The following is a 57671-nucleotide window of genomic DNA, read 5'->3' as shown; positions in this document are numbered from 1 at the left end:
TTTCTTTTGCCAGTTAATTAAATGACGTTCCTACGATTAAGTACACAGCCTCCAAGTCCTGCTCTGTACGACCGTAAGACAACATTATAGGCCCAATTGGTGAATCAACACCAAAGAATACTGAGCCCGCATTATACAGCGGCGCCTCATTTAAAGAGAGGTCATTATCCGACCAGACACCGCCATACTCGACTGAAGCCCCTATATATACCGGAGCTTCAAACAATCCGAAATCATTATCGAACCATTTATAACGATAAACGAGACTGCTAAAGAACAGATCCTGGCCAATCAGACTGTTTCTCGGAATGCCTGAAAGGTTTAAAAAGCCGCCGAGTTCTCGTGGATCGAGGGGTATGGTTGAATTTTTACTTTCAACAAAACTGTACTCGGCATGTCCGACTAAAGTATGACGCTGATGGCTCACTGCACCTTTAAATCGGGCCGAAATTTCATACACCGTATCTTCGACTGTTGATTCGGATTCCAGGAAGTTATCACCTTCCGGACTTTTATCATGAGAAGCCAAGTACTCCAAATCAACCAATAAACCACGAGTAGGGAAGGCAAAGTCATCAAGAGTATCTAAGCGGTAGCTCGCAAATACGCCCAGCCGGTCAAAATCGAGATTGCCCGCCGACGCCAACGTGGACAGTTCAATACTCCCTGTTGAATATCGGGCGCCCAACCTTAGCTCTTGCCATAACGTCGGCTGATAGCCAATCGAGAGCTCCGATGTAAAGTGACTGTACGAGACAGGCAGAAAATCATCCACTGCGCTAATATCAGGGTTTTGAAAATCATTCAGGGGTAAGTTTCGGCTTTCATTGCTATAGGCCAGTCGTCCGGAGACGAACAGTTCTTGGCTGGACATCACGGGCGAATACAGTTCCGTTTCAATCAGCTTATCCGTGCCCATTTCAACATTAAATGCCAGTTCTGCACCGTGTGAGTTTAGGTTGGTAAAATTAGTCGATAGCCCGATGCCATACTGGCTGTCAGTATCAAAATCATCTTCGAGGAAAAATCGAAAGTTGAGGTAATTAGGACCCCATGATTTTTCGTTGACCGTGAAAACTAATCGTGTCGAGCCTAACTCTTCCTCGAAGTGGTAGGTTATCAGCTCAAAGCGATCAAGCGCATAAAGGTTTTCAACCGCTTTTTCGATCTCTTGCGTTGAGATTGTCCGTCCAGTTTCTAAATGCAGACGGTTGGTTAACAATACATCACTGTAGTGCGTGTTATTGACGATCTCAACATCATCAACAATGCGTTCATCGCCATACACTAAGGTTTTTCGAACATCTTGTTTATGTTCAACGTATCTCTGGTAATCAGCACTCGACAAGCGTAAATCTTTCAGCTTTGATTCCAGCATGTTGGTGATCTCATAACCAGACTGAAATGCTGATGGCATCTTATCGAATTCGACGGTTTCCATTTTGCCAACATTGGGGCGAATATAAATATCTTGTTCTTGAAGTGCTTCGACTTGCTCTTGGGTACTACGACGTACAAGGTAATTAGAAAGCTGATCGGCGACGGTAAACAGACCGGTAAAGTCTTCTTCCGTTTTATAATCGGTACTGATATCCACAGCAATAACCACATCCGCGCCCATCGCACGAGCCACATCAACTGGCATGTTATTCACCACGCCGCCGTCCACCAGCATATGACCATTTAACTGATAAGGTGGGAGCGCCCCCGGAACCGACATGCTGGCCATCATCGCATCCACTAGGTAACCATTACCAATGACGACTTCTTCAAGCTCTAAGATATCAGTCGCAACAGAGCGATACGGTATAGCCAGCTCATCAAAGGAATCAAAACGCCCCAGGTTACCCGTACTTTCACGCAGGATACGCAGCATGTTTTGTCCCTGCACCACACCAGTTGGTGCTCTGACTTCGGTCAAGCGTAGCCCAAGATCGGTGTATATCTGGTAACGATCTTCGTACTCTTTATCGCGAACCCGGCGCTGGCTTCGATCAACGCGATCTCGATAGCCGCCATTCCAATCCACAGTGTAGATAAAGCTCTCAATCTCATCCGCGGTCATCCCCGTCGCATACAAGCCACCTACATATGCTCCCATGCTCGTGCCAGTAATGATATCGACCGGAATTTGCATCTCTTCCAGTGCTTTAAGTACACCAATATGTGCGGCACCTTTAGCACCACCACCTGCGAGAACCACCGCAATTTTAGGCCGCGATGCAGAAGTCTCTTCCTGGGCCCGGGAAGCCGAAGGCATAGCGATCAAAAAGAAGCTCAGCCAAAGCGCGAAGTAGCGAGTTAACGGGCTAAATGACAACTTTTTGAACATTCACGTTTCCTTTATCGAATCTCTGGCTTAGGAAAGGGTTGGCAATGTTGTTCAACCCCACTTCCCAGCTTTTAGGCCCTAATATGTACTAAGAATTGACCAGTGAAACAAGCTTATACTTGCAGTTTAGCGACACTACCAATTAAATAAATCATTAATCCAGTTAGATTTTTTCTCACACTGCTGCCTTACCTGGCCTGTTTTATCCCATACCGGCAGTTTATATTCGCTACGGCAATTCATTTCCAACCCACCGTCGGTCGTTTGTTTGAATCCCAATGTCGTCACTTCTCGAGGCCAGGGTAGTGCTAAACGTTCAGGAATACGCTGAGACAAATATTCGGCGTAAACACGTAAAGCCCCGCTGGCTCCCGTTAAATGGGTTGGTTTGTTATCGTCACGCCCAAGCCAGATAGTGGTGACTTCTCTACCATCCACTCCGACAAACCAGCTATCACGCGTGTCATTACTGGTACCGGTTTTGCCAGCCAACGCAGCCCAAGCAAACTGGTTCTGCAAAAAGCGCCCCGTTCCCTGAGCTACGCCTTGTTTCATTGCGTAAGTGGTTAGCCAAGCGGCTTGTTCATCCACCTCACGAGACGAACGAGGCAATGACTGATACAGAACATTACCTTCCATATCAATCACCGAGCGAAGTGCGGTTAGCCTAGCTCGCTTGCCTGAGTTTGTCAGAGTCTGATACATCTGAGCGACCTCAATGGGCGTGAGTGAAAACGCGCCAAGGAACATAGCAGGCACCGGGCGGATTTCGTCTTTGCTTACGCCCAAGCGCTCTAAAGTAGCCGTCACCTCAGGTATACCTAGTTCCATACCCAGACGTACGGTTGGTACATTAAGTGACTTGGCTAACGCAATGAAGAGTGGAACATCGCCACGGTATTTACGGTCGTAGTTGCGCGGTGTCCAAACCGTGCCTTCACTGCCTTTCAGGCTTAACGGCGTGTCATGCAGCGTTGTACCCAGGTTGTACTTTTCCGGTTGCTCCAGCGCAGTCAGGTAAATAGCAGGTTTCACCAAAGAGCCAATAGGACGGCTCGCATTAAGCGCCCGGTTAAATCCATCATAACCCGCTCGTTTCCCGCCTACCATTGCACGGATTTCACCACTGTGACGGTCTACTGCAACAGCGGCTGCTTCGAGCTCTTTACCACCTCTCTTAGACAAATCGGGGATCTTTTTCGCGATGGCCTGTTCCATTTTACTCTGTGATACCGGATCCAGTGAGGTGAAAACTCTTAACCCCGTTTCCGCCTTAAAACGTTCACCGACTTTTTCTTTAAGCTCGATGCTCAACTGTTGGAAGTAAGCGGGCTGACGGCTGGCGATACGCGGGTTGCTTTGTGTGTCGAGCGGGCGACTCGCTGCTTGATCATACTCTTGAGCTGTCAGTAGATTTTGTTGCATCAACAGACGTAACACCAAATCGCGGCGATCTTTGGTACGCTCAGGATAGCGAATAGGGTTGTAATAAGACGGCCCTTTGACCATACCGACTAACATCGCAAGTTGATCGACACGGAGTTCACTGATCGGCTGACCAAAGTAGTAGCGAGAAGCCAAACCAAAGCCATGGATCGCTTCACCACCACTTTGTCCTAAATACACTTCGTTTAAGTACGCTTCCAGAATACGATCTTTGCTGTAGCGATAATCCAGAATCAACGCAATGTAGGCTTCACGTAGCTTACGCCACAATGTTTTGTCACGGGTCAAAAACAGGTTTTTCGCCAACTGCTGGGTCAGGGTGCTCCCCCCCTGAACCGTCCGACCCGCCTTAATATTAGCAACGAGCGCGCGCCCGATTGCCAACGGAGAAACCCCGTCATGTTGATAAAAGTTTCGGTCTTCGGTCGCCAGTAACGCATCCACCAAAATTTCCGGGAACTGATCTCGACGTAGAAACAGTCGTTGCTCGTCCTGATCTTTCTCTAGCATACCCAGCATTTTAGGCTCCAGACGCAAATAGCCAAGATCCCCTCTGGACTCTAAAGACTGAATGCGCTGTAAACCGCCGTCAGAGAAATGCAGCATCACGTGACGATCTGGCTCAGGGCCATCGGCGAATTCAAATGGACGACGGATTAATTCGATACGAGTAGAAGACGAAGAGTATTCGCCCGGATAACGTGGCGTGCTTACCTTTCGATAGTTGAGCACATCCAGTTCATTGCGCAGCTCTTTGATGGTGATATTTTCACCCGGACTCAGATTCAGAATGCGCGCGTAAACAACGGTTGGCAGCTCAAATAACTGACCATCAAAACGCTCTTTGACCACGCTATCTAAATAAATACCGACGAACAACAATACCGCAGCCAGTGCAACACCCGCTTTCCAGCTAAACGACCACAACGTTTTTAGCCACGAGCGCTTCCCATTGCTCGGCTTCTTGCCCGAGGTACGTTTGGTACGTTTGGTACGTTTTGCCGTACTTTTCGCTGCTGTTTTTTTCTTCGCAGGCGCTTTTTTTGTGCTTGGCTTTTTACTGTTAGTCATTATTCAACTGTCTTTTTGTTTTCGTTGTCGCTACATGATTTGCCGGGTCGTCTGGCCATACGTGTTTTGGGTAGCGCCCTTTCATCTCTTTTTGCACGTCTTTATAACTGCCTTTCCAGAAGGCCGCGAGGTCTGTTGTCACTTGCAGTGGACGCTGCGCTGGAGAAAGTAACTCAAGCAGCAACGGTTTACGACCAAGAGCGACCGTTGGCGACGCACTTTCTCCAAATACTTCCTGCATTCTTACTGATAACACCGGCTCATGACCGTATTGATATCGAATGCGTTTTTTGGTTCCGGTCGGTAGCTGGTAGTGCTCTGGTAGCCACTCATCAAGGTTCTGATTCAACGGCCAGCCTAAACGCGCATTCAACGCTTCAGTCAAATTGACCTTATTCAGCTCTTTGACCGACGAGACGGACGCCATATACGGCTCTAGCCACTCTTCCAAAAATTCGAGTAAACTCGCTTCATCAAAACTTGGCCAAGGCTGCTCTGGCATCCAGTCTATTGCACAGCGAATACGCTCAAGCAAGCTTTCTGCTGCCGGTGTCCAGTTTAGACTGCTCAATCCCTGGCGGCGGACATACGTGAGTAAAGCTTGTGTCATTTTTTCTTTGCCCGGGCTTGGCAACGACTCACGCTCTATCACCAACTGACCGAGCTTTTGCTGCCGCTGCGCGATTAAACGCCCTCTTTTTTCATCCCAATCCACCAGTTCTTCAGATGAAAATAGCGACTTAAACGTTGTTTGCAGTAAGTTGACGTCCAATTCACATGCCAAATGAATTTGACTCGAATTAGAATGTGAACGCATCAAGTCAATCGCTACCAAATATTCACACCCACCTAAGCTATCCTCAGGACGACATTCCGCACCATGGCCGTTCGATAGCATGAATCGACCGTATTGATTACTGCGTTGCTGAGCAATACGATCCGGAAACGCCAGACTCAACACCAGTGGCAGCGCACTCTCATCAACATCGCCAAGAGAAAAGGCACTATCCTGTTTGTGAGCTAAGGATTGCGCACGTTTAAGCAGCAGTGATTTTTTCGGATGCGTCCCCGTCATCCAGCGGTGCAGGCTGTGTGCAATGTTGGTGACGTTTCTTTCTGGTTCTTCAATAAGGGCGACCGCTGCAAGCGCAGTATTTAACATCTTCTCACTGTGCAGCGAAGATTTAATCAACATAGCGGCTGCGCGAGGCTCCACACCAAGCTCATGAGCCTGTCTGCCATCCGCCGTCAATTGACCTTGATCGTTTAGCAGTCCAAGAGACACTAGCAGTTGCTTAGCCTGATTCAACGCCGCCTGAGAAGGAATATTGAGCCATTTTAGGTCCTGAATATCGCTTGCGCCCCAGAACGCTAACTCCATAACCAAACTCGCCAAATCAGAGTGCAGAATTTCTGGCTGCGGAACCGCGGGTTGCTGTTTGAACTGACTGTCAGAATAGAGACGGACGCAGATCCCCTCTTCGATTCGGCCTGCTCGTCCCATACGCTGAATTGCAGAAGACTGGGCAATTCGCACTTGCTCAAGACGGGTGAGTCCATTTTTTAGATCAAAACGAGCAATACGTTCTAAACCGGAATCCACGACAAGGCGAATGCCTTCAATCGTCAGGGAAGTTTCCGCGATATTGGTTGCTAACACCACTTTACGTTTCCCCTTTACCGCGGGAGCAATCGCCTTTTGCTGCTGAGCAAAACTAAGCTGACCGTAAAGAGGACAAACTTCGACCTCATCAGGCAGATGAGATAACCGTTCTTCAACCTGCTTAATCGCCGCAACACCAGGAAGAAAAGCCAATAATGAGCCCGACTCTTTATTGATCAAACTCTCAATCGTCTTGGCCATAATACTTGGCAGATGGTCATTAATGGCTAAGGGGGTGTAACGCGTTTCAACAGCAAAACTGCGCCCTTCTGACTGAATAAAACTCGCTTCGTGCAACAGAGTTTGCAACGCATCTTGATCCAGCGTTGCCGACATCACCACCAGCTTAAGATCATCACGCAGCGCTTCCTGAACTTCCAAACTGAATGCCAATGCGGTGTCCGCATGGATACTACGCTCATGAAATTCATCGAAAATCAGCAGATCGACGCCATCCAGTTCAGGGTCGTTTTGGATCATGCGCGTCATGATCCCTTCCGTCACAATCTCCAACTGCGTGGCGGAACTGACCTTTGTCTCACCACGAACACGATATCCAACTCGCTGCCCGACTTTTTCCCCCAATTGCTCCGATAAATACCGAGCGATATTCCGCGCAGCCAATCGTCTTGGCTCCAACATGATAATTTTGCCCTTGACCAGTTGGTGCTGGAGCAGTTGGAGAGGAAAGTAAGTCGATTTACCCGCACCTGGCGCGGCTTTTAGGATGACCTGATGTTGATTTTCGACCGCGGCAAGTAGCTGAGGCATCACGGATTCAATCGGCAGTTGTGACAAAGGAAATACCTTGTGATGTAATGATGGCAACATTGTACATAAAAACGCGCCCGTCTAAATAAGCAAATGCATTTCGAACCCGCTTTAGAGTCAGCGACTCTGCTCAAACGCTACAAACGCTTCCTCGCCGATATTGAACTTGATAACGGTGAAATTCGCACCATCCATTGTGCCAACACCGGCGCGATGACAGGCTGCGCCACGCCAGGCAATAAAATTTGGTACTCGACGTCCGATAACCCTAAGCGCAAATACCCCAATAGCTGGGAGCTCAGCGAAACCAAGCTCGGCCATCGTATCTGTATCAATACCGCTCGCGCTAACCAATTAGCGATAGAGGCGATTGAAAACAATGTCATTTCAGAGCTTTGCGGTTACGATAAACTTCAAACGGAAGTGAAATATGGTCATGAAAATAGCCGAATTGATATCTTGCTCAGCGCAAGTGATAAACCAAAGTGCTATATAGAAGTAAAAAGCGTCACTCTTCTTGATGAGACTAGCTTGGACGGGCAAGGATACTTCCCCGACGCCGTCACTACCCGCGGACAAAAACACCTGCGAGAGCTCACAGAAATGGCACAAAATGGAAGTAGAGCCATACTTTTATTTACTGTTTTACATTCGGGTATTGAAAAAGTATCTGCGGCACACCATATAGACGCAAAATATTCACAATTACTCAAACAAGCACAAGACGCTGGAGTAGAAGTTCTCTGCTACAAAGCTGAACTGAGCAGTACTGACATATCGCTAATTTCTGCTGTTGATTTCATCAATTTATAGAAAAAATGATGTTATCTTCACATTGACGATAAGTTTGCAAAACAGTATTTGCTTGCACCGCCTCTTTTTGCTATAGATACCCGCCTTAAAGAGACTGCGTAGCAGTTGACTAGGTGTAAGTAGGAGATGCTGTATGCCAGAATCAAAGAAAAAAACGATTGGCATCCTAGCCATTGCAGGCGTGGAGCCATATCAGGAAAAACCTGGTGAAGAGTACATGTCACCAGAGCAGGTTGAACATTTTACGAAAATCCTAACGGCTTGGCGTGATCAACTAAGAGCTGAAGTGGACCGTACTGTTCACCATATGCAGGACGAAGCAGCAAACTTCCCTGATCCAGTGGACCGCGCCTCTCAAGAGGAAGAGTTCAGCCTAGAACTGCGTAATCGTGACCGTGAGCGCCGTTTGATCAAGAAGATTGAAAAGACGTTAGACAAAATCGAAGAAGATGACTTCGGCTTTTGTGAGTCTTGCGGCGTAGAGATCGGCATTCGCCGTCTTGAAGCACGCCCAACTGCCGATCTTTGTATCGACTGCAAAACGCTTGCAGAAATCAAAGAGAAGCAGATGCAAGGCTAATCACCACGCATTTTTATTATGGAAGGGAGCTCTGGCTCCCTTTTTGTTTTGGCTTATCTGTTCGAGATTCATACCCATGACAAGCTACGTTGGCCGATTTGCCCCATCTCCTTCAGGGCCATTGCATTTTGGCTCACTGGTAGCCGCCCTTGGTAGTTATTTTCAGGCCAAAGCCAACCATGGAACATGGTTGGTTCGCATAGAAGACCTCGATCCGCCAAGGGAAATGCCCGGCGCAACACAAGCTATTCTGCAAGCACTACAAGCTTACCAATTACATTGGGATGGTGAAGTGGTCTATCAGAGTCAGCGCCATCACCTCTACCAAGCTCAAATCGATACCTGGCTAGAAAATGGTGACGCGTACTATTGCCAGTGCACGCGCAAACAAATAAAACAGCATGGTGGGTTTTATCCGGGCACTTGCCGAGATAAAAACTTGAAAGAAGGCGCAATACGCCTAAAAATGACCAAACCTATCGCCAGTTTCAGCGACCTGAAACATGGAACCATAAAGATTCCGGAACAACTGGTAAATGAAGATTTCATTATTAAACGCCGAGATGGATTATTTGCTTATAATCTTGCGGTAGTATTGGATGACATCGACCAAGGGGTGACTGAAGTCGTTCGTGGCGCCGATTTAATCGAACCAACAGGGCGTCAGATCAGCTTGTACCAAATTCTAGGACAACCCGAAGTCAGTTACTTGCACTTACCATTGGCGATAGATGACAACGGCAATAAATTGTCGAAACAAAATCACGCGACGGCTATTGATATAGACAACCCCAAGCCAGCATTGCTAAAGGCGATGACGTTTTTGGGGTTTGATATACCAGACGAAATACAAGCCTCAGATATTGAGAATATTCTTCGTTGGGGCTGCGAGAACTGGCAGTTAGAACAGCTTCCAACCGAGATCGAAATCACAGCATGATTCTCAAATGGCGCTGTGTAGTGCTATCATTAGCCGCAAATCTGCCCGAGGGCACCAAAACTAACCAAAGCAAAATTGGATTAAACCCAGTTATTGCCAGATGCACATGAATACAAACGACTATACACCAAGCGAACCTGCCACAATCCCAGAGCTCGCTCTCAATGTAATAACTCGTGAAGAGCACAACATTTCGCGTAAGCAGATCAGTGATAATGCACTGAAGGTACTGTACCGCCTTAATGGTGCTGGTTTCGATGCTTTTCTTGTGGGTGGCGGGGTTCGAGATTTACTGCTGGGACAGAGACCAAAAGACTTTGATATTGCGACCAATGCAACACCAGAGCAGATAAAACAGCTGTTCAGAAACTGTCGCTTAATTGGCCGCCGTTTCCGCTTGGCCCACATCATGTTTGGCCGTGACATCATTGAAGTCGCGACCTTCCGTGGCCACCATCAAGAGCAGAAAAACAAAAGCATTTCTCAGCAATCAAAAGAAGGCATGCTGCTACGCGACAACGTGTACGGCACCATCGATGAAGATGCAGAACGCCGAGATTTCACGATCAACTCGATGTACTACAACATCGCTGATTACTCGATTCACGACTATGCCCGTGGTATCGAAGACTTAGAAGATCGCTTAATTCGCCTTATCGGCGATCCAGAAACTCGTTATCGCGAAGATCCCGTGCGTATGCTGCGTGCGATTCGATTCGCGGTAAAACTCGATTTTGATATCGAAGAGGATACAGCTGCGCCCATTGAAGAGATGGCGACACTGCTGCGTGATATCCCATCCGCGCGTCTTTTCGAGGAATCATTAAAGCTACTACAGTCTGGAAATGGTCTAGAAACCTACCACCTACTGCGTGAATACAACCTATTCCAGCAGCTTTTCCCGACCATTGCTGAGCACTTCACTGAAGATTACTCATCACACACAGAACAGATGCTGGATCTGGTCCTCGATTCCACAGATATGCGAATTGAAGATGGTAAACGCATCAACCCTGCATTTATGTTCGCAGCGATGCTGTGGTACCCACTGTGTTCCGTTGCCGAGAAACTGATGGAGCAACGCCATCTTGGTTACTACGATGCCATCATGGAAGCCAGTAACATCATCCTTGATGAGCAAGTTCGCACTATTGCCATCCCACGACGTCACACTGCGACTATCCGCGAGATTTGGCAACTGCAATTACGCTTGCCGCGACGCAATGGTAAGCGCGCCTCACGCCTAATGGAATTAAACAAGTTCCGCGCGGGATACGATTTCCTTGAAATGCGTGGCGAAATTGAAGGCGGTGAGACCGAGAAACTTGCCAAGTGGTGGGAAACTTTCCAGAATGCAGGCCGAGAAATGCGTCAGGCAATGGCAGCCGATCTCGATGAACAAGCACCAAAAGGCCAGCGTCGCCGTAAAAACTACCGTAAGAAAAAGAGTAAGCCTAAATCATGATCACAGCGTACATTGCGGTAGGCAGTAACTTGGCTGATCCTGTCAGCCAAGCGAAGCAAGCGATCGAAGCGCTAAAAGCACTGCCTAATTCAACATTTGTTAAAGCGTCAGAGCTTTACAGCAGCACACCAATGGGTCAACAAAACCAGCCGGATTACATTAATGCGGTCGTGGCGATCCAAACCAATTTGACGCCTTTGCAACTGCTTGATTGCACCCAAGCCATCGAGCAAGAACAAGGGCGTGTCCGTAAAGATGAGCGTTGGGGGCCAAGAACATTGGACCTCGACATTGTACTTTATGGCAATGAGGTGATTAATTCCGAAAGACTGACCATTCCTCACTACGGAATGAAAGAACGCGAATTCGTGCTCTACCCTCTTGCGGAAATTGCACCAAATTTACAACTCCCTGATGGGACCGAGGTCTCTACACTACTCAAGCAGGTAGATAGAAACGGCCTCAATATTTGGCAGTCATAGCCAACTCCTAGTAAGGATAAAACAATGAAAAAAATGACCATCAACGACCTTATCAAATGCAAGCAAGAAGGTCGTAAATTTGCTACTTCAACAGCTTACGATGCAAGCTTCGCCCAACTGTTTGAAAGCCAGGAAATGCCCGTCCTGCTAGTGGGTGACTCACTAGGCATGGTTCTGCAAGGCGAAAACGATACGCTGCCAGTCACTGTAGAAGATATTGTTTACCACACTCGCTGCGTTCGCGCGGGTAGCCCAAATTGTTTGCTGATGTCTGACATGCCATTTATGAGCTACACCACGCCAGAGCAAGCCTGCGAAAATGCAGCAAAAATCATGCGTGCTGGTGCCAACATGGTGAAGATCGAAGGTGGTGAGTGGCTAGTCGATACTGTCAAAATGCTCACTGAGCGTGCGGTTCCAGTCTGTGCTCACCTAGGTCTGACACCTCAATCTGTGAACATCTTTGGTGGCTACAAAGTGCAGGGCCGAGATGAAGAAAACGCAGATCGCATGGTCAAAGATGCACTGGCACTACAAGAAGCTGGGGCTCAAATCATCCTACTTGAGTGTGTTCCTGCCTCTCTGGCAGAGCGCATCACTCAATTGCTTGACGTGCCAGTTATCGGTATCGGTGCAGGTAACGTGACTGATGGTCAAATTCTAGTCATGCATGATATGTTTGGCATTTCTGCTAACTACATGCCTAAATTCTCCAAAAACTTTCTTGCTGAAACAGGTGATATGCGCAAAGCCGTTGCAAAATACATGGAAGATGTTGCAAACGGTGTATTCCCAGACGACGCTCATACCATTGCTTAGAGGATAAGTGAATGCACACTTTTGCGGAAATTTCGGCGGTTCGTGAACAGGTAAAAACCTATAAGCGTGAAGGACGTAAAATCGCGTTTGTCCCAACCATGGGCAATCTTCATGACGGTCACTTAACGCTCGTTCGTAAGGCTCGCGAATACGCTGATGTTGTTGTCGTAAGTATCTTTGTTAATCCGATGCAGTTTGAACGTGCTGACGATTTAAATAACTACCCGCGAACATTGGATGAAGACCTTAGCAAACTCGCTGCTGAAGGGGTTGAATTGGTGTTCACTCCGACACCGGAAATTATCTATCCTGAAGGCTTAGATAAGCAGACTTTTGTCGATGTACCCGGTCTTTCGACTATTTTAGAAGGTGCTTCACGTCCAGGTCATTTTCGTGGCGTGACGACCATCGTCAATAAGCTGTTTAATATTGTCCAGCCAGATCTCGCTTGTTTTGGCGAAAAAGACTTCCAGCAACTCGCCGTTATTCGCAAGATGGTCGCTGACCTAGCAATGGATATTGAAATCGTCGGTGTACCGACCATTCGTGAAATGGACGGGCTTGCGATGAGTTCTCGTAATGGATTACTCACGCTGGATCAACGTCAACGTGCCCCCGTGCTTGCACGCACAATGCGTTGGATTAGCAGCACCATGCGTGGCGGGCGTGATGACTACGCTTCAATCATTGAAGATGCAAGCGATCAGCTTCGAGCTGCCGGACTGCATCCGGATGAAATCTTTATCCGTGATGCTCGCACTTTAGAAGAAATCACTGTAGACACAAAACAAGCGGTTATTCTGATGTCAGCATTTTTAGGTAATGTTCGCCTGATCGACAATCAAACCGTTGAGATGGCCGTTGAAGCTAAAGATAATTCTGATTCGAGCGATGCTAGCTCAGGGGATGCAGAGTAAGCAAAAGTCAAAAGAAAAGGTCGACTGCAAGTCGACCTTTTTTGTTGCACTTCATCAATAGCGTTTAGGTTCGTAAGCCTTTACCTTTGGTTACTAAGTAATGCGCCACGGCATACAGCAATACAACAAAGACACCAAGCACACTAAACGACGTCACGATACCTACATCCGATACGCCCAAAAACCCATAACGGAATGCGTTGACCATATAGACGATCGGGTTGATTTTAGACACGCCCTGCCAAAATTCTGGTAACAGGCTTATCGAATAAAAAACCCCGCCTAAGTAAGTTAATGGTGTCAGGACAAACGTAGGAACAATAGAAATATCATCAAACGTCTTAGCAAAGACAGCGTTGATTAATCCACCTAACGCAAAAACAACCGAAGTCATAAATACGGTCAGGAAGATAATTCCCCAATGATCCACATTCAAATCAACAAAGAATAGCGATACGAAAGTGACAAAGGTGCCAACCAACAAGCCTCGGGTAACCCCACCCATGACGTAACCCGCAATAATGACATAGTTAGGAACCGGAGCCACAAGCAATTCTTCGATATTCTTCTGCATTTTTGCACTGAAAAATGACGAAGCGACGTTTGAGTATGAGTTGGTAATCACCGACATCATGATTAAGCCAGGAACAATGTATTCCATATAGCTAAATCCGTTCATCTGGCCGATACGCGAACCTATAAGATTACCAAAGATGATGAAATACAAGCACATGGTAATCACTGGCGGAACTAAGGTTTGTACCCAAATACGCGTAAAGCGATTGATCTCTTTACCCAGCAAACTAACAAAAGCTGTCCAATAAATATGATACATACCGTTTCCTTAACTCTGCTCGCGAACAATACGGACAAACAACTCTTCCAAGCGGTTAGCCTTATTACGCATCGATAGTACTCTGACCCCTTGCTCAGTTAACTGAGTAAACACATGGTTCAAGCCTTCCGATTTCTCCAGCTCAATTTCTAGTGAGCCTTCTTTTACTGTTTGAGAAATGACGCCATCAAGAGGCTGAATACAGTTTTCATTTTCAACGTCCAACACAAATGTTTCGACTTGCAGTTTAGATAACAAGCCTTTCATCGTGGTGTTCTCAATCAGCTCTCCGCGATTAATAATACCAATGTTGCGACAAAGCATTTCCGCTTCTTCAAGATAGTGAGTGGTAAGAATAATCGTGATACCTTGAGCGTTGATCTTTTTAAGGAATTCCCACATTGAACGGCGCAATTCGATATCCACGCCAGCCGTTGGCTCATCCAGGATCAGTAATTTTGGTTCATGCATTAGCGCTCGGGCTATCATGAGTCGACGCTTCATACCACCTGATAGATTACGAGCGGCCTCTGCCCGCTTGTCCCAAAGGTCAAGTTGAGTCAGGTACTTCTGTGCTCGCTCTTTTGCAACCGCTTTTGGTACGCCGTAATACCCTGCTTGTTGAGTAACAATTTGCTCAACCGATTCAAATTGGTTGAAGTTGAACTCCTGAGGGACCAGACCTAAATTTTGTTTCGCCAATTCAAGATCGGTATCGATGTCATAACCGAAGACTTTAGTGGTTCCGGATGTTTTATTGACAAGCGAAGCGATAATACCGATTGTGGTTGATTTCCCTGCCCCATTTGGGCCGAGAAGCGCGTAAAAGTCACCCTGTTTAACTTGTAGACTGATGCCTTTTAACGCCTCAAAGCCGCCTGCGTACGTTTTACGTAGCTGTTCGATTTCTAATGCGTACATAGCGTAGTTGATTGCCGTCTGTTGTAATTCGTGATTGCGGATACCAAGTGAGAGTATTTGAACGATTAAGAGCCGATGCCCCAGAAACATCTTTCGGTATTGCAGTGAAGGATTATTAGTTTATCGTTGAATAACGATGATTACAATTAAACCTTTCGATAAACTTGGATGAGTTATCCACAGTAAGGTTATGGTTTTCTGAGCTTTGGGAAGTCGATAACAGAGGGAAATGAGGTTCTTGGAACAGGCAGTGAGATAACGAGCTCTGCCAAAAGGCTTGGCAGAGCTGAAAGTAGAAACTGAGTAAATTACGCAGTAATACGTTGGTATTGTGCTTCCTCAACATGCGCAACTGCGGCGTTCAAAGCTTCATAGCGGAATCGATAAATGTTGGCAGCCGGAACCAGATCGATCACGTGGAACTTTTCTAGTTGTTCACGCGTATGTTGATTTGGGCACAACAGATACACTTCACAATTTGCATCCAGAGCATCTTTAATTGCGTTTTCTAGCGCCAGTCCGACGGTCACATCAATCATTGGTACATCTGTGAGATCCAAAATCATCGCTTCGTAATCGGCGATACTTGAATGCTGACGAGAGATCGCTTTCGATACACTAAAGATCATTGGTCCGGAGAGGTAAAAGAACAGCACAGTGCCATTCGCTCGATCCAATAATCCTCTCTCACTATCAGTTAAAGGCACATCGTCTTCATCAGCATCACTAATCGCTTTAACCTGGCGAGCCTGTTCACGGCTCAGGCGTTCAATAATAATGATGTTGGAGATAAACACCCCAAGCCCAACGGCGACAATCAGATCGACGAATACAGTCAGCAGCATTACACCGTACATCACGGCCATGCCTGAAAAGCTGACCTTATGAGCACGCTGAATAAAGCTCCAGTCGAGAATATTAAAACCGACATATACGGCAATACCAGCCAGCACCGCCATTGGAATTGGCTCGGTCAATCCTCCAGCAACCAAGACCACTAACGCCAGCATCAATGCACGAATCACACCAGATAATGGTGATCGCGCCCCGACTTGAATGTTGGTCACGGTTCCCATCGTCGCACCTGCGCCCGGTAGTGCACCAAACAACCCGGAAATCATATTCGCCAAACCCTGACCACGTAGTTCTTTATCAGAGTCATGCTCTTTACGCGTTAGCGAGTCACCAATAACCGCCGTTAGTAGCGTATCAATGCAACCAAGGGTACCCAACACCAAAGCATCGATAACCATCTCAACAAACATATCCGGATTGATATGTGGGGCAACCAACGAAGGTAAGCCCGCTGGGATTTCACCAATACGACGAATGTCATCCGTATCAAACAGAATCACGGACAGCAAGGTCACAGCGACCAGAGCCACCAGCTGAGCAGGGACATACTTGCGATAGTGTTTGGGGAAGAAAAACAGAATCCCTAGCGTCAGCAAGCCTAAAAATAGCTCACTAAACTTCAAATTAGAAATGGTTTCAGGTAAGGCGGATAACGTTCCTAATACGCCACCTGAAGGCGCTGCATGCCCCAGCAGAGGTGAGAGCTGCAGGATTATCAATATGACGCCGATTCCTGACATAAACCCAGATATCACACTGTAGGGCATTAAGGTAACGTATTTACCCAGCTTTAGTGTCCCCAGCAAAATCTGAAACGCACCCGCCATCATGACAACAGTAAACGTCATCGCCATCCCTGTTTCCGGGTATTTCACCATCATGCTCGTCAAGACCGCGGTCATAATGACGGTCATCGGCCCGGTGGGCTCTGATATCAGTGTATTGGAACCACCAAATAGAGAGGCAAACAAACCGACCATGATCGCGCCCCATAAGCCCGCTTCTGCGCCTGCTCCTGAAGCAACACCAAATGCTAAAGCCAAAGGTAGCGAGATAATAGCGGTCGTGACACCACCAAAGATGTCCCCTTTGAAATTGATATCTTCAAAACGATTACCGAACAACACTTAATTCCCTTGTATTAATAACAAAACAAATTTCACCACTTTAACAAGCACTCCTTCAACCATAACGATTTCATGGGTTTTGAGGACTGATAAATAAACAAGCTCAATTGTACGAGTTTATTAGCAAGAACACGTCAGATGAGTCCTTCGCGACGAATATTTAACGGGATAGAAATTGTAACATTGTGTATAGTTGAAATTTTGATCGCTTGCTATATTCGAGGAGCTAAGCTATCAGTGCTTTTGTCATTTAAGGGAAGTTATTTGCAAGATGCCGGAAATTAAACAATTATTTGAAAATAATTCAAAATGGTCAGAAGAGATCAAATCTGATCGCCCTGAATATTTCGCTAAGCTAGCTGAAGGACAAAACCCCGACTTTTTATGGATTGGTTGTTCTGACAGTCGAGTTCCGGCAGAACGCCTAACGGGTCTGTACTCAGGAGAACTGTTCGTTCATCGTAATGTCGCTAATCTGGTTGTTCATACCGACTTAAACTGTTTGTCTGTGGTTCAATACGCAGTAGACGTATTAAAAGTGAAGCATATTATTATTTGTGGTCACTACGGATGTGGTGGTGTAAACGCTTCTATTGATAATCCTCAACTCGGGTTAATTAACAACTGGCTTCTGCATATCAGAGACTTGTACTACAAACATCGTAGTTATATTGAATCAATGCCGGAAGCGGATCGCTCAGACAAACTAGCTGAAATCAACGTTGCAGAGCAAGTTCATAATCTAAGTAACTCTACGATTCTGCAAAATGCCTGGGAACGTGGTCAGGAAATTGAAGTGCACGGTGTTGTTTACGGTATCGATGATGGGAAGCTGGAGTACATAGGTGTGCGCTGTCACTCCAGAGATACGGTAGTAGAGAGTTACAAAGCTGCGATGGAAAGGATTCTGAATCCAGAACATAAATTGCTTTGTCGTTAAGTTCTAGGTTGTTAAATTTTTCCTAGTTCCCCTCCCCTCTGGGAATTAGAGCTAAAAAACAAAATGCCCACTAACTAATGTGTGGGCATTTTTATTCGTACGTTAATCTGAATACAGGCCAATACCAACCCAGGTAAAAAGTGATCATTTTGGGCTTTGAAGAATCAACAAATTTTCCAGGTTAATATAAGTCTAGTATTTAGGTTTTAGAAGTGAGCTATTGTTGAGTCACAACTTGCCAGGTGCCATCCCGGTACTGGCTGACTTGATTCTGGCTATCGACGTGATAGAGGAATAACCAGTCATTATTGACCAATGATGCCACATCCTGATGCTGAGCCATAATGGCCTCAATGGCTAATTGGGGAGCCTGAATAAACACGCTAAGGCGCACCGGCTGATGGCGGTAATGGCGACCATCGTGAACCGATTGTTTTGAAAGCCCGATTCTCAGATCGCCACCGTTTCCTTCAAATACTCCAATATGTCCGCCAACTACGTTGTGTAGTAGTTTGTTACCGCTGCCAAATTTCTCCGGTGTGGTGACTGAGGCGTAATACTGCATGTTAATCCAGTTCATCACCAGTAATGGTGCGGTTAGAATCTTTTCCAACTGAGTAAATTCGGGATCTTGTTCGACATGGTATTCATGCAAAAAAGCACGTCCGGAAAAGTCTAAATTGCGCGTCAACGCTCTCGGAGCGATAAATACCCCGGCGTTATTACACAGTCCCCATTCCGGTCTCATTTGTGCCCAGTTGGTTGCTCGCTGTTTAAAGAAACGGTTAAGGTCACTTTTGCTTGGCGCTACTGGTGCATCGAATTGTTCAGCGCGAGCATGACGAGCCTGATGACTGGCATCAAGAATGGCCTGACGCCAATTGGCATCTGGCGCGTCAAACACAGTTAAACCGTCGGTCGTGGTATTATGCAGCGCAGCATAAAACTGGGTATCTTCAGGGATTGTCACCCCGAAGTTTTTCATCTCACAACGCACTTGCTCATCGTTTAGCAGTGATGCCAGGACTTTGACATTAACTTCACCGCTTTGGCCACCACACGCCCCACAATCCAGACTTGATGAAGTATGGTTGTTACAAGTTTGGCTACCGTGCCCGGTTAACAGCACGACGTTAGCGAGGCGCTTAGCTATGCCCATCGCGGTTAAAATACCTGCACCTAACTCGGCTTTTTCGGCTGTCGTTAACAAGGTTTGGTTGCGCTTCAACTCCCAAGTCTCATTGTTACGAAGATCTTTGTTAACGGGGTTTTCAGTCCCGTCTTGCATCACTACGCGTTTGAAAAGGCTGACCAATTTCAGCAAACCACCCGCTTCAACCATGCCCAAGTTAGACGATGGCTTATCCAGGCTATTCTGCCAGCCTAATTTAGTCAGACGCAGCCAGCGTTCTGGTTGTATACGAGTCTGTTGAGCCACCAAATCCGGGGCTAATAATCCGGGTAGTTGAGGACGTAAAATACTGCCGTCGTGATTCTGATAAGCAATAGGAATACCGAAGAACCCTGCAAAGCCGACGGTTTCAATATCATCGCCCTGCGCTTCCAAAGCACGGCGCATTGGCTCAGAACGAACATCAATACAAAACACCGCTTGCAACTGCGGACGATCACTCTCGATGCTTTCTTTCACGGAACTGACCTGATGGATCCACGAATTTTGCACGCTAAGCTCCAGTGCACGCTGCCAAATCCACATCGGTGCTAACTGCTGTTTGGCTAAAAAGTACAGCTGTTCGATATTGTTTGTCTGATGAGCTAATGTTTGACGAATTCGCTTGGCGGTTTGTGGATGCGTTTCTTCCAGCCACCTCATTAACACTTTGTCCCATGCCAACAAAATTGTGGTCAAACCCAGAGTGTGAGACAAGCTGCTTGGCTTCTGTGCCAGATTCGCTTGCCAGTCTAGCCAGGATTGCCACCCCGCCCAGCCAGATAACTGCTGCAATGATGCACGCATAAAAGCGTGGCAGCCAGTTTCGTTTTGCCAGGTCGGTTCCCAGGTTTCATAGATATCATCTAATGATTCAAACAATGACTTGGGTAGTTGTTGAAAATAAGGCAGCAGATCAACACCAAGCAGTGTTTTCATACCTTTGTCGCGACAGATAACTTCCAGCCAGCTTTGATATAAATGCTCGCCATCTTTGCCATCAGCATCAAAGCGATCCGGATACTGATGATAAAGTGCAATAAACTGACTCACCTGCTGAACGATTTCCTGCGCCCAACTGTGCCCTTGCTGTGATGGAATTTCCTCATCCATCAACATTGCCAGCGTTTTCCAGCGTATTAGGTCAGGCTCGCTACGCTGAAGATCCTCAATAACTTGCTCATAAGTGAGTATTGAGTCTGATTGTTCAATTGCCTGATCCAGATGTTCTGGCTGAATTTGCTGATGCCACAATTGACGAAAGTACGCTCTGGGCATCAGGCTGGTCTCACCCGTGATAACCGCTTGTTCAGCAAAGGTCGTTTCAATGGTGTTGTGACGCTGCGGCCACCATGGGTTAACCGCGATAGATTGATCCAGAGGCCAGACAGGTGCAATGGACGCTGCTACAGATTTGGCAATGTCGATATATGGCATACGCAGTTGTTGTTCAAACATTATTTAGCCTCCGGTTTTTCTTGCCACTGAGCATTTTGTAACGCAAGCAGTGACTGACTTGGCCACCACTTGAGGGTCAGGCGAGTTGCCCACTCATCGAGATAAACCCCAGCATTAAGCGCAATAAATAGACGTTTGACCCAGCTGATTTGAGGCCAGTATTGCAGCGCCATCGATAGGGCAAACAAACTGACAAAAAGCGCCGCCACAAATCCATCGGCCAGCAAATTCAGTGGAGCGTCAAGGCCAACCACCTTAGCCAGTGCGTGTTTGGCTGCGGTGTAAAGCGTAAGCAGTACTGAAGCAAAACATAGGGTAATAACAATACGTGGCAGGCTGGCTCGGTCCCAGCAAGTCACGCTTGGTAAAATCAGCGCGCTCAGCGCAAACCACACCAGGATGGTAGCTGCCAGACTGGTCATTACGGCAAATTGCCACTGGGCGATAGCAAGCATCAACAGTGACAGAGTCAGGGCGAGACACCAGTGGCCCAGTCTCGGTTTCACGTCGCCGGCCAGTTTCGCTGCCAGATAGTGGTTGACCGTATTGCCGCTATTAAGAAACGAGTACGCTTTGTAAAGCGAGTGCGCAAATAAGTGCAGCACAGCCATGTCGTAAAGACCTAATGCAATCTCAACCAGCATGAGTCCCATTTGTGAACTGGTGGACCACGCCAGCTTTACTTTAATAGAGATACGAGTGGTACTTACCAGACCTGCAATCACGGTGCTGATTCCCGACAGTACAATCAGAATGCCACACGCCAAAGAGCTTGACGCCAATATAGGAGCGAAGAAAAGTAGTAATATTCCACCAAGGTTTACAATGCCAGCGTGAAGCAGTGCCGATACCGGGGTCGGCGCTTCGACAACCTGTATCAACCAGCCATGGACAGGTAGCTGCGCGCACTTAATCAGTGCCACGATAGCAAGTAGTACGGCTGCTGCTTCAATTTTGCCACTGTGTGAAGTCACTCCTGCCTGAGCGACAATGTCATTGATGTAAGGGGTATTGAACTCAAGGTACAAAAGAACAAATGCCACCGCTAATAGCAGTTCACTAAACCGGGCGAGAAGAAACTTTTTGTGTGCCGCCAGTTGTGCGCGATTACGCTGCGGATAAAAAAGAATTAATCTGTTTAGCGAGAGGCTTACACTAACCCATGCTGCCCAGAAGATAAGCAGGTGATTACTGATGATCACCATAATGACGGCACAAAGTGTCATGACTAAAGCGCGTAGAAAACGCCCGCGATCCGCTTCACCCGCAAATGCCACCCAACTATAACGAATGATGGTGAATCCGAGTATGGCAATCAAACTGAGCAACATCAGCTTGAGCGGTGTAACCAAAAACACAGAGAACATGACCTACCTCACATTTAATAATATGATGCGTATTGTGAAAGTTAGTTACACTTAAGTAAAATATATAATAAGTTACAAACCATTCTGTTTTTTAGAACTATGAGTCGACTCAACTACCATCATCTGTATTATTTCTGGCAAGTAGCGAAGCAGGGTAACCTCACCCAGACTGCGCATAAATTGCATATTTCTCAGTCGGCGCTTTCCTCACAAATCAAGCAATTAGAGCAATCTTTAGATGTTGAATTGTTCATGAGGAAAGGGCGTACATTGACGCTTACGGAAAGTGGCTATCATGCACTGAGCTATGCCGATGAAATATTCAAAAATGGTGAAGAGCTGGAAAAGCTTCTGACCAGTGGAAAAGCGCTGCCGGGCGCAACGATTCGTATTGGGATCTTATCAACCATTTCGCGTAACTTTATCGAACAGTTTATTCAGCCATTGATCAATCAGAATGACTGCCGTTACACGCTACAGTCCATGAGCCAGACAGGCTTATTAACTGCGCTTAGTGAGCTCCAGCTGGATATGGCGCTGACCAATATTCCCGTGCGAGGCTCAAATAAACAGAACTGGCAAAGCAGAGTACTCGCCAGACAAGCGGTGGCGATTATTGGCCCTCCCGGACTGGAACTAGGGCAGGATTTGGGCAATAGTTATCGCAACCAGCGGTGGGTGCTGCCATATGGTGAAACCCCTTTGCGTTCCGCATTTGATGCCTTTGCAGCTCAGTATCAATTGCAGCCGGAGATCATTGCCGAATCGGATGATATGGCAATGTTACGACTATTAACTCGTGACACTGGCGCATTGGCTGTGATGCCAGAAGTGGTGGTGAAGGATGAGTTGGATAATGGGATTCTAAAAAGCTACATGTTGCTTCCGAACGTATACGAAAACTTTTATGCAGTCACAATGAAACGGCGAGTGGTACACCCAAAACTGGATATGTTGATTCGCCCTTTGACTTAGGGCGTGTCGATGCTTAATCGCGTCGTTTTTAAAAACGAAAAGCCATCGCTCAATATCACTTCTGCTGACAAAGCAGGTTAATGGCGATGGCTTAAAACGATCTCAGGTTAGGTTAAGAGATCAATTACTCTTGAGGCACAACTTTACCGATAAATGGTAAATGACGGTATTTCTGAGCATAATCGATACCTACACCAACCACAAACTCATCTGGAATTTCAAAGCCAATCCAATCCACTGGAACATTGACTTCACGGCGAGATGGTTTATCCAACAGAGTACAGATCGCGATAGACTTTGGCTCACGCAGAGACAGGATTTCACGAATCTTATTCAGCGTATTGCCCGTATCAATAATGTCTTCAACAAGCAGAACATCTTTGCCTTTGATATCGTCATCTAGGTCTTTCAGGATACGAACATCACGCGAGCTTTCCATCGTATTGCCGTAGCTTGATGCCGTCATGAAATCAACTTGGTGAGTCAGGTCAATGGCACGAGCTAAATCGGCCATAAAAACAAATGAACCACGCAATAAGCCAACCAAAACCAGATCTTCGCTACCTTGGTAACGCTCAGTAATTTGCTTGCCTATTTCACGAACTCGATCCTGAACGACTTCCTCAGAAATCATGACTTCTACTGTATGTTTCATACTTTGCTCAATTTATTTGGTGGGTTAAGGTCACCGCGCAAACGATCACCTAATCTTACGGCGTGTAGTGTATCACCACGCTCATTACGTTAAAAGTCACAACCCTTTGCGAGGGTTTCTTGGGTGCATAGCTTGAATTTCACAATATTCTGACGAAAAGCATCAACAATCAGAGCATTACTGTCTACAAATCACACAACAAATGTTGACCTTGAGTATATGCACCATTACACTCATCACTTGCTTTAAGCAATTATTAAAATAATCAATTAGGGGGATTTCCCCCATACAACGAAAAATGGCAAGGTAAATATAATGGACTCAATCGCTAAGAGAGCCCGTACTAGGCTTTCCCCAATTAAGCGCAAGCAACAACTCATGGAAATCGCATTAGAAGTATTTGCGCGCCGCGGTATTGGCCGTGGTGGTCATGCAGATATCGCTGAGATCGCGCAGGTTTCTGTTGCAACCGTTTTTAACTACTTCCCGACACGAGAAGATCTTGTCGATGAGGTACTGAACCACGTAGTACGTCAGTTCTCGAATTTCCTTTCAGATAACATCGATTTAGACCTGCACGCACGCGACAATATTACTAACATCACCAGTGCAATGATTGAGCTGGTTAACCAAGATTGCCACTGGCTGAAAGTTTGGTTTGAATGGAGTGCTTCAACGCGCGACGAAGTTTGGCCACTATTCGTGTCAACCAACCGCACAAATCAGCTATTAGTACAGAACATGTTTATCAAAGCGATTGAGCGTGGTGAAGTGTGCAACTCACACAAACCTGAACACTTAACTAACCTATTCCACGGTATTTGCTACTCATTGTTTGTTCAGGCTAACCGCTTTAAAGGTGAAGATGGACTGAAGAATCTGGTCAGCTCATATCTGGATATGCTTTGTATCTACGATAATAAGTAAGGCTCACCGAGAGTTGACAAAGCCTGGCTCATGCCAGGCTTTTTTGTGTTTGATACCTAGCTTTTAAAAACAAAAAAACCGCTGAATGTTCAGCGGTTTTTATTATTTAATCAGTAAAGAAACTTACTTCTTTTTAACTGCTTTTTTGTTTGGAAGGTCAGTGATAGAACCTTCAAATACTTCAGCAGCCAGACCAACCGACTCGTGTAGAGTTGGGTGAGCGTGGATAGTCAGAGCGATATCTTCTGCATCACAACCCATCTCGATCGCCAGACCGATTTCGCCCAGTAGTTCACCACCGTTAGTACCAACGATAGCACCACCGATTACGCGGTGAGTTTCTTTGTCGAAGATTAGCTTAGTCATACCGTCTGAACAGTCAGATGCGATTGCACGACCTGATGCAGCCCATGGGAATGTTGCCACTTCGTACTTGATGCCTTCTTCTTTCGCTTCTTTCTCAGTCTTACCAACCCAAGCCACTTCTGGCTCAGTGTACGCGATTGAAGGGATAACTTTAGGGTCGAAGTAGTGCTTCTTACCAGAGATAACTTCAGCCGCTACGTGACCTTCATGCACACCTTTGTGCGCAAGCATTGGTTGACCAACAACATCACCGATCGCGAAGATGTGAGGAACGTTAGTACGCATTTGCTTGTCAACGTTGATGAAGCCGCGCTCGTCGATTTCAAGACCTGCTTTTTCACCGTCGATTAGCTTACCATTTGGTACACGACCGATAGCAACAAGAACCGCATCGTAGCGCTCTGCTTCAGCAGGTGCTTTCTTGCCTTCCATTGAAACGTAGATACCGTCTTCTTTCGCTTCAACTGCTGTTACTTTGGTTTCTAGCATTAGCTTGAACTTGTCTTTGATACGCTTGGTGTAAACCTTAACGATATCTTTGTCTGCTGCAGGAATTACCTGGTCAAACATTTCAACAACTTCAACTTTAGAACCTAGAGATTGGTAAACCGTACCCATTTCCAGACCGATGATACCACCACCCATGATAAGCAGTTTTTCTGGCACTTCTTTCAGTTCAAGAGCGTCAGTAGAATCCCAAATACGTGGGTCTTCATGCGGGATAAATGGCAGTTGGATTGGACGAGAACCAGCAGCAATGATCGCGTTGTCGAAGTTAACAACGGTAGACTCGCCTTCACCTTCTACAAGGATAGAGTTAGGGCCAGTAAACTTACCGTAACCGTTCACAACGGTTACGTTACGCATCTTAGCCATGCCGCTTAGGCCGCCAGTTAGTTGGTTAACAACTTTTTCTTTCCAGATACGGATTTTGCTGATGTCTGTTTGTGGCTCGCCGAATACAACGCCGTGATCAGCCATCGCTTTCGCTTCTTCAATCACTTTAGAAACGTGTAGAAGTGCTTTAGATGGGATACAACCCACGTTCAGACACACACCACCTAGAGTGCTGTAACGTTCAACAAGTACAGTTTCAAGACCTAAATCCGCACAACGGAATGCTGCAGAGTAACCAGCAGGACCAGAACCAAGTACAACAACTTGGGCTTTAATTTCTTTGCTCATTTTGACCTCTTGTAGTCATTATCCCTAACAGGCTGAGTAATTTTTGATTCTTTTTGTTTAAGTAAGACTTTTAAACAGTGACTTTCAGACCGCTAACAGTTTACAGAGATGTTAATGGCGTGAAAAGTAAATCAATTTAGCCTGTGAGCTAGACAACAATTCGATTGTGAAAACCCTGAACTAAATAAGGCGGACAACCAAATTGCCGATAATTTTTATTCGTTATTCGCTATAAACAGAGGCGGCTAAATTGCCGCCTCTCTCTCATCCACTTCTATTAAAGAACTAGACGACGAATGTCAGATAGACATGAGTTTAGGTAAGTGATGAAACGCGCACCTTCCGCACCATCGATCACACGGTGATCGTATGATAGAGACAGTGGAAGTTGTAGACGCGGTTCGAACTCTTTACCGTTCCATACTGGTTTCATCTCAGACTTAGATACACCCAGGATACCCACTTCTGGCGCGTTTACGATTGGAGTAAACGCAGTACCACCGATGCCGCCAAGGCTTGAGATAGTGAAACAGCCACCTTGCATGTCAGCCGCAGTTAGCTTACCTGCACGTGCTTTCTTAGAAACAACCATTAGCTCTTCAGATAGCTCGTAGATGCCTTTCTTGTTCACGTCTTTAAATACAGGAACAACCAGACCGTTTGGCGTATCTACCGCGATACCAACGTTCACGTATTTCTTCAGAATTAGGCTCTCACCGTCTTCTGATAGAGAAGAGTTGAACGCAGGGAACGCTTCAAGTGCTTTAGCAACTGCTTTCATGATGAACACAAGTGGCGTGATCTTCATACCAGTGTCTTTCTTCGCTTCAATCGCGTTTTGCTCTTTACGGAATGCTTCAAGAGCCGTGATGTCTGCGTTATCCCACTGTGTAACGTGCGGGATCATTACCCAGTTACGGTGTAGGTTAGCACCAGAGATCTTCTTAATGCGAGATAGCGGTTGAACTTCTGTCTCACCGAACTTGCTGAAGTCCACTTTTGGCCATGGTAGTAGACCAAGAGCTGCACCGTCGCCTTTGCCAGATGCTGCTGCACCAGACTCAAGACGCTTAAGCGCTTCTTTCACGTAGTTCTGAACGTCTTCTTTCAGGATACGGCTCTTACGACCAGAACCTTTAACCTTAGAAAGGTTTACGCCGAACTCACGAGCTAGACGACGAACAACTGGAGACGCGTGAGCGTACTCGTCGTTCTCTTTGAAATCGCCTGTCGCTGCTGGAGCTGCTGCCGCTGGAGCTTCTGCTTTAGGAGCTGCTGCTGCAGGTGCTGCCGCTTGAGCTGGAGCCGCTGCAGGAGCTGCAGGAGCTGCGCCAGCCACTTCGAATACCATAATTAGAGAGCCAGTAGACACTTTGTCGCCAGCTGCAATCTTGATTTCTTTAACTGTACCAGCGAATGGTGCAGGAACTTCCATAGAAGCTTTGTCGCCTTCAACAGTGATCAGAGATTGCTCTTCTTCCACTGTATCGCCAACTGCAACCATGATTTCAGTAACTTCTACTTCGTCGCCACCGATATCTGGAACGTTAACTTCTTTCGCCGCAGATGCTGCTGGAGCTGCCGCCGCTGGTGCTTCTGCTGCCGCAGGAGCTGCTGCTGGAGCACCTGAACCTGCTACTTCGAATACCATGATAAGAGAGCCAGTCGATACTTTATCGCCTGCTGCTACTTTGATCTCTTTTAGCGTACCCGCGAATGGAGCCGGTACTTCCATAGAGGCTTTATCGCCTTCTACCGTGATCAGAGATTGCTCTTCTTCGATGCTGTCGCCGATAGCTACCATAATTTCAGTAACTTCAACTTCGTCGCCACCGATGTCTGGAACGTTCACTTCTTTCAATTCTGCCGCCGCTGCTGGAGCTGCTGCTGGAGCTGCTGCTGGAGCCGCTTCCGCCGCAGGAGCAGGCGCAGCTTCTGCTGCACCCGGAGCGCCGGCCGCCTCGGTTTCGAAAATCATGATTAGAGAACCAGTAGAAACCTTGTCGCCTTCTGCAACTTTGATTTCTTTAACGATACCCGCTTGAGAAGCAGGAACTTCCATAGAAGCTTTATCGCCTTCAACAGTGATCAGAGACTGTTCTTCTTCGACCTTGTCGCCAACGCTCACAAGAATCTCAGTAACTTCAACCTCATCCGCACCGATGTCTGGTACATTAATTTCGATTGCCATTTCTTCTCTACCTTCTTAATTAAGCGTATAGCGGGTTTGTTTTCTCAGTGTCGATGTCGAATTTCTTAATTGCTTCTGCAACTACAGATTTTTCAACTTCACCACGTTTCGCTAGTTCAGTTAGCGCTGCTACGACTACATAACCTGCGTTCACTTCGAAGTGACGACGTAGGTTTTCACGGCTGTCTGAGCGACCAAAGCCGTCAGTACCAAGAACTTTGTATGATTCAGCAGGGATGAATGCACGAACCTGCTCTGCGTAGTTCTTCATGTAGTCAGTTGCTGCGATAGCTGGCTCAGTACCCATTACCGTCTGGATGTAAGGTACTTGTGCTTCCGCTTCTGGGTGTAGCATGTTGTAACGCTCAGCTGCTTGACCGTCGCGAGTCACTTCGTTGAATGACGTTACAGAGTAAACGTCAGAAGCAACACCGTAGTCATCGCTTAGGATTTGAGCTGCTTTACGTACTTCGTTCATGATAGTACCAGAGCTCATTAGCTGAACTTTACCTTTAGAACCTGTGTAAGTTTCTAGCTTGTAGATACCTTTACGGATGCCTTCTTCAGCGCCTTCTGGCATTGCTGGCATTGCGTAGTTCTCGTTCATCAGCGTTAGGTAGTAGAACACGTTCTCTTGATCACCATACATGCGACGGATACCGTCTTGCATGATTACCGCAACTTCGTAAGCGAATGTTGGGTCGTAAGAGATACAGTTAGGAACCGTACCCGCCATGATGTGCGAGTGGCCATCTTCGTGCTGCAGACCTTCACCGTTCAGTGTTGTACGACCAGCAGTTGCACCTAGTAGGAAACCACGTGCTTGTTGGTCACCAGCCATCCACGCCATGTCGCCCACACGTTGGAAGCCGAACATTGAGTAGTAGATGTAGAACGGGATCATTGGTAGGTCGTTCGTGCTGTATGAAGTTGCCGCTGCAACCCATGAAGACATAGCACCTAGCTCGTTGATACCTTCTTGTAGAACCTGACCTGAAGTCGCTTCTTTGTAGTAAGAAACTACGCCACGGTCTTCTGGTGTGTAAGTCTGGCCGTGCGGGTTGTAAATACCGATTTGACGGAACAGACCTTCCATACCGAATGTACGAGCTTCGTCCGCAATGATAGGAACAATGTTTTGACCAATGTTCTTATTCTTAAGCAGAACGTTAAGTGAACGTACAAATGCCATCGTAGAAGAGATGTCACGCTTCTGCTCTTCTAGCAGAGGCTTGAACTCTTCTAGCTCAGGAACAACAAGTTCTTGAGTGAAGTTTGGCAGACGCTGAGGTGTGTAACCGTGTAGCGCTTTACGACGAGCGTGTAGGTACTCGTGCTCTTTTGAACCTTCTTCAAGTTTCAGGTACTTAAGCTCTTTCACTGCTTCGTCAGTCAGAAGATCTTGTAGACCTAGACGATCACGTAGTTGTAGTACGTGAGTCATGTCCATCTTCTTAACTTGGTGCGCGATGTTCTTACCTTCAGCCGCTTCACCCATGCCGTAACCTTTAACAGTCTTAGCTAGGATAACCGTTGGACGGCCTTTAGTTTCTTGTGCGTTTTTGTATGCCGCGTATAGCTTAGAAGACTCGTGACCACCACGCTTAAGTGCGAAGATTTCGTCATCAGTCATGTCAGCTACTAGTGCTGCAGTCTCTGGGTATTTACCAAAGAAGTGCTCACGTACGTACGCGCCATCTTTTGATTTAAATGTTTGGTAGTCGCCGTCAATCGTTTCGTTCATAAGCTGTAGAAGCTTACCCGTCGTATCTTTAGCTAGTAGAGAATCCCAGTTGTTACCCCAGATTACTTTTACTACGTTCCAGCCAGCACCCTTGAACAGACCTTCAAGTTCCTGAATGATCTTACCGTTACCCATTACAGGGCCGTCTAGACGCTGAAGGTTACAGTTGATTAGGAAACATAGGTTGTCTAGCTTCTCACGCGCCGCGAAAGAGATAGCACCACGTGATTCTGGCTCATCCATCTCACCGTCACCCAGGAACGCGTATACGCGCTGCTCAGAAGTGTCTTTCAGACCACGGCCTTCAAGGTACTTAAGGAAACGAGCTTGGTAGATAGAAGCGATTGGACCCAGACCCATAGATACCGTTGGGAACTGCCAGAATTCAGGCATTAGTTTAGGGTGTGGGTATGACGGGATACCTTTACCATCTACTTCTTGACGGAAGTTGTCTAGCTGCTCTTCAGTTAGACGGCCTTCAACGAATGCACGAGAGTAGATACCTGGTGAGATGTGACCTTGGTAGTAAACTAGGTCGCCACCATCCTTCTCGTTTGGAGCACGGAAGAAATGGTTGAAACATGTTTCGTAGAATGCAGCAGAAGACTGGAAAGACGCCATGTGGCCGCCTAGTTCTAGGTCTTTCTTCGATGCACGTAGAACGATCATAATTGCGTTCCAGCGGATGATGGAACGAATACGACGCTCAAGTGTTGTGTCACCTGGGTAAGCTGGTTCTTGATCTGCTGGAATCGTGTTGATGTAGTTCGTGGTGATTCCAGTTGGCATGTCAACACCGTCTAGACGTGCTTTATCTAGAACTTGCTCAAGTAGGAACTGAGCACGCTCTACGCCTTCTTCACGTACAACTGACTCAAGTGCCTGTAGCCATTCTTGAGTTTCCAGTGCATCTACGTCATGCTTCATATCAGACATGGCGATCTATCCTTCTGTTGGTTGGATCTATAAAACAAGCAAATCGTCGTTATGAGTCATTGCCCTGTTGCATTCGACGTAAAGAGCGTTCACGACGAGACTCTTCTCTGGTCAAATCCAACAATGTTTCTTCAATATAAGCTAAGTGTGAATGTGACATCTCACGCGCCTTTTCTGGCTGACCAGAAACAATCGCATCCACGATGTTAGCTCGGTGTTTACTTACTTTCTCGACCGCCTCAGGGCGGCGATGCAATAATTTAAAATTCTGTAGAATATTTTGCTCAAGCAAAGGTGCGAGGCTGCGCACAATGTGCAGGAGCACTACGTTATGAGCCGCTTCCGTTAAAGCAATTAAGAACTGCATGACTTCCGCCGATTCAGCGGCGACATCGTCATTGGATTGCGCTTGGCTGATTCGTTCAAGACAGGCTTGAATTCGAGCAAAATCTTCTTCGGTACCACGAACAGCTGCAAAGTAAGCGGCAATACCTTCCATCGCGTGACGCGTTTCCAGTAAATCCAGCTGAGTTTCAGAGTGACTAGACAATAAATTTAGCAGAGGATCGGAAAAACTTTTCCAGATGTTGTCGCTAACAAAAGTGCCACCACCCTGACGACGAGTAAGAAGACGCTTAGCTTCAAGGCGTTGAATTGCCTCACGGATCGACGGACGAGAAACATCAAACTGTTTTGCCAGTTCGCGCTCTGGTGGCAACTGCTGCCCCGGAGACAATGTTCCTTCCACAATCAACCTTTCTAACTCTTGTTCAATAACATCAGAGAGCTTTGGCTGACGAATCCTTTGATAAGCCATAATTTATTATTCTTCTACTCTTGCAGGTAATTGGTAATACCAATTTTAAGTTGGTGCAGAAATTAACATAATTAAAACGTCACTGTCCAGCCAAAAATTGACCTAAATCATAGAACAAGCCTAGCTAGAACACTCTGATAACAATTGACGGTTAAAACAGCAATAAAATTGGTCTTACCAATTACAATAACAAAACAAGTGGGGAAATGACGTGCTGACCATTTTGAAAGTAAAAGCATAAAATGACAAAACGATCAGGGCAAATACGGGCCACTTCCCTCGCTGAGCAGACAAAAATGTAGTTAATTTTCAACAAAAGTAATTATTTTTTGTATACAAAAAGGCATGGTTTACACCATGCCTTATTGATTTTATCTTTCAAAATTTACATATTTATCACAACCTGATTTCAAATCAGTCGTCGATATTTCACCCAATCAAAGCTTAAGCCGGGATCACTTTTTCGCAGCGGCGCAATGTATTGGTGACCCGTAATTCGTTGGGGAGTCAGGTTAGGATATTGCTGCATCACCGCTTGAGTTAACTCTGCAAGTGACTGATATTGCTCATCTGTATACGCTACAAACTCGGTCCCTTCCAGCTCAATACCGATTGAGTAATCATTGCATCCCGCTCGTCCGGCAAAACTTGACTGCCCCGCATGCCATGCTCTATCAAGAAAGGAAACAAACTGAACAACCTCGCCATTTCTCTTGATCAAACAATGAGCCGAAACTCTCATTTTGTGAATTATGTCAAAAAATGGATGCACTGCCGGATCCAGATTTCCACTGAAAAAATCTTCAATATAAGGGCCGCCAAACTGACCGGGCGGTAAACTGATGTTATGCACGACGAGTAGAGAGATATCAGTTATATCTGATCGCGCATCAAAAAAAGGCGATGGAACGTGCTTGGCTTGTGTCAGCCAGCCGTTCTCGGTTATTGGGGGCATATCAACCTCTCTAGTTTGCAAATTAACTGCTGAAATTATTGACACCGGAGAGTATCATTCGTTGCCATCTCCCTTTCAATACTAGATTTGCGATGAAGAACACACACAACAGCCAAGAACGCCTGGAATACCTGAAACAACAACTTCCTCTGGAGATCACTCGCTCCGTCGCCGACACCTTAAAAGAAGACCTCGGCGGCACAGTGGATATCAACAACGATATCACCGCATCTCTTATCCCTGCAGATGCTATTAATACGGCAACGCTCATCACTCGTGAGCACGGTGTGTTCTGCGGTCAGGCTTGGGCGGATGAAGTCTTTAAACAGTTGGGCGGTAAAGTCACTATCGAGTGGCATGTACAAGACGGTGACAAGGTTGAGCCAAACCAGACACTTTGCACACTTACAGGCCCTGCTCGTGACTTGCTTACCGGTGAACGTAATGCGATGAACTTTATTCAGACGCTTTCAGGTTGTGCGACCACAACGTCCGTGTACGCAGAAAAGATCGCGCACACAGAATGTCGTCTGTTAGATACACGCAAAACTATTCCAGGTCTGCGCAGCGCTCTAAAATACGCGGTCGCTTGTGGCGGTGGCTTCAACCACCGTATTGGTGTATTCGATGCGTACCTGATTAAAGAGAACCACATCATTGCCTGCGGCGGCATCACTCAAGCGATCACAACAGCAAAAGAGTTAAACCCAGGCAAACCAGTCGAAGTAGAAACAGAAAGCTTGGACGAGTTAAAAGAAGCGATTGAAGCCGGTGCGGACATCATCATGCTGGATAACTTTACCAAAGAGATGATGCGTGAAGCAGTAGAAATCAACGCAGGTCGCGCAGCATTAGAAAACTCTGGCAACATCACCTTAGACACTATCGCAGAATACGCAGAAACTGGCGTAGATTACATCTCTGTCGGCGCGCTAACCAAGCACCTGAAAGCGATGGATCTTTCGATGCGCTTCAAATAATCAATTGACAAAAACCATATTAGACAAACAAATTCAACAAGTTACAAAACAAACATTAAATAAAGGGCCCTTTGGCCCTTTATTTTTATCCGTAAAAAGCCAAATCAATCGCAATTCATTGCATATCAAATGTAATTAAGCATTAAAGATATCTATCTGACTCGATCACCCGCTGCCTGCCAGTTTTCACCACTTCTTACTCTCCATAATCTTGTGCCAATGCAACAGCATTATCTATCTCATGAGAAGGAAGAGAAAATGAATTCAAATAAACACAAAAAACAGCAAGGCTTTACGCTGATTGAATTAATGATTGTGGTGGCGATTATTGGGGTACTATCTGCTTTTGCTATCCCTGCATATTCTGACTATACACAGCGCACTAGAGTAGCAGGTGCAGCAGCCGGTATAAGTGGCTTCAAAACAGCAGTTGCAATGTGTGCTCAGGATTTAGGTCAACTTGCGGGTTGTGACCATAATAGTAATGGTATTCCAGACACAATAGCTACAGGTGACAACGGTGCAACTATTTCGTTTGTAGATGAACTTACCGTCGCAAATGGAGAGATAAATATGACTACGACTGGTGTTGATGGGAGCGGTAACAAACTGGCCTTGAAATTAACTCCTACTATTGGCAATGGTGTTGTTCAGTGGGATATTGACGGAACTGGTTGTACTACTGCCGGACGTAGTATCGACTGTTCAGGTAACTAATGAACTTCACCCTATCAACGATTCTTCGTCAATCAGGGTTGATCAATTTACCTCAAGAAGAATCGTTATTAGAGCAAATCAACGCTTCTAGTATGTCGATGCCGGAAGCGTTAGTCAATTCTGGCTTATTTACTTCTAGTGAACTCGCGACTCACCTTAGTTCAATCTTTGGTTTACCCTGCGAATCCTTATCTCACTATGATTACACCGCCCTATGCCAAAAATTGGGGCTACGTGAACTGATCACCCGTCACAATGCCCTGCCACTGGAACGAACGCCTTCGACTTTAACTCTGGCCATTGCCGACCCAACGAACCAACAAGCTGAAGATGATTTTCGCTTTGCTACCGGATTACAGGTTGATCTTGTCATCGTAGATTTTTCTGAACTTGATGCTGCGATTCGCCGTTTGTACGGTCGCGCGTTAGGTCAGGAGAGAGCCGGCTTAAAAGAGATCAATCAAGAAGAATTGGCTAATTTGGTTGACGTCGGTGCTGATGAAATCGATAACATCGAAGATTTAAGTCAGGACGAGTCACCGGTTAGTCGCTATATCAACCAAATTTTGCTTGATGCTGTGCGTAAAGGCGCATCCGATATCCACTTTGAGCCTTATGAAAAAATGTACCGAGTCCGGCTGCGTTGCGACGGTATTCTGATTGAGACTCAACAGCCGCCAAACCATTTAAGTCGACGCTTATCTGCCCGAATCAAAATTCTGTCCAAGCTTGATATTGCTGAAAGGCGCATGCCGCAAGACGGTCGAATAAAGTTAAAGCTTAATCAAGACACTGCGATTGATATGCGAGTGTCCACCTTACCGACTCTATTCGGAGAAAAAATCGTATTGCGACTGCTCGACAGCAGCTCCGCTTCTCTGGATATTGATAAACTAGGCTACAGTGATCAGCAAAAACAGTTGTACTTAGATGCTCTGCGTCGTCCACAAGGCATGATTTTAATGACCGGCCCAACCGGCAGCGGCAAAACCGTCTCGTTGTACACAGGGCTGAGCATACTCAATAAACCAGAGATCAATATTTCTACGGCTGAAGACCCGGTCGAAATTAACCTCTCCGGAATTAATCAGGTTCAGGTTCAACCCAAGATTGGCTTTGGGTTTGCTGAGGCACTGCGCTCTTTCCTGCGCCAAGATCCTGATGTGGTCATGGTGGGAGAAATCCGCGATCTGGACACAGCAGAGATCGCAATTAAAGCCTCACAAACCGGGCACTTAGTCTTGTCGACACTCCACACAAACTCAGCCGCTGAAACCGTTATCCGCCTAACGAATATGGGCGTAGAAAGCTTTAACCTCGCCTCTTCGCTCAGCCTTATTATTGCCCAGCGCTTAGCTCGTAAACTTTGTCCCCACTGTAAACAGCCTCAAGAGATTACCGCCCCATTACAACATATCGGTATTAAAGCGACTGACCAGATTTATCAAGCTAACCTAAATGGTTGCAACCACTGTACACAAGGCTATTCGGGACGAACAGGCATCTATGAAGTGATGCGCTTCGATGAGTTTCTCTCAGAAGCACTGATTAAAGGAGCCTCGGTACATCAACTCGAAAAGCTCGCGATCCGTAACGGTATGAGCACGCTACAAATGTCGGGTATCGAAAAGCTTAAGCAAGGAGTCACAAGCTTTAGCGAACTGCAGCGTGTGCTCTATTTTTAATTTCACTTTGAATTAGCAGCCATTTAGCCTATGAAAACGACGACCCCACAACTCAAGAACTTCCGCTGGAAAGGCATTAATAGCTCAGGAAAAAAGACCTCAGGACAAACTCTGGCCATGAGCGAAGTGGAAGTTCGCGAACGCCTAAACTCCCAGCATATAAAAATCAAAAAACTGAAAAAAAGCAGTATTTCCTTTGTGACCAAACTGAGCCACCGGGTAAAAGGCAAAGACATCACCGTTTTTACTCGTCAAATTTCGACCATGCTGATTACTGGTGTTCCACTCGTTCAAGCGTTGAAATTGGTTTCCAATAACCATAAAAAAGCCGAGATGAAGTCTATTTTGATGAGCGTAACTCGAGCGGTTGAAGCCGGCACCCCCCTGTCTAAAGCAATGCGCACGGCAAGCACACACTTTGACTCACTTTATACAGACCTTATCTCTACCGGAGAACTCTCTGGTAATCTGCCAGAGGTGTTTGAGCGACTGGCCACCTACCGTGAGAAAAGTGAGGAACTAAGAGCGAAAGTCATTAAGGCCCTGATTTACCCGGCTATGGTCATTTTGGTTGCGCTCGGCGTGTCCTATCTCATGCTAACGAAGGTCATCCCCGAGTTTGAAAAAATGTTTTCCGGGTTTGGTGCTGATTTACCATGGTTCACCAGACAAGTGTTAGACTTGTCGGCGTGGATGCAAAATTGGGGTTCATTCATCGCTCTGGGGACATTAAGCTTAGTTATATCAGCAAGGATACTCGTACAACGTTCTGATTCTTTTCGCTTGATGATGGATCGCGCCATATTGAGAATCCCAGTACTTGGCCCTGTGTTGTCCAAAGCTGCTATTGCTAAATTTAGCCGCACCCTGGCCACCAGCTTTAACGCGGGTATTCCTATTCTGACCAGTTTAAAAACCACCTCAAAAACGTCAGGAAACCTGCACTATCAACTGGCAGTTGACGAGGTCTATCGTGATACTGCCGCTGGTATGCCGATGTATGTTGCAATGCGTAACTGCGATGTCTTCCCTGAATTGGTGCTACAAATGGTGATGATTGGGGAAGAGTCCGGACGGCTTGATGAGATGCTCAATAAAGTCGCGACTATTTATGAATTCGAGGTCGACAATACCGTCGATAACTTAAGCAAGATTCTTGAACCACTGATTATCGTTTTTCTTGGCGTCGTTGTTGGCGGATTAGTGACAGCAATGTACCTGCCAATCTTTAACTTAATGAGCGTATTAGGCTAAAATGAGGGCTGTAAATTAATCATCAAAACAGCACCTTGCCGTTTGATGCACCGCTCAAGAGACAAATATGGAAGTATTGCTGTACTACCCATGGTTATTCGTTGTATTCGCCGTGGTTTTTGGTTTGATCGTGGGAAGTTTTCTCAACGTCGTCATCTATCGACTGCCAAAAATCATGGAGCTGGAATGGCGCCGTGAATGTGCTGAGTCTTTTCCTGAATACAATATTGAATCACCTAAAGAAGTACTCACATTAAGCGTACCCCGCTCCTCTTGCCAACAATGCGGTACTCCGATTCGCATTCGCGATAACATCCCTGTGATCAGTTGGCTACTTCTAAAAGGTAAATGCCACAACTGTAGCGCACCGATCAGTGCCAGATATCCACTTGTAGAAATATTGACGGCAGCATGCTCTGGCTATGTTGCGTTTCATTTTGGCTTCAGTTATTACACTGTTGCACTAATATTCTTTACTTTCATTTTAATCGCAGCGACATTTATCGATCTCGATACCATGCTGCTGCCCGATCAATTAACATTGCCATTAACTTGGACTGGCATTGTCCTAGCATTGCTCGAAGTCAGTCCTGTTAGTCTGCAAGATGCCGTGATCGGTGCTATCGCCGGATACTTATGTCTCTGGTCTGTTTATTGGGGCTTCAAGCTTCTGACAGGCAAGGAAGGCATGGGTTATGGCGACTTTAAGCTACTCGCCGCGCTTGGCGCATGGCTGGGCTGGCAAGCCCTACCAATGATCATTTTGCTTTCTTCCATCGTAGGCGTCATATTTGGAATAATTCAACTACGATTGCAAAAGAAAGGGATCGAAATGGCCTTCCCTTTTGGTCCTTACTTAGCGATTGCCGGATGGGTAAGTTTACTCTGGGGCGATCAAATTCTAAATTGGTATTTTACATCAATTCTAGGAGTGTAAATGGCTTTGGTTATTGGCCTAACAGGCGGTATAGCCAGTGGAAAAACCACTGTAGCGAATCTGTTCAAGCAACAATTTAAAATCGACATCGTTGATGCAGATGTGGTTGCAAGAGAAGTCGTCGAGCCCGGCACACCGGGACTAGCAGCAATTATTGAACACTTTGGTAGCGACATTGTTCGTGATGACCAAATGCTCGATAGGGCGAAGTTAAGAGAGAAGATCTTTTCTAACCCAGAAGAAAAAGCATGGCTGAATAAGCTATTGCATCCGAACATTCGCGAAAAAATGGTAGAAGACTTACAGCAGGTCACCTCTGATTATGCGCTTTTGGTTGTACCGTTACTGGTAGAAAACCAACTTGAAAGCCTTTGTGACCGTGTTCTCGTGGTAGATGTCGCTCCTGAAACGCAAATATCCCGTACGATGAAACGTGATAATGTCAGTGAACAGCAAGCCCGAGCAATACTTGCCTCGCAGGCATCAAGACAGCAAAGGCTCGATATGGCGGACGATGTGGTTAAAAACAACCCGGACGACCAAGATCTTTTGCTTCAAATCACAGATTTGCATGAAAAGTACCTAGCCATGTGTAAGAAAAATCTGCAAAATTAGAATGAAACTCACCAAGGCTTATGTTGATGACCACGCACAAATTTGAACATCCATTAAATGAGAAAACTCGTATCTATCTAAGAGTAGAGTCTCTGCTGCGTCAGGCTCACTTGGCCTCTGGTTTTGCCGAAACTCACCAGTACCAGTTATTTTTCCGTGCGTTGTTTGATATGGTCGAGATCTTTGAGCAGCTACAACTGAAAAGTGAGCTAGCTAAAGACCTTGAAAAGCAGCGCCTGACTTATCGACACTGGCTTAATGTGGAAGGCGTGGATCAAGAAGCACTGACATCATTACTCAATGATATCGATGTGGTTCACAAACAGTTGATGGGAGCCGAAAGGTTTGGCCAGGCACTGAAAGATGATCGCTTTTTAAGTTCGATCCGACAAAGATTTAATCTGCCTGGTGGTTCTTGTTGCTTTGATTTACCGGCTTTGCATTACTGGTTGCATTTACCGCTTGAGCGAAAAAAGCAGGATGCGCAGAAATGGCTGGAAAGCTTAAAACCGCTTTCTGATGCGCTGAGTTTATGGCTAAAGTTAACCCGTGAAACCGGGCAGTTTAAAGCTCAAATCGGCCGCGCTGGCTTCTTCCAGAGTGATGCTGATGAAGCGAATATTCTTCGACTTCATATCCCTATGGACCATGGCGTCTACCCGATGATTTCGGGGCACAAGAACCGCTTTGCGATTAAGTTTATGTCGTTTGAAAGCGGCCAAGCTTATACCCAAGATGTCGAGTTTGAATTAGCAGTTTGTAGCTAGCCGCAACTCACTCTACTACAATTTTTATACCCTTCTTATCATCCAGATATTTGTTAGAACATAAAGGGACGAACCATCCATGTCTAAAATTACTATCGTTCAATGCCCTCAATGTGGAGCCGACGTAGAATGGGGAGAACAGAGCCCTCATCGACCATTCTGTAGCAAAAAATGCCAGATGATTGATTTTGGCGAATGGGCAGACGAAGAGAACACGATTCCAGGCGCACCAGATATGTCGGACAGTGACGGCTGGTCAGAAGATCAGTATTAAAAGGGGCTAGGTTCTAGGGCCCTAGGTCCTAGGAAAAGATATTGGGAATACAGAATACAGAATACGGGTTAAATTTCCCTTCTGTAATCTGGATTCCGTAAGCGAAGCTCCCTGTATTCCAAATACAACAAACACCTGAGCTTACGCTTCTCACTAAACGTACCGCAAACACATCTAGGACCCTAGGACCTTTCTTTACCTAGGACCTATAAATAAAAAAACGGAGCCCTAAAGGACTCCGTTTAATGAGAACGCTAGTTATAGCATTACTTCTTAGCAAGCTTCTCTTTGATACGAGCAGACTTACCAGAACGCTCACGTAGGTAGTACAGCTTGGCACGACGTACTGCACCACGGCGTTTAACTTCGATGCTATCAACGATTGGAGAGTGTGTTTGGAACGTACGCTCAACACCTTCACCGTTAGAGATCTTACGTACAGTGAAAGCAGAGTGTAGACCACGGTTACGGATTGCGATTACAACGCCTTCGAAAGCCTGTAGACGCTCACGGTCACCTTCTTTTACCTTAACTTGAACTACAACAGTGTCACCTGGTGCAAATTTAGGTAGGTCTGATTTCATTTGCTCTTGCTCAAGAGCTTTGATGATGTTACTCATTTTTAAAATTCCTAGAATAAACTGATACTAAATAAATTAGGTTACTTGTTCTGATGTTCTTTAACGGCTTTATGCTCATTAACAAACTCGGCAAGTAATTGTTCCTGTTCGTCAGTCAGAGCTAGGTTTTCCAGGAGCTCTGGTCTTCTTAGCCAAGTTCGGCCCAGCGACTGTTTGAGTCGCCATTGACGAATGTCCTTGTGATTACCTGACATCAGTACCGCTGGTACCTCTTTGCCATCCAACACTTCCGGACGCGTATAATGAGGGCAATCTAGCAAGCCATTAGCAAAAGAGTCTTCTTCTGCTGACGAAAAATCTCCAAGGACTCCCGGTATAAACCGAGAAACCGAATCAATTAACGTCATGGCTGGTATCTCGCCACCCGTCATCACAAAATCCCCAATCGACCATTCTTCGTCGACTTCAGATTGAATGATGCGCTCATCTACCCCTTCATATCGGCCACAGATAAGAAGTAAATTCTCATTTGTTGCCAGTTCTTCAACTCCGGTCTGGTCGAGTTTTCGACCTTGAGGAGAGAGGTAAATGACTTTCGTCTTACCCGGTGAGGCTTGCTTAGCAGTATGAATGGCATCGCGCAAAGGCTGCACCATCATTAACATACCAGGGCCACCACCGTAAGGTCGATCATCGACAGTTCGATGTTTGTCGTGAGTGAAATCTCGAGGATTCCAAGTCTCAATCGACAAAAGACCTTTTTTAACCGCTTGACCTGTTACTCCAAAATCAGTAACAGAACGGAACATTTCAGGAAACAGGCTAATAACGCCAACCCACATGTTTATCTCGCTCTGTAATTTTGGAGATTAGAATCCAGGATCCCAGTCAACTTCGATCCGTTGAGCTTCGCGATCAACATTAATGATCACTTGCTCTTCAAGGAACGGGATTAATCGTTCCTTTTGCCCGAAAGCATCTTTAAGATTTGCTTTAACAACCAGAACATCGTTTGAGCCAGTTTCTAGCATGTCAGTAACGACACCCAGATCGTAACCTTTAGTGGTTACTACTTGCATCCCAAACAATTCACGCCAGTAGAACTCATCTTCTGACAATTCAGGGAGTACTGCAGGGTCAATAGCAATTTCAAAGTTCGTCATTAAATGCGCGTCTTCACGAACATCCATGCCTTCCAGCTTAGCCACCATACCTTTGTTATGGCGCTTCCAGCTTTCTACTTTGTACTCAACCCATTTGCCCTTTTGGTTAATATACCAAGGGCTGTAATCGAAAATGCTTTCAGCATTGTCTGTGTAGGAAAAAACCTTAAGCCAACCTCGAATGCCGTAAGTAGCACCAAACTTGCCTACAACAATCTTTTCGTTGCTCATTGTTTCTTTACCTTTCATCGACATAAACTAGTTTCTACTTCTAACAGTAAAAAATTAAGCCGCTTTTTGAGCGTCTTTAACTAGCTTAGCAACGCGGTCAGATACAGACGCGCCTTGACCAACCCAGTGGTTAACGCGGTCTAGGTCTAGACGTAGACCTTCTTCTTGACCTTTAGCAGTTGGGTTAAAGAAACCAACTTTCTCGATGAAACGGCCAGTTGCAGCGTTGCGGCTGTCCGCTACTACGATTTGATAGAATGGACGCTTCTTAGCGCCGTGACGTGCCAAACGAATGGTTACCATGTCGTCCTCTTTGCTTTCTCAAAAATAAAATTAACCCCAAGAACCATTCATTAAATGAACAATTTGGGGCTCGTGCCAAAATAAAGCTCCGGAATTTTACTCTTATCCCGGAGCAATGCAAGGGGTTTAGTTACTTTTTCACCAACATAAATTGAAATTAAAGTTTGTGATGTAGCTAACACCCTGAAACTATAGTGTGGCCGGGTAATTATCGACCGAATGGATTGAAGCCACCGCCTCCGCCCATACCACCCATCATGCCTTGCATGTTGCGCATCATACCTTTCATGCCGCCTTTCTGCATTTTCTTCATCATCTTCTGCATCTGGGTGAACTGTTTTAGCAGACGGTTTACGTCCTGAACCTGTACACCTGAACCTGCAGCAATACGCTTCTTCCGCGAACCTTTGATGATTTCTGGGCGTTGACGCTCTTTCATCGTCATTGAGCTGATGATGGCTTCCATCTGCTTAAACATCTTGTCATCGACTTTATCTTTGACATTTTCAGGTAATTGAGACATGCCTGGAAGTTTATCCATCATGCCCATCATGCCACCCATGTTTTGCATCTGACCCAGCTGCTCACGGAAGTCTTCCAAATCGAAGCCTTTCTTCTCTTTGAATTTCTTCGCCAGTTTTTCTGCTTTATCTTGGTCAACGTTACGTTGCAGATCTTCAATCAACGACAGTACGTCACCCATGCCAAGAATACGTGATGCAACGCGGTCTGGATGGAAGGGTTCCAGTGCGTCAGTTTTCTCACCAACACCGAGGAATTTAATTGGTTTACCCGTTACATGGCGTACAGATAATGCCGCACCACCACGTGCATCACCGTCTACCTTGGTTAGAACCACACCAGTCAGCGGAAGTGCATCGCCAAACGCTTTAGCGGTATTCGCTGCATCCTGACCTGTCATTGCATCAACAACAAACAGTGTCTCTACCGGGTTAATCGCAGAGTGTAGATCTTTAATCTCACTCATCATCTGTTCGTCAATCGCCAAACGACCAGCGGTATCGACAATCAGAACGTCGTAGAATTTCTTCTTCGCGTGGTCGATGGCTGCATTCGCAATATCAATGGGCTTTTGGTCTGGTGAAGACGGGAAGAAATCGACGCCGATGTCTGATGCCAGCGTTTCTAGCTGTTTGATAGCCGCAGGACGGTAAACGTCGGCAGACACAACCAGAACTTTCTTCTTATCACGCTCTTTTAACAGCTTAGAGAGCTTACCTACCGATGTGGTTTTACCCGCACCTTGTAGACCCGCCATCAAAAGTACTGCTGGCGGCTGAGCAGCAAGGTTAAGAGCCTCGTTAGACTCACCCATTACCGCCTCAAGCTCAGCTTGAACGATCTTAATAAACTCTTGACCCGGGGTCAGAGATTTAGAAACTTCTACACCTACCGCTTTTTCTTTAACGCGGTTGACGAACTCACGAACAACTGGAAGCGCAACGTCTGCTTCCAGAAGCGCCATACGTACTTCACGCAGGGTTTCTTTAATGTTGTCTTCTGTCAGACGACCTTTGCCACTGATATTTTTCAGCGTTTTGGATAATCGATCCGTTAAATTCTCAAACATCTTTGTCTCTTCGCTAAAATGGCGATTAATTAGGGTGAGTATACCTTAGCCAAGGTCTGAGTCATACCCGTACCGCTGCTCTATTATTGTCTCTATTTCTATATGGAGGGGTAACTTATTAATTTCAATATCTCATCTATCGCGATTGTTGTCGCATAGAGCGTAGCCGCAAAGAGTAATGCAAGGTATAATTTCTCTATTGTGCACAACAACATTTAGGATTCATGGATAGCGTAATTGCCATCGCGGCCGCCATACTTTACGTATTAGCGATTGCGACGATCATACCCGGACTTTCACAGCAGTCAGTCATCAAAGCAAAAACCGTATTTGCCAGCGCTGCCTGTGCGCTTGTTTTCCATGCGTGGTTATTGAGTGATCTGATCCTCGATGGTTCTGGTCAGAATTTTAGTATTCTTAATGTCGCCTCTCTTATTAGCTTCATCATCTCCCTCGTAATGAGCGTTGCGATGCTAAAGAATCGGCTGTGGTTTTTGTTGCCCGTCGTTTATAGCTTTGCTGCCATCAACTTATCAGCAGCGGCTTTTTTACCGAGCACCTTCATCAAGCATTTAGAAAACGCTCCTAAGCTACTTATTCATATCTCTTTTGCTTTGTTTTCTTATGCCACGCTAAGTATTGGCGCACTATATGCTTTGCAACTAGCATGGCTTGACCACAAACTGAAAACTAAAAAGTCCCTGGCAATCAACCCTAACTTGCCGCCATTACTCATGGTTGAGCGTCAGCTGTTTAAAATTATTTTGATTGGTAATTTACTGCTGACGGCTACGCTTATTACAGGCTTTGTGTTTGTTCAAGATATGTTTGCAGAAGGAAAAGCGCATAAAGCCATTCTTTCTTTCATCGCCTGGATAATCTATTCAATATTATTGTGGGGCCATTATCAAAATGGCTGGCGTGGGAGAAAAGTAACCTGGTTTGCCGTAGCTGGAGCCACATTACTCACCCTGGCTTATTTCGGCAGCCGCTTTGTAAGAGAGATCATTTTGAATTAAGGCATTGATAAGCCCTTTATATTCAAAGTCAAATCAAATACAGTACCGTAAAACTATGACTTAGCAGTTATACATAGCTTTAAAAAAAACAACCCAATACTTACAAGGAACAGCAACGTTTTGGACGACATATCTACGGGTATCTTATTTGCGCTACTCGCGTGTCTTATCGTCATATCAGGTTACTTTTCCGGTTCAGAAACAGGGATGATGTCACTGAACCGTTATCGCTTGAAACACTTAGCCAAAAATGGGCATAAGGGAGCAAGGCGTGTCGAAAAATTATTAGACCGTCCGGATCGCCTGATCGGTCTTATTCTTATCGGCAATAACCTTGTGAATATCCTCGCTTCAGCAATTGCGACTATTATCGGCATGCGCCTCTACGGTGACATGGGTGTGGCGATTGCGACAGGTGCGCTCACCATGGTGGTTTTGGTGTTTGCCGAAGTGACGCCTAAAACCATCGCTGCTCTGTATCCGGAGCGCGTGTCTTACACCAGCAGTATTCTGTTAACAATCCTGATGAAGTTGCTTTCACCACTCGTGCTGTTAGTTAATTTCATTACCAATGGCTTCATTCGCCTGCTCGGAGTAAAGGCAGATCACTCGGTAGAAGATCACCTGAGTTCAGAAGAGCTACGTACAGTCGTAAATGAAGCGGGTGGCCTTATCCCTCGTCGTCACCAAGACATGTTGGTGTCGATTCTGGATCTCGAGCATGTCACCGTAAACGACATTATGGTGCCACGTAATGAAATTACCGGTATCGACATTAACGACGACTGGAAATCTATCGTTCGTCAGCTGACGCATTCACCGCACGGGCGTATCGTTTTTTACCGCGATCAAATTGATGAAGTAGTAGGCATGCTGCGCTTGCGTGAGGCTTACCGTCTGATGCTTGAAAAGAACGAGTTCACCAAAGAGACGTTACTGCGTGCGGCTGATGAGGTGTATTACATTCCCGAAGGGACGCCTCTGAATGTGCAGATGTTGAAGTTCCAGCGCAACAAGCAGCGTATTGGTCTTATCGTCGATGAGTATGGCGACATTATTGGTTTGGTGACACTTGAAGATATCCTGGAAGAAATCATTGGTGAATTTACCACTTCCATCTCACCAAGCTTATCTGATGAAATCAGCCCGCAAGGTGATGGCAGCTTCTTAATCGAAGGAAGTACGAATATTCGTGACATCAATAAAGGTCTGAAATGGCACCTGCCGACTGATGGCCCTCGTACACTGAACGGGTTAATCCTCGAGCACTTAGAAGACATTCCTGAAAGTCACCTAAGCGTGCAAGTATCTGGGCATCCAATGGAAATTGTCGAGATCGAAGAAAACCGAATTAAGTTGGTTCGCGTCTACCCCACGAGAAAGAAAGGCAGCAACTAACCCCCTCACAATGAGTTTCCTTGTAATGAAAAAATAGCCTGACAATGTCAGGCTATTTTGTTTATGGCGTTTGATAATAAGCTTAGAGCCTTAGTCGATACGAAGCTCTTTTAACATCGACTCTGGTAGAGCAAGCTCATCATTTTTGTTCACTGCCACACCCGAGTCCAGAATGTTTTTCGCAATTTGTTTTGCTTCATCCAATGAGTGCATTGCAGCGGTACCACACTGGTATTCATTCAGCTCAGGAATTTTGTTCTGGCTTTCTACTTTCAGCACGTCTTCCATTGATGCAACCCAAGCATCTGCGACTTGCTGCTCTGACGGAGTACCGATTAGGCTCATGTAGAATCCAGTACGACACCCCATCGGAGAGATATCAATAATCTCAACACTATCACCGTTTAGGTGGCTACGCATAAAGCCTGCGTACAGGTGCTCGAGTGTGTGGATACCTTTTTCAGAAAGGATGTCTTTGTTTGGTGCAGTAAAGCGTAAATCGAAGACAGTAATGGTGTCCCCTTTTGGGGTTTGCATGGTTTTCGCAACTCGCACAGCTGGTGCATTCATACGAGTGTGATCCACAGTAAAACTATCGAGTAAAGGCATTACATCTCTCCTGATTGTAATTCCAACACCTATTGGCATTGGTTATTCTATTCGTCCCTATTAGGGGGGCTAAAAGAACCAGCTGCTGTTGTCTTCCAGTTCCTGACGACATTGTTTCAGCTGCCAGCCATAATTCTTCGCGGTTTGTTCTACACGTCTCGCGACTTTAACTAAGCCAGGCTTCCTTTTATAGGTTCCGCGCTGATAACCGCCTCTCCCTTCATGATAGGCAAGATACTGGTTATATGGGTCCCATAAAGAGATACCAAGCTGGCGACGGGTTTCGTGGGTGTACCAACCAACAAACATCATAGCGTCATCAAAGTTAGTACGCGAGCCACCTTGCCCGGTCGAATCCTGAAAATCGTCCCAAGCGGGGTCTTGCGCTTGAGCATAGCCGTATGCACTACTGACTCTTCCCCAGGGGATAAAGCCAAGCACATAATCTTTGGGTGGTTTTGCGTCGTGTCGGTAAGCACTTTCTTGCTTGATAATTGCCATCGCGACCTGGATTGGAGTTCCCCACTCTTCTTCCATATCTTTGGCGTCATCATACCAGCCAGATTTCTCGCGGAATATCTCACAGAGATTATCTTGCTGCTGTGGTGGTGCCGTCGCACATCCAGCAAGCAACACACTACCTAAAAGCGAGACAACTACAGGTTTAATCTTCAACCCCACCCAATCCTTACTGTTCAGTGATTACTTTAAATAAGCAAAGTAGTCTTCCAGAAAGTCATCGAAGCTTAGCGTATCACTCTGCTCTGCTTGTTTCTGCTTCTCAACAGACGCCGCGACTTCCTGCTCCATCACATCTTGCGAGTAGTATTGATAGTTATGACTCAAGTTTTCTTCACGATGCTTGAGTCCAAATGTACAACCCACTTTGCCTAAACCGCCCAACTCTTTGGTGATTGCCAATAGCTGACCTGACGTGGTGAGCTCAGGCTCTTCAATCCATCCGGTTAGCTTATCGCAAACTTCTTGGTAAGCACTATCGCCGTTAACCTCGTCTATCGTTACGGCAATTTGTCGTAACTCTGCAAACACGCGATGAGCCCACTCTTGTAGAGGTAAGCGCTCTCCCTGGCAGCCGATCTGAAGCATCAAGCCTTTCTCACGACCCGATACAATGACCTTGCTCCAGTTATCACGCCAACACTCCAGCTCGCAGTTATCCATTGGTTCTGAGTCTGACAATGCTGCCCAAGTCAGGAACAGATCCAGGAAGCGTACTTGTTCTTCTGTGATACCGACTGGGCTGAATGGGTTCACATCCAGAGAGCGAACTTCAATATATTCAACACCCGCACGCTTTAAAGCCTCAGATGGTTTCTCACCACTTTTTGCTACGCGTTTTGGGCGAATCGGTGCGTAAAGTTCATTTTCAATTTGCAGAATATTCGAGTTAAGTTGACGATATTCTCCATCCACTTTCACGCCAATTTTCGCAAACTCTTCTGACGGACGACGAATGGCATCACTTAAGCCTTCTAGATACTGATCAATACTATTAAAGCCAATCTTCAGTGCGCTCTGTGCATTATTGGTGTAACCAAGATCACTCAGACGCAAAGAGGTTGATTTCGGCAGGAATAAAGTGCCACCCAGGCTTTCAAACGGTAAATCCGTTTCTCGACCTTGAATAAATGAACCACATAGCGCCGGTGAAGCACCGAAGAAGTACGGGATCATCCAGCCAAAGCGATAATAATTACGAATTAAGGCGAAATACGCGTCAGATTTCGTTTCCTGACGAGTTTCTTCATCCTGCTCACCATATAGCGAATCCCAAAACGATTCAGGGAATGAGAAGTTGAAGTGCACACCCGAGATAATCTGCATCAAACTACCGTAACGACGTTTTAAACCTTCTCGGTAGAGAGTTTTCATTCGAGCTGCGTTAGACGACCCGTACTGGGCAAGATTAATATTCTCTTCACCTGCTACGTAACATGGCATCGAAAGCGGCCACATTTTTTCTTCGCCCATTTTCGTTTGGGTAAAGTGATGAATATCTTTCAGTTGTGCCATTAGCTCCGGAATATCATGAGAAACCGGAGTAATAAACTCCAGTAGTGACTCAGAAAAATCCGTGGTAATCCATTGGTTTGTGAACGCTGAGCCCAACCCCTCTGGATGAGGTGTTGTTGCTAGCTGTCCATCCTGACGATAGCGCAAAGTTTCACGCTCAACACCGCGTCCAAACTGCTTAAATACTTCCGGGTTTGATGCAACTTTTTCCAGTCGCGCAGCAAAATCAGTCAAAATGAGGTTCGCTTATATTAGGAGCAGGCCACTTGCCATGCGGAGCAAGTGAAAGCTAAGTTATTGATATTTAGTTCATCTAGATAAAGAACCCATAAAAAGTCACTTATCTAGATGTATAGCGGAGAGCACGCCCTCCGCTATTAGATGTGTACTCTATCGAATGATTTCAAGCTCTTCTACGTCTTTCCCCAACTTTTCTAATTGAGGACGAAGTGATTTTGCGTCGCCAACCACAATGATTTGATAGTCATTTGGGTCAAACCACTTTTGTGCCAGGGTGTTAAGCGTCTGCTTATCCACTGTCTCCACAATCTCATTTCGCTGCTGTAGATAATCTTTATCGAGGTTGTACTTAAAGATATCACTGATGAGCTCCGCTTTTTGTGTTGGGGTTTCATATTTCAGTGCATCTTTTTGTCCTACGGCCTGACGCATAAACGTCAACTCATCGTCCGTCATACCAGCTTGAGAGAATTCGTTCAGCTCATTTTTCATCTCGATAATCGAAGCAATGGTCGAATCAGCACGCACTTGCGCGGTAAATACAACAGAGCCTGTTTCCGGGTTACCAGAGAAATAGCCATACGCACCATACGTGTAACCCTTGTCTTCACGTAGGTTTTGGTTGATACGGCTGTTAAAGTTACCTGCTAGGTTGAAGTTAGCCAACTGCCCTTGGAAAAACTCTCCCGTTGCATCGTAAGGCATTCCCTGGCGAACCATCATCACCACGCTTTGTGGTGCTCCAGGTTTATCAACAAGGTGAACTTTTTGCTGACCTAACGCAGGGATGCTTTGCGGCGCATACAATGGAGCTGCGTCATCCTGCCAGTTAGCCCAGAAGGCGAGTTTTTTCTCGATATCTTGCTTACTCACATCGCCAACGACCGTGATCTGAGCGCCATGTGGCGTGTAGTGCGTTGTATAAAACTCGCGGATATCATTAAGCGTCAGCGCTTTCATTCCAGCTTGAGTGCCATCTTTAGGACGCGCAAAAATGGAATCACCGTAAAGTACCTGACGACTTGCTTGCGCAGCCATCCAGCTCGGGCTTTGATGCTCATAAACTAACCCTTCCAGCGCTTGCTGTTTTACCCGCTCAAAGTCTTCTTGCTTGAATGCAGGAGACAACAGCATCTCTTCGACGATCTTCAGAGTTGGTTGTAAGTTTTTCTCTAATGCAGAGACACTGATATTGGTCGTATACCCGGTTGCATCGACAGAGATGACACTGCCGAGTTTATCGAGCTCAGCCTGAATCTCTTCCATACTGCGTTTCGTCGTGCCTTCCTGAAGCATTGATGCGGTAAGTTGTGCCAACCCTTCTTTGCCCTTTTCAACATAACGCGTGCCTGCAGGTAGGCTGAATTGCATCATAACGGTAGGCGTTTCATCGCTCACGGCGCCTAGAAGCTCAGAGCCATTATCGAAATGCACATCATACAGGTCTGGCATAGTTGCTTTTACCGGCTCACCCATTGGTGGCTGAACGGAACGGTCAAAGTCATCCGTAGCTCTGCGGTAAGCAAGTTGATCATCAGTGATCTTTTCATACTCAGGTAGTGTGCGCTCAGGTGTGACAAAAGTTGCCGGTTTCACAGCCAGGTCGGTTTTACCCGTAGGCACCACACTGAGCGTCACTTTTGATTTGCCCTGAATAAAATCACGGTAAACTTTATCAACAGACTCAGGCGTCACCGCGCGAATTTGCTCTAACTGTTTTTCAATTAAATCTGGCTGACCAAAGAACGTTTCGTTGGAGGCTAACTGTGTCACCTTACCTTTCACGCTTTCCAACGCAAAAATCGCATCGGCTTCAGCCTTACCAGTGAGCTGCTCCAGGCGATCTTCCGTTACACCAGTTTCAGAAAATTTATTCAAAGACTGCGCAAGGTCTGCATACAGCTGAGATAAATCGCCCTTGTCGCCAGAGTCTCCCATCGCATAGACAAAGAATGTACACGCCAGCTCCGCACAATCATGGAATGAACCCGCATCAACCGCTTTCTGGGTTTTCACCAGGTCTTGATAGAGCAAGCTGTTGGTTCCGCCACCAAGCACTTCGGATAAGGTATCCAGTGACGCTTGGCTCGCTTCACCATCGTAAGTGGTTGGCCAGGCGATCATCACCATTGGCTGCTGAATACGGTCTTCTAGCGTAATGTACTTGCTTTCGGTTAGTGTTGCTGGTTGTTTTGGTGCATTCTCAACTTCAGGACCACGAGGAATAGAACCAAAGTACTTGTTAACCCAAGTCAGCGTCTTCTCAACATCCAGGTCACCGCCTATCGTCAGTGTCGCATTATTTGGGCCATACCAACGTAAGAAGAAGGCCTTAAGATCATTCACATCGACGCGATCTAAGTCCTCCACATAGCCTATGGTTTGCCATGAATATGGGTGCCCTTCAGGGTATAACGCTTCTGAAATGCGTTCCCAGATCAAGCCATAAGGGCGGTTGTCGTAACGTTGAGCGCGTTCGTTCTTCACCGTTGAGCGTTGAATCTCAAACTTGTGCTGTGACACAGCATCAAGTAAGAACCCCATACGATCGGATTCGAGCCAAAGCATTTTTTCTAGTTGATTGGCAGGGACGGTTTCAAAATAATTGGTACGATCTCGGTTGGTCGTCCCATTGAGTGTCCCGCCTGCCTCAGTAATGATTTTGAAATGCTCTTGATCAGCAACGTTTTCCGATCCCTGGAACATCATGTGCTCAAAGAAGTGCGCAAATCCTGACTTACCAATTTCTTCACGAGCAGAACCAACGTGATAAGTCATATCCACATGTACCAGCGGATCGGAATCTTCTGGTGCGAGAATGACGGTCAATCCGTTATCAAGCTTGTATTTTTGGTATGGGATTTTAACTTTGCCTTCTTCCGCTTGAGATGACTCGACGAAAGTGACCCCCTCTGGCAGTGAAGAAACAGGGGATTGTGATGCACAACCCGTGATCACAAGCAGTGAACACGCGCCAACCAAAAACATTCTCATGTACTTTCCTTAAAATAATCCGAGATAGATGGCAGCTAGAAGGCTGTATCTAGCGGCCTTTCCAAAAAATATTAACATTACACACGGCAGGAATTTCATCCGTAACCATCCTGCCGCTAAGCACAACGGGTCACCAATAATAGGTAGCCAGCTGAAAAATAAAGCCCAGTAACCATATTTTGATAACCACTTTAACGCAGTATTGCCATGTTTTTCACCCTGGGTTTTATTTGGAATCCATAATCCGAGCCAGTAATTGGTTAAACCACCAAGGGTATTACCAATAGTCGCGACAACGATGATGGAAGAGACGGAGTATTGATTTAGAGAGAGGGTCGCGATGAGACTGGCTTCAGAGCCACCTGGAAGTAAGGTAGCACTGAGAAAGCCGGTCATAAAAAGCACCCACAATGCCGACCCAGAAAACCAAAGCGCGATGCTTTCAAAGCCAGCATTGAATGCTTCTAGCATGTCATATCAAGCAAAACCTTGCCTCGAGTGCGCCCAGACTCCACTTGCTCATGAGCTGCGACAACCTCGTCCATTGGGTACACCTGTTGAACCTCTGTTGTGAGTAGCCCAATATCCGCCATGTAGAGTAAAGAATCCAGTTGCTCTGGCTTAGGCTCAACTAACATACCGTTCGCTTCTAAGCCCAACTGTTTCGCTTGTTCGCAAATCTTCTCAGCGGTAATCGTAGGCACTGTCACTATTCTTGCGTTTGGCTTTAAACATTTGAGAGCGTCCAACGCCGCATCGCCACCCACTAAATCAATTAAAACATCTATGTCTTCAACACGTTCTGACACTGGCCCTAGTTGATAGTTCACTGCATGGGCACCAAGTGATGTGAGGTATTCGACATTTCGCTCACTGCAGGTTGTAAAGACTTCCGCCTTACTTGCCACAGCAAGTTGTACCGCAATGTGTCCTACACCACCCGCGCCAGCGAGAACTAAAACACGATCGCTTTCAGTGACATTGGCTTTTTCCAGCGCCTGAGCGGCGGTTTGACCTGCAAGAGGTAGTACCGCTGCCGCATCCAAACTGACATTAGTTGGTACGTGGCTCAGTTCTGACTCGGGTACACAGACATACTGACTGTATCCACCACCTCTGATCGGAAAACCAATAAATCCCGCAACCTTATCTCCAACAGCAAAACGGGACGTTTGATCACCACTTGATACGACTTCGCCTGAAACATCATATCCCGGAACCCAAGGCAGGTTATCTTTGTTTTGTGCTGCAGCCCAGCCCAGGCCTGCACGAGTCTTTACATCAATAGGGTTAATACCGGAAAAAGAGACTTTAATTAACACTTCACCTGACTGTGGTGACGGTGTTGGGGCGTGTTGAATCGCAAGTACGCTTGCATCTCCAAATTCAGTGATAACTATCTGTTTGTGTTCCATAAACCATTCCTTGAGAGACAAAAAGGGATGCCGAAGCATCCCTTTGACTATAAACCATTTTGTTTAACGAAGTTAATGGTGGCAAGTGGATAATTTAATCCCCAGCACACTCACTGCGTTAGTAGGGTATCGACACACTAACCAACCAGTGCCAATAGAATACCCGCCGCTACTGCGGAACCAAGAACACCAGCGACGTTCGGACCCATAGCGTGCATCAGCAAGAAGTTTTGCGGGTTTGCATCCAAGCCCACTTTGTTTACAACTCGCGCCGCCATTGGTACAGCAGAAACCCCGGCCGCACCAATCAGTGGGTTGATGTCTTCTTTCGAGAACTTGTTCAGCAGCTTCGCCATCAGAACACCCGCCGCAGTACCGATACTGAAAGCGACCGCACCCAGAGCCAAAATACCGAGCGTTTCCAGGTTAAGGAACTTATCAGCTTGCAACTTAGAGCCAACACCAAGACCAAGGAAGATGGTCACGACATTGATCAGCTCGTTTTGTGCCGTCTTCGATAAGCGATCCACAACCCCGGCTTCACGCATTAAGTTACCCAGACAGAACATCCCTACCAGAGGCGTTGCAGAAGGTAAAAACAGAATCGTCATCAGAAGCACTGCCATCGGGAAAATAACCTTTTCCCACTTACCGACATGGCGCAGCTGAGCCATTTTCACCTGACGCTCTTCCTTCGAAGTTAGCGCTTTCATGATTGGTGGCTGGATAATCGGCACCAACGCCATATAGCTATACGCCGCTACGGCAATCGCACCAAGTAAGTCCGGAGACAGTTTACTTGCCAGGAAAATAGCGGTTGGGCCATCAGCGCCACCTATAATCGCAATTGACGATGCGTCTGCCATGGAGAACTCCATACCAGGTACATAGTTAAGTAAAATTGCGCCAAATAGCGTTGCAAAAATACCAAACTGCGCCGCAGCGCCTAACCAAAGCGTTTTTGGGTTAGCAATCAATGCACCAAAGTCTGTCATTGCGCCCACACCCATAAAGATCAACAGCGGGAATACACCCGATTCAATCCCGATGTAGTAGACGTAGTACAACAAACCACCAGGCTCAGTAAAGCCCGCGTTAGGAATATTGGCTAAAATAGCACCAAAACCGATTGGAAGTAGCAGTAGTGGTTCAAAACCCTTTCGGATCGCCAAGAACAACAGAGTACAACCAACCAACATCATACAGATTTGGCCAAACTCAAAGTTAGCGATCCCTGTTTCTAACCATAGGGTCATCAATCCGTCCATGATACTCCCTTATGCCAGGCTAAGAAGAGGTGCACCTACGGTCACGGCATCACCTTCTTTCACATTTAATTCCTGAACGATACCACCGCGTGCAGCTCGAACTTCGGTTTCCATCTTCATCGCTTCTAAGATCAGCAGTACATCACCTTCCACAACTTCAGCACCTGGCTGTACATTGACTTTAAAGATGTTACCCGCAAGTGGCGCTGGAACTAATTCAGCAGAAGCGTTCGCAGGCGCAGGGGCTGCAGGAGCCGCCGCTTTTGCTGGCGCAGCGGATGGCGTTACTGACGTCAACTCACCTTGCGGTCCGACTTCTACTTCATAAACCTGTCCATCGACGCGGACACTGTATGCTTCAACGCCGCCCGCTGACGCTTGAACCGCTGGTGCCGGAGCAGGTTGAGCGCTTTCTAGAGTCGGAGCTGGTTCAAACGCCTCTGGGTTACCACGGTTCTTAAGGAACTTAAGTCCAACTTGAGGGAATAGTGCGTAAGTCAGAACGTCATCAACTTGCTCATTCGCCAGTTTAATGCCTTCTGATTTCGCTTTATCCATTAACTCAACCGACAACGCTTCCATTTCTGACTCCAACAAATCAGCTGGACGACATGTAATCGGCTCTTTGCCTTCAAGTACTTTAGCTTGTAGCTCTGCATTGACTGGTGCAGGTGTTTGACCATACTCACCCTTCAATAGGCCTGCTGTTTCCTTAGTAATGCTCTTGTAACGTTCGCCCGTCAATACGTTGATAACAGACTGAGTACCAACAATTTGCGAGGTTGGCGTTACCAATGGAATAAAGCCAAGGTCTTCACGAACACGAGGGATCTCTTCCAGTACTTCATCAAGACGATCTGCAGCGCCCTGCTCTTTAAGCTGACCTTCCATGTTGGTTAACATGCCGCCAGGAACCTGAGCAATCAGGATACGAGAATCCACGCCTTTCAATTGACCTTCCCACTTCGCGTATTTCTTACGAACTTCGCGGAAGTAAGCTGCAATGGGCTCTATCTCTTCCAGTTTCAGGTTAGTGTCACGCTCAGTACCCTGAAGCATCGCAACCACTGTTTCTGTTGGCGTATGGCCGTAGGTACTACTCATCGATGAAATCGCGGTATCAAGAATGTCGATACCCGCTTCAACCGCTTTGATTGCAGTTGCGGTTGAAAGACCAGTCGTTGCATGACAGTGCAGCGCGAGTGGCACATCACACGACGCTTTGATACGCGTGATCAGCTCTTCGGCCTCATAAGGTTTTAGAAGACCGGACATATCCTTAATACATAACGAATGGCAGCCTAAGTCTTCCAGACGTTTTGCCAGGTCAACCCACGTGTCTGCGTTGTGTACAGGGCTGGTTGTGTAAGACAAGGTTCCTTGTGCGTGAGCGCCCACATCCACGGTCGCTTTAACAGCGGCTTGGAAATTTCGCACATCATTCATCGCATCAAAAATACGGAAAACATCCATACCATTTGCATGTGCTCGCTCAACAAACTTCTCTACTACGTCATCAGCGTAATGGCGGTATCCTAAAAGGTTCTGACCACGCAGTAGCATTTGCATTGGGGTATTTGGCATCGCTTTTTTCAGCTCTCGCAAACGCTCCCACGGATCTTCTCCGAGGAATCGAATGCAGGAATCAAACGTTGCCCCGCCCCAAGTCTCGAGAGACCAATAACCAATCTTATCCAGTTCAGCCGCGATTGGCAGCATATCCTCGATACGCATACGCGTAGCAAACAGTGATTGATGGGCGTCTCTAAGGACCACATCTGTAATCGCTAGTGGTTTAGACATACTCTTAAACTCCTTTTTAATCCTATTTCGGCTACTTCGCGACAGAGGCGCGATGTTGATGAATCGCAGCCGATATCGCCGCCACGACTTGTGGACTAACAGCGGAAGAGGTTGATTGATTATTGGTATTAACTTTTGATGCAGCGATCGGCTCTAGTACTTCTTGTGGTACTAATCTCGACATAAGCCGAACGAGAAAAACAAGAATAGTGAGGAAAATAAACACGACCGCCATCCCAGTGATCATGAGAGTGGCCGCGTCTACTAGCAGGCTTCCTATATTAGTCATGTTGCTTCCTTTCTTTGTCATCCTGTCAGGCGCAGGACTTTAATTGTGTCATTTCCCGACCAAAGGATTATCTCGACTGGTTAAACTTTGTCAATTTTGTTTAAGGAAGGTTGGTAGTAATCCCGACAAATGATTATTCATTCACTACCCAGATCACATTTTCCATGCAAAAAATGTAGGCATCGTGGTTGATAAATTCATAAATAGATTACATAAAAGCGCATAGAAAAACTGCGAGAGGGCTTTCAAAACGGCGAGAGACAAAGTTTAATAATCTAATAATAAACAATAAGATAAGTCAATTTAACATTAATTAAACATAAATAAAACAAGACGTTTACGTGAGAACATAAAACAAGTGGATGTGAGGTTCAACAGCTAGAAAGCTCCATTTCCCCAGTTAAAAGTGCATCAAAAGACAAGGCCGTACGAATAGGCAGTTTTTGAATAAATCCGTAAAAACAGAAAGCCAAACTAAAGTGAGTCGAGATCGAAGAAAGAGGTAAATAGAAAAACAAAAAAGCCTCGCATAAGCGAGGCTTTGTAATAAGTGGCGCGTCCTGGAGGATTCGAACCTCCGACCGCCTGGTTCGTAGCCAGGTACTCTATCCAGCTGAGCTAAGGACGCGCAGTTTTCGATATCCAACGCCTGTAACAGGTGTTCAATATCAGGGCATTACCCTGTCTTTCATTTTCAAAAAATAGTGGCGCGTCCTGGAGGATTCGAACCTCCGACCGCCTGGTTCGTAGCCAGGTACTCTATCCAGCTGAGCTAAGGAC

At 46.3% G+C, this 57671-nt stretch carries 48 protein-coding genes and 1 tRNA gene; 20 read left to right on the top strand and 29 right to left on the bottom strand.

From position 1 onward, the window contains the following. Positions 1-13 precede the first annotated feature (13 nt). From RXX31_RS08280 to hrpB, 3 genes are all read right to left on the bottom strand, one after another. Positions 14-2332, bottom strand: coding sequence for a patatin-like phospholipase family protein (locus RXX31_RS08280; protein ID WP_317588668.1), 2319 nt, complete (start codon positions 2330-2332; stop codon positions 14-16). 135 nt (positions 2333-2467) lie between these two features. Beyond that, positions 2468-4849: a penicillin-binding protein 1B gene (gene mrcB, locus RXX31_RS08275; protein ID WP_317588666.1), complete on the bottom strand. Its 2382-nt coding sequence runs from the start codon at positions 4847-4849 to the stop codon at positions 2468-2470. After that, positions 4842-7310: an ATP-dependent helicase HrpB gene (gene hrpB, locus RXX31_RS08270; RefSeq protein ID WP_317588665.1), complete on the bottom strand. Its 2469-nt coding sequence runs from the start codon at positions 7308-7310 to the stop codon at positions 4842-4844. The genes mrcB and hrpB overlap by 8 nt, the downstream gene beginning before the upstream one ends. A 66-nt stretch (positions 7311-7376) precedes the next feature. Between hrpB and sfsA the strand changes: the two genes are divergently transcribed. From sfsA to panC, 7 genes are all read left to right on the top strand, one after another. Further along, positions 7377-8096 (top strand): DNA/RNA nuclease SfsA, encoded by a 720-nt coding sequence (gene sfsA, locus RXX31_RS08265; RefSeq protein ID WP_317588664.1) that lies wholly within the window; start codon positions 7377-7379, stop codon positions 8094-8096. Between the two features lie 133 nt (positions 8097-8229). Beyond that, the gene (gene dksA, locus RXX31_RS08260) at positions 8230-8676 is read left to right on the top strand and encodes an RNA polymerase-binding protein DksA (RefSeq protein ID WP_317588662.1); all 447 of its coding nucleotides are present in this window, start codon (positions 8230-8232) and stop codon (positions 8674-8676) included. A 76-nt stretch (positions 8677-8752) separates the two neighbouring features. Further along, positions 8753-9616, top strand: coding sequence for a tRNA glutamyl-Q(34) synthetase GluQRS (gene gluQRS, locus RXX31_RS08255; protein ID WP_317588661.1), 864 nt, complete (start codon positions 8753-8755; stop codon positions 9614-9616). Between the two features lie 100 nt (positions 9617-9716). Beyond that, on the top strand, positions 9717-11081 hold the full coding sequence (pcnB, locus tag RXX31_RS08250; protein WP_317588660.1) for a polynucleotide adenylyltransferase PcnB: 1365 nt from the start codon (positions 9717-9719) through the stop codon (positions 11079-11081). Continuing rightward, a complete protein-coding gene (folK, locus tag RXX31_RS08245) occupies positions 11078-11563 on the top strand; it encodes a 2-amino-4-hydroxy-6-hydroxymethyldihydropteridine diphosphokinase (RefSeq protein WP_317588659.1) in 486 nt (161 codons plus the stop codon). Before pcnB ends, folK begins: the two co-directional genes overlap by 4 nt. Positions 11564-11587: 24 nt before the next feature. Next, complete coding sequence (panB, locus tag RXX31_RS08240; RefSeq protein ID WP_317588658.1) at positions 11588-12382, top strand: 3-methyl-2-oxobutanoate hydroxymethyltransferase; 795 nt, start codon at positions 11588-11590, stop codon at positions 12380-12382. Positions 12383-12393: 11 nt separating this feature from the next. Next, the gene (panC, locus tag RXX31_RS08235) at positions 12394-13299 is read left to right on the top strand and encodes a pantoate--beta-alanine ligase (protein ID WP_317588656.1); all 906 of its coding nucleotides are present in this window, start codon (positions 12394-12396) and stop codon (positions 13297-13299) included. A gap of 64 nt (positions 13300-13363) precedes the next feature. On the opposite strand, the gene RXX31_RS08230 is transcribed toward panC, so the two are convergent. The 3 genes from RXX31_RS08230 to RXX31_RS08220 form a co-directional block, all read right to left on the bottom strand. Further along, positions 13364-14134, bottom strand: coding sequence for an ABC transporter permease (locus tag RXX31_RS08230; protein WP_014232938.1), 771 nt, complete (start codon positions 14132-14134; stop codon positions 13364-13366). Between the two features lie 9 nt (positions 14135-14143). Beyond that, positions 14144-15055 carry an ABC transporter ATP-binding protein gene (locus RXX31_RS08225; protein WP_317589330.1) on the bottom strand — a complete coding sequence of 304 codons (912 nt, stop codon included), beginning with the start codon at positions 15053-15055 and terminating at the stop codon, positions 14144-14146. Positions 15056-15363: 308 nt separating this feature from the next. Next, on the bottom strand, positions 15364-17034 hold the full coding sequence (locus RXX31_RS08220) for a SulP family inorganic anion transporter (RefSeq protein WP_317589329.1): 1671 nt from the start codon (positions 17032-17034) through the stop codon (positions 15364-15366). Between the two features lie 274 nt (positions 17035-17308). Between RXX31_RS08220 and can the strand changes: the two genes are divergently transcribed. After that, the gene (can, locus tag RXX31_RS08215) at positions 17309-17977 is read left to right on the top strand and encodes a carbonate dehydratase (protein ID WP_317588654.1); all 669 of its coding nucleotides are present in this window, start codon (positions 17309-17311) and stop codon (positions 17975-17977) included. 217 nt (positions 17978-18194) lie between these two features. On the opposite strand, the gene RXX31_RS08210 is transcribed toward can, so the two are convergent. Beyond that, the gene (locus RXX31_RS08210; RefSeq protein ID WP_317588653.1) at positions 18195-20606 is read right to left on the bottom strand and encodes a DUF2309 domain-containing protein; all 2412 of its coding nucleotides are present in this window, start codon (positions 20604-20606) and stop codon (positions 18195-18197) included. Beyond that, positions 20606-21973 carry an NADH-quinone oxidoreductase subunit L gene (locus tag RXX31_RS08205; RefSeq protein ID WP_317588652.1) on the bottom strand — a complete coding sequence of 456 codons (1368 nt, stop codon included), beginning with the start codon at positions 21971-21973 and terminating at the stop codon, positions 20606-20608. The genes RXX31_RS08210 and RXX31_RS08205 overlap by 1 nt, the downstream gene beginning before the upstream one ends. 99 nt (positions 21974-22072) lie before the next feature. On the opposite strand from RXX31_RS08205, the gene RXX31_RS08200 reads away from it, so the two are divergent. Further along, positions 22073-22948, top strand: a complete 876-nt coding sequence (locus tag RXX31_RS08200; protein ID WP_317588651.1) for a LysR family transcriptional regulator — start codon at positions 22073-22075, stop codon at positions 22946-22948. A gap of 124 nt (positions 22949-23072) precedes the next feature. Here the strand turns inward: RXX31_RS08200 and hpt are convergent, their stop codons facing one another. Beyond that, complete coding sequence (gene hpt, locus RXX31_RS08195) at positions 23073-23603, bottom strand: hypoxanthine phosphoribosyltransferase (protein ID WP_014232942.1); 531 nt, start codon at positions 23601-23603, stop codon at positions 23073-23075. A gap of 315 nt (positions 23604-23918) precedes the next feature. On the opposite strand from hpt, the gene RXX31_RS08190 reads away from it, so the two are divergent. Beyond that, a complete protein-coding gene (locus tag RXX31_RS08190) occupies positions 23919-24530 on the top strand; it encodes a LuxR/HapR/OpaR family quorum-sensing transcriptional regulator (RefSeq protein ID WP_317588648.1) in 612 nt (203 codons plus the stop codon). A 123-nt stretch (positions 24531-24653) separates the two neighbouring features. Here RXX31_RS08190 and lpdA read toward each other — a convergent pair whose 3' ends face one another. The 5 genes from lpdA to ampD form a co-directional block, all read right to left on the bottom strand. Next, the gene (gene lpdA, locus RXX31_RS08185) at positions 24654-26081 is read right to left on the bottom strand and encodes a dihydrolipoyl dehydrogenase (protein WP_317588647.1); all 1428 of its coding nucleotides are present in this window, start codon (positions 26079-26081) and stop codon (positions 24654-24656) included. Between the two features lie 277 nt (positions 26082-26358). Beyond that, on the bottom strand, positions 26359-28272 hold the full coding sequence (gene aceF, locus RXX31_RS08180; protein ID WP_317588645.1) for a pyruvate dehydrogenase complex dihydrolipoyllysine-residue acetyltransferase: 1914 nt from the start codon (positions 28270-28272) through the stop codon (positions 26359-26361). Positions 28273-28291: 19 nt separating this feature from the next. Further along, on the bottom strand, positions 28292-30952 hold the full coding sequence (gene aceE, locus RXX31_RS08175) for a pyruvate dehydrogenase (acetyl-transferring), homodimeric type (RefSeq protein WP_317588644.1): 2661 nt from the start codon (positions 30950-30952) through the stop codon (positions 28292-28294). Between the two features lie 49 nt (positions 30953-31001). Then, on the bottom strand, positions 31002-31769 hold the full coding sequence (gene pdhR / locus RXX31_RS08170; RefSeq protein WP_264904476.1) for a pyruvate dehydrogenase complex transcriptional repressor PdhR: 768 nt from the start codon (positions 31767-31769) through the stop codon (positions 31002-31004). A gap of 409 nt (positions 31770-32178) precedes the next feature. Further along, the gene (ampD, locus tag RXX31_RS08165; protein ID WP_317588642.1) at positions 32179-32724 is read right to left on the bottom strand and encodes a 1,6-anhydro-N-acetylmuramyl-L-alanine amidase AmpD; all 546 of its coding nucleotides are present in this window, start codon (positions 32722-32724) and stop codon (positions 32179-32181) included. A 92-nt stretch (positions 32725-32816) separates the two neighbouring features. Here ampD and nadC point away from each other — a divergent pair, with 92 nt between their 5' ends. From nadC to yacG, 8 genes are all read left to right on the top strand, one after another. Further along, the gene (nadC, locus tag RXX31_RS08160) at positions 32817-33704 is read left to right on the top strand and encodes a carboxylating nicotinate-nucleotide diphosphorylase (protein ID WP_317588641.1); all 888 of its coding nucleotides are present in this window, start codon (positions 32817-32819) and stop codon (positions 33702-33704) included. Between the two features lie 258 nt (positions 33705-33962). Continuing rightward, on the top strand, positions 33963-34421 hold the full coding sequence (locus RXX31_RS08155) for a prepilin-type N-terminal cleavage/methylation domain-containing protein (protein ID WP_317588640.1): 459 nt from the start codon (positions 33963-33965) through the stop codon (positions 34419-34421). Continuing rightward, on the top strand, positions 34421-36106 hold the full coding sequence (gene pilB / locus RXX31_RS08150; RefSeq protein WP_317588639.1) for a type IV-A pilus assembly ATPase PilB: 1686 nt from the start codon (positions 34421-34423) through the stop codon (positions 36104-36106). Before RXX31_RS08155 ends, pilB begins: the two co-directional genes overlap by 1 nt. Before the next feature lie 30 nt (positions 36107-36136). After that, positions 36137-37360 carry a type II secretion system F family protein gene (locus RXX31_RS08145; RefSeq protein WP_317588637.1) on the top strand — a complete coding sequence of 408 codons (1224 nt, stop codon included), beginning with the start codon at positions 36137-36139 and terminating at the stop codon, positions 37358-37360. A gap of 67 nt (positions 37361-37427) precedes the next feature. After that, on the top strand, positions 37428-38297 hold the full coding sequence (locus tag RXX31_RS08140; RefSeq protein WP_317588636.1) for an A24 family peptidase: 870 nt from the start codon (positions 37428-37430) through the stop codon (positions 38295-38297). After that, positions 38298-38912: a dephospho-CoA kinase gene (coaE, locus tag RXX31_RS08135; protein ID WP_317588635.1), complete on the top strand. Its 615-nt coding sequence runs from the start codon at positions 38298-38300 to the stop codon at positions 38910-38912. A 26-nt stretch (positions 38913-38938) separates the two neighbouring features. Further along, complete coding sequence (gene zapD / locus RXX31_RS08130; protein WP_317588634.1) at positions 38939-39679, top strand: cell division protein ZapD; 741 nt, start codon at positions 38939-38941, stop codon at positions 39677-39679. Between the two features lie 79 nt (positions 39680-39758). After that, positions 39759-39953: a DNA gyrase inhibitor YacG gene (gene yacG, locus RXX31_RS08125; protein WP_264904458.1), complete on the top strand. Its 195-nt coding sequence runs from the start codon at positions 39759-39761 to the stop codon at positions 39951-39953. A gap of 266 nt (positions 39954-40219) precedes the next feature. Here yacG and rplS read toward each other — a convergent pair whose 3' ends face one another. From rplS to ffh, 5 genes are all read right to left on the bottom strand, one after another. Beyond that, positions 40220-40573 carry a 50S ribosomal protein L19 gene (gene rplS / locus RXX31_RS08120; protein WP_008073188.1) on the bottom strand — a complete coding sequence of 118 codons (354 nt, stop codon included), beginning with the start codon at positions 40571-40573 and terminating at the stop codon, positions 40220-40222. A gap of 41 nt (positions 40574-40614) precedes the next feature. Further along, complete coding sequence (gene trmD, locus RXX31_RS08115; RefSeq protein ID WP_317588632.1) at positions 40615-41376, bottom strand: tRNA (guanosine(37)-N1)-methyltransferase TrmD; 762 nt, start codon at positions 41374-41376, stop codon at positions 40615-40617. A 27-nt stretch (positions 41377-41403) separates the two neighbouring features. After that, positions 41404-41952, bottom strand: a complete 549-nt coding sequence (rimM, locus tag RXX31_RS08110) for a ribosome maturation factor RimM (protein ID WP_005379964.1) — start codon at positions 41950-41952, stop codon at positions 41404-41406. A 30-nt stretch (positions 41953-41982) separates the two neighbouring features. Next, a complete protein-coding gene (gene rpsP, locus RXX31_RS08105) occupies positions 41983-42231 on the bottom strand; it encodes a 30S ribosomal protein S16 (RefSeq protein WP_005379962.1) in 249 nt (82 codons plus the stop codon). 208 nt (positions 42232-42439) lie between these two features. Beyond that, entirely contained in the window at positions 42440-43822 is a 1383-nt protein-coding gene (ffh, locus tag RXX31_RS08100; RefSeq protein ID WP_317588630.1) for a signal recognition particle protein, read from the bottom strand. 224 nt (positions 43823-44046) lie between these two features. Here ffh and RXX31_RS08095 point away from each other — a divergent pair, with 224 nt between their 5' ends. After that, positions 44047-44841 (top strand): inner membrane protein YpjD, encoded by a 795-nt coding sequence (locus RXX31_RS08095; protein WP_317588628.1) that lies wholly within the window; start codon positions 44047-44049, stop codon positions 44839-44841. A 120-nt stretch (positions 44842-44961) separates the two neighbouring features. Then, positions 44962-46239 carry an HlyC/CorC family transporter gene (locus RXX31_RS08090; protein ID WP_317588627.1) on the top strand — a complete coding sequence of 426 codons (1278 nt, stop codon included), beginning with the start codon at positions 44962-44964 and terminating at the stop codon, positions 46237-46239. A 90-nt stretch (positions 46240-46329) separates the two neighbouring features. Here the strand turns inward: RXX31_RS08090 and luxS are convergent, their stop codons facing one another. From luxS to RXX31_RS08040, 10 genes are all read right to left on the bottom strand, one after another. Next, a complete protein-coding gene (luxS, locus tag RXX31_RS08085; RefSeq protein ID WP_317588625.1) occupies positions 46330-46848 on the bottom strand; it encodes an S-ribosylhomocysteine lyase in 519 nt (172 codons plus the stop codon). Positions 46849-46917: 69 nt separating this feature from the next. Beyond that, positions 46918-47523 (bottom strand): hypothetical protein, encoded by a 606-nt coding sequence (locus RXX31_RS08080; RefSeq protein WP_317588623.1) that lies wholly within the window; start codon positions 47521-47523, stop codon positions 46918-46920. A gap of 27 nt (positions 47524-47550) precedes the next feature. Further along, entirely contained in the window at positions 47551-49116 is a 1566-nt protein-coding gene (gene gshA / locus RXX31_RS08075) for a glutamate--cysteine ligase (RefSeq protein WP_317588621.1), read from the bottom strand. 156 nt (positions 49117-49272) lie between these two features. Continuing rightward, positions 49273-52116, bottom strand: coding sequence for a pitrilysin family protein (locus RXX31_RS08070; protein WP_317588619.1), 2844 nt, complete (start codon positions 52114-52116; stop codon positions 49273-49275). Between the two features lie 9 nt (positions 52117-52125). After that, positions 52126-52587, bottom strand: a complete 462-nt coding sequence (locus RXX31_RS08065; protein ID WP_317588617.1) for a YqaA family protein — start codon at positions 52585-52587, stop codon at positions 52126-52128. Then, complete coding sequence (locus RXX31_RS08060) at positions 52581-53531, bottom strand: NADP-dependent oxidoreductase (RefSeq protein ID WP_317588616.1); 951 nt, start codon at positions 53529-53531, stop codon at positions 52581-52583. The genes RXX31_RS08065 and RXX31_RS08060 overlap by 7 nt, the downstream gene beginning before the upstream one ends. Before the next feature lie 137 nt (positions 53532-53668). Continuing rightward, positions 53669-54799 (bottom strand): sodium ion-translocating decarboxylase subunit beta, encoded by a 1131-nt coding sequence (locus tag RXX31_RS08055; protein WP_317588614.1) that lies wholly within the window; start codon positions 54797-54799, stop codon positions 53669-53671. A gap of 9 nt (positions 54800-54808) precedes the next feature. Further along, the gene (gene oadA / locus RXX31_RS08050) at positions 54809-56602 is read right to left on the bottom strand and encodes a sodium-extruding oxaloacetate decarboxylase subunit alpha (protein WP_317588612.1); all 1794 of its coding nucleotides are present in this window, start codon (positions 56600-56602) and stop codon (positions 54809-54811) included. Between the two features lie 31 nt (positions 56603-56633). Continuing rightward, positions 56634-56891 carry an oxaloacetate decarboxylase subunit gamma gene (locus RXX31_RS08045; protein WP_317588610.1) on the bottom strand — a complete coding sequence of 86 codons (258 nt, stop codon included), beginning with the start codon at positions 56889-56891 and terminating at the stop codon, positions 56634-56636. A 551-nt stretch (positions 56892-57442) separates the two neighbouring features. Beyond that, a tRNA-Arg gene (locus RXX31_RS08040) sits at positions 57443-57519 on the bottom strand. Between the last annotated feature and the right edge of the window lie 152 nt (positions 57520-57671).

The organism is Vibrio sp. EA2 (genome assembly GCF_033042495.1).
Lineage (GTDB): Bacteria > Pseudomonadota > Gammaproteobacteria > Enterobacterales > Vibrionaceae > Vibrio.
Note: the sequence above shows the minus strand (reverse complement) of the source record. Positions and strands in the feature narration are given on the sequence as shown.

Excerpts from the sequence above, each read along its gene's own strand:
- RXX31_RS08280 (WP_317588668.1), bottom strand. The coding sequence starts at position 2,332 with ATGTTCAAAAAGTTGTCATTTAGCCCGTTAACTCGCTACTTCGCGCTT.
- mrcB (WP_317588666.1), bottom strand. The coding sequence starts at position 4,849 with ATGACTAACAGTAAAAAGCCAAGCACAAAAAAAGCGCCTGCGAAGAAA.
- sfsA (WP_317588664.1), top strand. The coding sequence starts at position 7,377 with ATGCATTTCGAACCCGCTTTAGAGTCAGCGACTCTGCTCAAACGCTAC.
- dksA (WP_317588662.1), top strand. The coding sequence starts at position 8,230 with ATGCCAGAATCAAAGAAAAAAACGATTGGCATCCTAGCCATTGCAGGC.
- gluQRS (WP_317588661.1), top strand. The coding sequence starts at position 8,753 with ATGACAAGCTACGTTGGCCGATTTGCCCCATCTCCTTCAGGGCCATTG.
- pcnB (WP_317588660.1), top strand. The coding sequence starts at position 9,717 with ATGCACATGAATACAAACGACTATACACCAAGCGAACCTGCCACAATC.
- folK (WP_317588659.1), top strand. The coding sequence starts at position 11,078 with ATGATCACAGCGTACATTGCGGTAGGCAGTAACTTGGCTGATCCTGTC.
- panB (WP_317588658.1), top strand. The coding sequence starts at position 11,588 with ATGAAAAAAATGACCATCAACGACCTTATCAAATGCAAGCAAGAAGGT.
- panC (WP_317588656.1), top strand. The coding sequence starts at position 12,394 with ATGCACACTTTTGCGGAAATTTCGGCGGTTCGTGAACAGGTAAAAACC.
- RXX31_RS08230 (WP_014232938.1), bottom strand. The coding sequence starts at position 14,134 with ATGTATCATATTTATTGGACAGCTTTTGTTAGTTTGCTGGGTAAAGAG.
- RXX31_RS08225 (WP_317589330.1), bottom strand. The coding sequence starts at position 15,055 with ATGTACGCATTAGAAATCGAACAGCTACGTAAAACGTACGCAGGCGGC.
- can (WP_317588654.1), top strand. The coding sequence starts at position 17,309 with ATGCCGGAAATTAAACAATTATTTGAAAATAATTCAAAATGGTCAGAA.
- RXX31_RS08210 (WP_317588653.1), bottom strand. The coding sequence starts at position 20,606 with ATGTTTGAACAACAACTGCGTATGCCATATATCGACATTGCCAAATCT.
- RXX31_RS08205 (WP_317588652.1), bottom strand. The coding sequence starts at position 21,973 with ATGTTCTCTGTGTTTTTGGTTACACCGCTCAAGCTGATGTTGCTCAGT.
- RXX31_RS08200 (WP_317588651.1), top strand. The coding sequence starts at position 22,073 with ATGAGTCGACTCAACTACCATCATCTGTATTATTTCTGGCAAGTAGCG.
- hpt (WP_014232942.1), bottom strand. The coding sequence starts at position 23,603 with ATGAAACATACAGTAGAAGTCATGATTTCTGAGGAAGTCGTTCAGGAT.
- RXX31_RS08190 (WP_317588648.1), top strand. The coding sequence starts at position 23,919 with ATGGACTCAATCGCTAAGAGAGCCCGTACTAGGCTTTCCCCAATTAAG.
- lpdA (WP_317588647.1), bottom strand. The coding sequence starts at position 26,081 with ATGAGCAAAGAAATTAAAGCCCAAGTTGTTGTACTTGGTTCTGGTCCT.
- aceF (WP_317588645.1), bottom strand. The coding sequence starts at position 28,272 with ATGGCAATCGAAATTAATGTACCAGACATCGGTGCGGATGAGGTTGAA.
- aceE (WP_317588644.1), bottom strand. The coding sequence starts at position 30,952 with ATGTCTGATATGAAGCATGACGTAGATGCACTGGAAACTCAAGAATGG.
- pdhR (WP_264904476.1), bottom strand. The coding sequence starts at position 31,769 with ATGGCTTATCAAAGGATTCGTCAGCCAAAGCTCTCTGATGTTATTGAA.
- ampD (WP_317588642.1), bottom strand. The coding sequence starts at position 32,724 with ATGCCCCCAATAACCGAGAACGGCTGGCTGACACAAGCCAAGCACGTT.
- nadC (WP_317588641.1), top strand. The coding sequence starts at position 32,817 with ATGAAGAACACACACAACAGCCAAGAACGCCTGGAATACCTGAAACAA.
- RXX31_RS08155 (WP_317588640.1), top strand. The coding sequence starts at position 33,963 with ATGAATTCAAATAAACACAAAAAACAGCAAGGCTTTACGCTGATTGAA.
- pilB (WP_317588639.1), top strand. The coding sequence starts at position 34,421 with ATGAACTTCACCCTATCAACGATTCTTCGTCAATCAGGGTTGATCAAT.
- RXX31_RS08145 (WP_317588637.1), top strand. The coding sequence starts at position 36,137 with ATGAAAACGACGACCCCACAACTCAAGAACTTCCGCTGGAAAGGCATT.
- RXX31_RS08140 (WP_317588636.1), top strand. The coding sequence starts at position 37,428 with ATGGAAGTATTGCTGTACTACCCATGGTTATTCGTTGTATTCGCCGTG.
- coaE (WP_317588635.1), top strand. The coding sequence starts at position 38,298 with ATGGCTTTGGTTATTGGCCTAACAGGCGGTATAGCCAGTGGAAAAACC.
- zapD (WP_317588634.1), top strand. The coding sequence starts at position 38,939 with ATGACCACGCACAAATTTGAACATCCATTAAATGAGAAAACTCGTATC.
- yacG (WP_264904458.1), top strand. The coding sequence starts at position 39,759 with ATGTCTAAAATTACTATCGTTCAATGCCCTCAATGTGGAGCCGACGTA.
- rplS (WP_008073188.1), bottom strand. The coding sequence starts at position 40,573 with ATGAGTAACATCATCAAAGCTCTTGAGCAAGAGCAAATGAAATCAGAC.
- trmD (WP_317588632.1), bottom strand. The coding sequence starts at position 41,376 with ATGTGGGTTGGCGTTATTAGCCTGTTTCCTGAAATGTTCCGTTCTGTT.
- rimM (WP_005379964.1), bottom strand. The coding sequence starts at position 41,952 with ATGTCGATGAAAGGTAAAGAAACAATGAGCAACGAAAAGATTGTTGTA.
- rpsP (WP_005379962.1), bottom strand. The coding sequence starts at position 42,231 with ATGGTAACCATTCGTTTGGCACGTCACGGCGCTAAGAAGCGTCCATTC.
- ffh (WP_317588630.1), bottom strand. The coding sequence starts at position 43,822 with ATGTTTGAGAATTTAACGGATCGATTATCCAAAACGCTGAAAAATATC.
- RXX31_RS08095 (WP_317588628.1), top strand. The coding sequence starts at position 44,047 with ATGGATAGCGTAATTGCCATCGCGGCCGCCATACTTTACGTATTAGCG.
- luxS (WP_317588625.1), bottom strand. The coding sequence starts at position 46,848 with ATGCCTTTACTCGATAGTTTTACTGTGGATCACACTCGTATGAATGCA.
- RXX31_RS08070 (WP_317588619.1), bottom strand. The coding sequence starts at position 52,116 with ATGAGAATGTTTTTGGTTGGCGCGTGTTCACTGCTTGTGATCACGGGT.
- RXX31_RS08065 (WP_317588617.1), bottom strand. The coding sequence starts at position 52,587 with ATGCTAGAAGCATTCAATGCTGGCTTTGAAAGCATCGCGCTTTGGTTT.
- RXX31_RS08060 (WP_317588616.1), bottom strand. The coding sequence starts at position 53,531 with ATGGAACACAAACAGATAGTTATCACTGAATTTGGAGATGCAAGCGTA.
- RXX31_RS08055 (WP_317588614.1), bottom strand. The coding sequence starts at position 54,799 with ATGGACGGATTGATGACCCTATGGTTAGAAACAGGGATCGCTAACTTT.
- oadA (WP_317588612.1), bottom strand. The coding sequence starts at position 56,602 with ATGTCTAAACCACTAGCGATTACAGATGTGGTCCTTAGAGACGCCCAT.
- RXX31_RS08045 (WP_317588610.1), bottom strand. The coding sequence starts at position 56,891 with ATGACTAATATAGGAAGCCTGCTAGTAGACGCGGCCACTCTCATGATC.